Consider the following 53,928-nt stretch of genomic DNA (forward strand, 5'->3'; position numbering starts at 1 on the left):
CGCGTCCGTCCGGTTCCGGGCGTTGAGCTTGCCGACGACCGCGGTCAGCACATTGCGGACCGTCCCCGTCGACAGGTGCAGCCGCGCCGCGATCTCCGGGGGTTCGGCGCCTTCGGCCAGCTCCCGCAGCACGCCGTTCTCCCGCGGTGTCAGCGGGTTGTCCGCAAGGTCCCAGGCCGCCACGGCGAGCCCCCGGTCCAGCACCCGGCCGCCGCCCGCCACCTGCCGGATCGCCGCCACCAGCTCCTCCGGCGGGGCGGTCTTCAGCAGGAAGCCGTCGACCTTCGCGTCCAGGGCCCGACGGAGCAGCCCGGGGCGGCCGTTCGAAGTGAGCATCAGGGTCCGGCAGTTCGGCAGCTTCTCCTTCAGTGCGGCGGCTGCCTGGAGGCCGTCGGTGCGCCCCGGCATCTCGATGTCGAGCACCGCCACGTCGGGTGTGACGACCAAGGCGCGCGGCACCACGTCGTCGGCCGAGCCGGCCTGGGCCACGACCTCCAGGTCGGGCTCCAACTCCAGCAGCGCCACCAGGGCGCCGCGTACCACGTGTTGGTCCTCCGCCAGCAGGAGTCTGATCATGCGACGACCCTACCCGTGACGATGTCACGGGTCGCTCGTGATCCGTTCCCTGTCCCGGGAGTTCGCGGATCGGCAGGCTTGAGGACATGAGCGAAGCGATCACTTTGGAAGCCGTGAGCAAGGTCTACGGCAAGGGGCGGGGCGCGGTCGCCGCGCTGCGCGAGGTGACGGTGCGGCTGCCCAAGGGCGGCTTCACCGCCGTGATGGGGCCCTCGGGTTCGGGCAAGAGCACCTTCCTGCACTGCGCGGCCGGCCTGGACCGCCCGAGCTCCGGGACCGTCCGGCTCGGCGACACCGACCTGTCGCGGCTCAGCGAGACCAAGCTGACCGAACTGCGCCGGGAGCGCGCGGGGTTCGTGTTCCAGGCCTTCAACCTCATCCCGTCGCTGACCGTCGAGCAGAACATCACGCTTCCGCTGCGCCTGGCCGGCCGCCGGGCCGACGCCGGGCGGCTGGCCGAACTGGTCGGGCGGGTGGGGCTGCGGGAGCGGACCGGACACCGCCCGGGCCAGCTGTCCGGCGGCCAGCAGCAGCGCGTCGCCATCGCCCGGGCCCTGATCCCGGACCCCGAGGTGCTCTTCGCCGACGAGCCCACCGGCGCCCTGGACACCATGACCGCCCGCGAGGTGCTGACCCTGCTCCGGCAGACCGTCGACGAGTTCGGCCAGACCATCGTCATGGTCACCCACGACCCGGTCGCCGCCTCCTACGCCGACGAGGTGCTGTTCCTGGCCGACGGCCGGGTCGCCGACACGATGTCCGCGCCGACCGCCGCCAAGGTCGCCGACCGCATGATCCGCCTGGGAGCGTGGAACCGATGATGCTCAGCTTCGCCTTCGCCACCCTCCGGTACCGCAAGGCCGGGTTCGCCGGCGCCTTCGTCGCCCTGTTCTGCGCCGCGGCGCTGGTCTGCGGCTGCGGAACGCTGCTGGCCACCGGACTGCTCGGCGGCGTTCAGCCCGAGCGGTACGCGGGCGTGCCGATCGTGGTCGCCGGGGACCAGGACGTCCACCACGTCGAGAACAAGGGCAAGGGGAAGGTCAAGGAGAAGGCCAAGCCGATCGCCGACCACGCCTGGGTGTCCGCCGCCCTCGCCGAGCGCATCAAGGCCCTGCCCTCGGTCGAGGCCGTCACCACCGAGGTGACGTTCCCGGTGCTGCTCCCCGGCGGCCCCTCGCGCGACTCGTGGGGCCACGGCTGGGAGTCCGCGCCGCTGGCCGGTCTGACGCTGGCCTCGGGGAACGCGCCGTCGGCCGCCGACGAGATCGTGCTGGACGCGGCCACCGCCGCCCGGACGCACCTGTCCGCCGGCTCCACCGTGCGGGCCCGGACCGCCGCGGGGACGTCGACCGTCCGCGTGGTCGGCGTCACCGCCCAGGGCTTCGCGAGCCAGACCGCGGTGTTCTTCGCCCCCGAGCGGGCCCGGCAGCTCGCCGGCCACGACGGCCTGGTCAGCGCGATCGGCGTGTTCCCGGCCGCGCCCTCGGCCGGCGCCGATGTCGAGGCCCTGCTCCGGAGCGTCCCGGCTCCGGCCACCCCGACCGCCCCGGCCGCCGTCGTCCGCACCGGCGACGACCGCGGACCGGTGGAGTTCCCCGACGCCGCCAACGCCCGGGTGCGCCTGGTCAGCATGGGCGCCGTGCTGGCCGGTACCTCGCTGCTCGTCGCCCTGCTGGTCGTCGTCGGCACCTTCGGCCTGTCGATCCAGCAGCGTCAGCGCGAGATCGCCGTGCTGCGCGCCGTCGCCGCGACCGGACGACAGGTCCGGAAGATGATCGGCGGCGAGGCGCTCACCGTGGGCCTGGCCGCCGGAGTGCTCGGCGCCGCCGCCGGCCTGCCGCTGGGCGACTGGCTCCACGACCGGTTCGTCGCCCTGGACGTGATCCCCGCGAACATCCCGGTCGTCCTCTCCCCGTTCCCCGTGATCGCCGCCGCCGGCGCCACCCTGCTGGCCGGCTGGGGCGCCGCCCGGATCTCGGCCCGGCGGGCCACCGCCATCAAGCCGGTGGAGGCCCTCGGCGAGGCCGAGCTGAAGCCGCCGCGGCTGGGCTGGGCCCGGATCGTCCTCGGCGTCCTCGCCACCGTCGGCGCCGTCGTCCTCACCGCGCTGCTCACCGCGCTGCACTCGGACCAGGCGTCCACCCCGGTCTGCTTCATCGCCGTCCTGCTGTGGTGCACGGCGCTGTCGCTGCTCGGCCCGCTGGTCGCCCGGGTCGGTGTCGCGGTGCTGGGCCTGCCGCTGCGGGCGTCCCGGGTCGGCGGCTACCTCGCCGCCCACAACCTGCGGGCCGCCGCGCACCGGCTGGCCTCGGTGGTCACCCCGCTGACCCTGCTGGTCGCGATGGCCTGCACCATCCTGTTCACCCAGACCACCGTCGACGGCGCCGCGGGGGAGCAGCGCGACCGGGGGAGCGTCGCCGACTTCGTGGTCGGGCCGCGGGTGCCCGCCTCCGCCGCCGGGTCGGTCGCCGCCGTCCCCGGGGTGCGGACCGTGACCCGGGTGCTGCACACCCAGGTCCGTGACGGCCTGACCAGGCGCAGCGTGCAGGCGGTCTCGCCGGAGCGGCTGACCGACACCCTCGACCTCGCGGTGACCACCGGCGACCTCGGCGCGCTGGCGGACGGTACGGCGGCGGCCGCGGACGGGCTGGGCTACCGGCTCGGCCAGCGGATCCGGCTCACCCTCGCCGACGGCACCCCGGCGGAGCTCACCGTCGTCGCCCTGTACGCCCGGGGCCTGGGCTTCGGGGACCTGACCCTCGCGCACGGCCTGGTCGCCGCGCACGTCGACGTCCCCCTCGACGACAATCTGCTGGTCCGGGGCGAGGGCGTCACCCGGGAGGCGCTGGCCGCGGCGCTGCGGGCCGAGCCCGGCATCGGGGTCCTGGACCGCGCCGCCGCGCAGGCCGCGGGCAACCGGACGAGTGCCCAGATCGGCTACGTCACCCTGGGCCTGATCATCGCCTTCGTCGCCATCGCGGTGCTCAACACCCTCGCCATGAGCATCACCGACCGCCGCCAGGAGTTCACCGCGCTGCGGCTGATCGGCACCACCCGTCGTCAGGTCCGGCGGATGCTCGGCTGGGAGACCGCGGTCGCCGTCGCGATCGCCGTCGTGCTCGGCCTCGGGATCGCGTTCGCGGTGCTCACCACCTACGCCCAGGGCATCACCCGCGGCACCGCCGGGGTCGCCCTGCCGGTCGGGCAGCTCCTGCTCGTCCTCGCCGGTGGCACCGCACTCGCCGCCGTGGGCACCTGGTTGCCCGCCCGGCTCGCGCTGCGCACCCAGGAGCGGGCGGCCTGAGCGCCGGCCCGGTACGGCAAAGCCGCAGGTCTCGCGACCTGCGGCTTTGGTGTTTCCGGGACGGCCGGGGCACGGTTCGTCGCCCGGCCGCCCGGGCGGGGGCGGGTCAGCGCGGGGCGGTGGCGAGGGCCTCGATGGCGGGGACGAGTTCGGCCGGGGTGGGGAGGGCGTCGTTCTCGGCCCGGAGGCCGGCGGCGGCCTCGCGCAGCGCCGGGTCGGTGACGAGGCGGGTCAGCAGCGGGGTGTCGACGTCCTCGGAGGCCGAGCGCAGCGCGGCACCGGTGGCGGTGAGGATGTCGGCGACGGCGAAGTTGTCGGCGCCCTGGGGGAGGAGGAGCTGGGGCAGGCCGGCCTGCAGGGCGGTGAGCGTGCTGCCGGAGCCGCCGTGGTGGACCGCCGCGTCGCAGACGCGCAGCAGTTCCGCCAGCGGGACCCAGGGCAGTGGGCGGACGTTGGCCGGGAGGGTGCCGAGGTGGGTGAGGTCGGCGTCGCCGACGGCCAGCAGGAACTCGGCGTCGACCGAGGCGGCCGACTCGATCAGGCGGGTGATCGCGTGCAGGCCGTCCATGTCGGCGACCACGGTGCCCAGGGTGACGGCGACCCGCGGCCGGGTGCCGTGGCGCAGCAGGTCACCGGGGACGACGCCGCCGCCGTTGTAGGGGAGGTAACGCATCCGCAGGCCGCCCCGGTCGCCGCCGAGCGAGGCCGGGACGATGTCCAGCGGGGTGGACTCGGCCGGGCCGGCCACGCCGTGGGCCTCGTAGACGTCGGTGAAGTGGGTGGCCAGCCGCGCGGCCATGTCGAGGCCGGAGGTGAGGCCGAAGTTCTGGAGCGCGACCGGGATCTTGAGCTTGGCCCCGACCAACTGGGCGGAGGCCAGGCAGGAGTCGTGGACCAGCAGGTCGGGCTCCCACGCGCCGGCGACGGCCAGCAGGTCGTCCACGGTGGAGCGGGAGGCGTGGGCGAAGGCGGTGGCGGCCAGGTCGAGGATCTGGTCCTGGTCCAGCTCCGGTGTGGCGTACCGCGTCGTGCCGGTGGATTCCGCGAACGCCTCCCGGAGCGGCCGGCCGTCGCCGATCTCGACGATCGGGAAGCCGGCCGCCCGGAGCTGCTCCATGGGCTTCGGGCTGGCGAACAGGACCTCGTGCCCGGCCGCCCGCAGGGCCTGCGCGGTCGGCACCATCGGGAACAGGTGGCTGGGCGCGGCCGGACCGGTGAAGAGTATGCGCACGATCGTCTCCTGGTTGCACTTCGGCTGGTCGGGAGTGGCTGGTGCGGGTCGGACCCGCTCCTTCCGTGAACTGACGGACGATCAATTCCTGTTCCCGGCAGGATCGATAATCGGACGTTCTGGCGCGGGTCTTGCGTACGGCGGTGGAGCGTGCTCCGACCTCCGCGCCCGCCGACGGCTCCCGCCTCGGCGGCCCCGGACGTGCGGCGGGCCGCCGTCCCGTCAGGCGGCCGCGAGGAACGCGCGGACGGTGGCGGTGAAGGCCTCGGACTGCTCGAAGACCACGACGTGACCGGTGTCGAACTCGGCGTACTCGCTGCCGGGGAGGGCCGCGTGCAGCCGGCGGGCGTTCTCCACCGGGATGGTGGCGTCCTGGGCGCAGCCGATCACCAGGGTCGGGGCCTGGACGCGGGGGAGCGACGCGGTGATGTCGAGGCTCAGGTTGAGGTGGATGTGCCGCAGCGTGCCGGGGGTCGGCCGCATGAACGCGGCGTTGGCCTCGACGGCCTCGCGGCCGATCCCGTTGAGGAAGCCGCGGCTGAACGCGGTGAGGGTGGCGTAGCGGCCGAAGGCGGCGGTGTCGTCGGCGATGGCCAGCCACACGGTCATCATGTTGCGCAGGTACTCGTCGTCCGCGTTGATCCAGCCCGCGGCGGCGACCAGGCGGCGCACCTGCTCCGGGCGCCGGGCCGCGGCGGCGGTGGCGACGACCGCGCCGAGCGAGAAGCCGACGACATCGGCCGGGCCGCGGCCGGCGTCCTCGATCACGGCGTTGACCTGCGCGGCGAGGGTCTCGACGGTCAGCTCGCCGCCGTCGTCCTCGGCGGTCTCGCTGCCGGACAGCTCGGGGAGCAGCACGGTGTAGCGGTCGGTGAAGCCGTCCAGCAGGTGGTCCCACATGCCGGAGCCCGGGCCGGTGCCGTGGACGAGGACGAGGGTCCCGGGGCCCTCGCCGACGACGCGGTAGGGGACGCGGGCGGTGGCGACGGTGACGGTGGGCATGGCTGGGGTCCCTTCGAGGGATGGGGTGGGGTGGGTGCCGGGGTGGGCCGCGGCCTCGTCGACAGAAAGTAAACTACACGGTGTAGGGAATGTGAGCAACTACACCGTGTAGTGCACTTTTGAGGGCGCGAGGGGTGCGAGCGGCGGGTGCGGCGGCCGGACGGACGACGAGGGCCGGCCCCGGGGGTGGGGCCGGCCCTCGTGGACGGGCTCGGATCGGTGGACGGGCTCGGACAGCCGAGCGGGTGCGGATCGGCGCGGGCTCGGATCGCCGAGCGGGCGCGGCTCGGCGGACGGGCCCGGATCAGCTGCCGTAGAGGCGCAGGAAGGCGCGGACGCCGGCGGTGATACCGGGGATCAGCTCCGCCTCCGGGACGTGCACCGCGCCGAAGAAGGTGCGGTCGGCGGCGCCGCTGAAGGTGAGCTGGGTGTACTGGGTGGCGGCGAGTTCCGCGTCCTCGATCCGCAGCAGCCCCAGTTCGGCGAGGCGGCCGAAATGTGCGGTGAGGTCGCGCTGGGAGGCCAGCGGCCCGGCGTCCAGCCAGGCGTTGAGCACCTCGGGCGGGATGTTGCCGGCCTCGGCGCGGATCGTGCGGCCGAGCGCGTAGTGGTCGCCCGCCGCGAGGACGGCCCGGACGCGGTCGACCGCGAAGGCGGTGAGGTCGGCCTCCAGGTCGACGATCTTGTGCAGGTGCCGGTCGGCCAGCCGGGCGATGACCTCGGTCAGTTCGCCGGCGGTCTCCAGGGCGACGGAGAGGAAGAGCTTCTCCTTGTCGCCGAAGTGGTTGTAGATGGTGCGCTTGGACACCCCGGCCTCGGCGGCGATCGTGTCCACACTGGCCCGGGTGTAGCCCTCGCGCCCGAAGACCGTGCTCGCCGCGCGGGCGATGGCCCGGCGCTTCTCCGGCATGCGGCGCGAGCCCGCGGCGGCCTCGGCCCCTGGCGTTCCCGGCGTGGCTGGTGCGCCTGCGGTCATCGGGGCTCTCTCCCTCGTGAGATGGATTGCACTACTCGGTGCAGTTTACTCTTGGGTCCGGTGCGTTCCGCCCCGGGCGCGACACCCGGCGGGCGGGGCGGGGCCGTGGAACTGCGGCGGTTCGGCACGCCGTCCACGCAGTGACGGAATCCCTTCCCGGGTTGAACGCCGGGAGAAGCGCGGAGGGCCCGGTGCAGTCAGGTGGAGCCGAAGTGAACGTCGAGAACCCGGCCGGGGCCCGGTGGCCGGAGCCCGCCCGCTCCTTCGCGCCGCCCGCGCGGGCGGTGGTGGACCAGGCCGCCGCCGCCGAACACTGCGAACTCCTGCTGCGGGAGACGCTGGACGCCGTCCGTCCGGAGCTGTCCTGGCGGCACGCGGCGCCCTGCGCGGGCGCGCGCCTGCCGGCGCCCGGCTCCGGCCCGGCCGACGGGGGCGTCCAGTGGTACGTCGGTCGCGGCCGGGACATCGTCACGATCATCTCGGCCGCCCGCCGGGGGGAGTTGCCGGTCCTGCTGGAGGCGGGGTGGCGGCGGCGCGGCTGGATCATCACCTCGGTGAACGCCTGTCGCGAGCTGCCCGGAGTCGCCGCGGTCACGCCGGACGGCTACCGGCTCGCGCTGGAGTTCGGCGCGCTGGGGGAGGCCCGGCTGACGGCGACCTCGCCGGGAGTGGCCCGGTCGGAGTGGGTGGAGGGGGTGTGCGACGGCCCCGAACTCCCCCTCGCCGCACACGGGGTGGCGTCGCTGCCGGAGATCTGGTGTCCGTACTGGAGTGCGCTGGGGTGACCCGGGCGGCGGGTCCGCGGGGCCCGCGGGCGGTGGTGCCGCGTCGAGGAGGCGCGGAGCGAGTCCCCCCGGACTCGCTCCGCGCCTTCTCAGCACACGGCATCGGCACGCCGTACCCCCCGACTCCCCGGTCCCTCGCCGCACCCCCCTGGCAGTCACCCTCCGGCGAGGGTGGTTCGCACAGGCCTTTGGCGAGGCCCCACCACCGGAGGCGTCGTTGATCTCCACGCTAACAAACCGAGTGGTTGGTTTGTCAATAGTGAGGTCCACGAAACATCCACATTCCCGGACGGGGCTCCGGGCGGGGTCCGGCCGGGTGACGGGGCGTCACCGGGCGGGCGCGGTGCCGGCCTGTTCCCGCAAGGGTGATCCGTATACGTGCCGACCGGTCGCCGAAGGGGCTCCGGAGGAGGGTGGCCGAGGGGGTCGGGACCGGTCCGGCCTCACCCGTTCGGGTGAACGGCCGAAGCGGGTGCGTGCGGTCCACCGGCCCGGAATCCGACACTCCGGGGGTGCGTCCGGTACGGAGCGGCACCGGTCGGCTGCTCAGCGCAGCAGCCGGCGCTCCTTGGCCACGGCCACCGCGCCGGCCCGGGTGTCGACACCCAACTTGTCGTAGATCCGGCCCAGATGGGTCTTCACGGTGGCTTCGCTGATGAACAGCGCCCGGGCGATCTCCCGGTTGCCCAGTCCCTGGGCGAGCTGGGCGAGGATCTCCTGCTCACGCTCGGTCAACTGCGGTGCGGGCGCGCGCATCTGCGCCATCACCCGGGAGGCGACCGGCGGCGACAGCACCGTGCGGCCGCGCGCGGCCGCGTGCACCGCCGCGAACAGCTCCTCCGGGCGCTCGGCCTTCAGCAGGTAGCCGGTGGCACCGGCGCCGATCGCCCGGGTGATGTCGGCGTCGGTGTCGTAGGTGGTGAGCACCAGGACGTGCGGCGCGCCGGGCGCGGCGGTGATCCGCCGGGTGGCCTCGACGCCGTCGATGCCCTCGCCGAGCTGGAGGTCCATCAGCACGACCTGCGGCGCCAGCCGGCCGGCCAGGGCGACCGCCTCCTCGCCGGTACTGGCCTCGCCGACCACCTCGATGTCACCGGCACTGGCCAGCAGCGCCAGCAGGCCGGCCCGGACGACGGCGTGGTCGTCACAGACCAGCAGCCGGACCGGTGGCGTCGTGGGGGCCGTGCTCATGGGGACTCCAGGGGGGCTCGTCGGGGCTCCAGCGGGATCGCGGCGGAGACGACGGTGCCCTCGCCGGGGGCGCTCTCGACGGTCAGCGTGCCACCGAGCTGCCGCAGCCGGGCCCGCATCGCGGGCAGGCCGTGACCGCGTCCGCCGCCGTCCGACGGGCCCGTCCGCGCACCGCCGGCGGGCCCGGCCGGCTGGAACCCGCGGCCGTCGTCGGCGATGTCCAGCACGGCCTGGTCGCCGAGGAAGGAGAGGGTCAGCGCGGCGGCCGAGGCCCCGGCGTGCTCCCGGACGTTGGCCAGCGCGCCCTGGGCGATCCGCAGCAGCGCGGACTGCGCGGCGGCGGGCAGCGGCACCGGGGCGCCGTCCAGGTGGAAGCGGACCGGCAGCCCGCTCTCGGCGGACTCCCGCTCGGCGAGCGAGCGCAGCGCCTGGTCGAGGGTCCGGCCGTCGGCGAGCTCGGCGGGCGCGAGGTCGTGGACGAAGCGGCGGGCCTCCGCGAGGTTGCGGGCCGCCACCTCGGCGGCGGTGCGGACATGGGTCCGGGCCGTCGCCGGATCGGCCTCCCAGGTGCGGTCGGCGGCCTGCAGCAGCATCTGCTGGCTGGAGAGCCCCTGCGCCAGGGTGTCGTGGATCTCCATGGCCAGCCGCCCGCGCTCGGCCAGGGTGCCCTCCCGCCGCTCGGTGGCGGCGAGTTCGCGCCGGGTGCGGACGAGGTCCGCGATCAGCGCCCGCTGCCGCTCGGCCTGCCGCTCCATGTACAGGAAGACGGCGGTGGCCAGCGCCGCCACGGCGGGCGGCAGCAGGACGAGGTTGGCGTCCACCCCGCCCGGCAGCCGGATCTCCCCGATCACCACCAGCAGGGTGAGCGCGGCCACCAGCGGGATCGCCGCCCGGGCGGGCAGCGTGCGCAGGGCCGTGTAGACCAGCGGGACGGCACACCAGGCGAAGCTCGGCGCCACCAGCACCAGCACCACCCAGAGCGCGATCACCAGGGCCAGCGGCCAGGGCCCGCGCCGGTGCCCCGGTGCGGGCGGGCGCCGGTGGGCCAGCCAGGAACCGACCGGCTGGGCGACGGCCAGGGCGAGGCCGAGACCGATCACCCACGGGACGAGGGGGTTTCCGGCGTGGTGGCTGAGGTAGCGGCCGAGCGAGGTGGCGAGCAGCAGCAGGAAGGCGGAGTCGAGCAGGACGGCCAGCCGGCCGGCGTCCGGATCGGCGGCGGCGCCGGGGACGGTCCGGTCGGTGCCGGTGCCGACGGAACGACGGGGGGCGCCGGTGTCGTCCGGCTCGCCGCCGACGGGACGGGACCGCTCCATGAGGCGGCTCCTTCCACTCTGTCGTCGACACCCATGACCACCGCGCCGACCTGCGCCGATCCCTCGATGGTGACCCGTCCGGCCGGGGTGCGCATCAGCCGATCGGTTGACGGGGCCGTCCTCCATCATGCGCGCGGGCGGCCGCCGGACCGTCGATGTGGCCGGGGGGCCGGCGGCCGGAGGATCGGTACCGAAGCCGTCGAGCCGACCGGGCCCCCTGATCCCGGCCGTGGCCCCGACCGATCCGACGAGGAGCCTGACCATGAAGAAGACCTCCGTGCGTACCCGTGTGCTGACCGGTACCGTCGCCGCCGCCGCGCTGGCCGCCGCCACCGTCGGCGCCGTCTCGGCCAGCGCCGACACCACCGAGGCCCCGGCCGTCGCCGCCGCGGTGAAGGCCGACACCCAGAACAAGAACCTCACCCAGACCACCGGTCTGACCATCGAGGCCGCCACCAAGGCCGCCCAGGCCACCCTGGACGCGGCCACCAAGGCCGGCCAGCACGTCTCGGTCGCGGTGGTGGACCGCGACGGCATCACCCGGGTGCTGCTCAAGGGCGACGGCGCCGGCCCGCAGTCGCCGGAGTCCGCCGAGCGCAAGGCGTTCACGGCGGTCTCCTGGAACGCGCCGACCTCCGAGCTCGCCAAGCGCCTGGCGCAGGCGCCCAACCTCAAGGACATCCCGGGCACGCTGTTCCTGGCCGGCGGCGCCCCGGTGCAGGCCAAGGGCGCGCCGGTCGCGGCGATCGGCGTCGCGGGCGCGCCCAGCGGCGACCTGGACGAGCAGTTCGCCCAGGCGGGTGTCGCGGCGCTCGGCAAGTAGCGCTCGGCAAGTAGCGCTCGGCAAGTAGCGCCCGGCACGTAGCGCCCGGCACGTAGCGCCCGGCACGTGGCACCCCGCCGGGCCGCGCCCGGCGGGCGGCCGACGCCCGCGTCGGCGGCGCGGTGCACCGGAGCGGACCCCCGACCGTTCCGGTGCGCCGGCGCGTCCGCGCCCGGGAGCGCGCGCCGGGTCCCGCGTACCGGCTGCGCAAGGGCGCCGCGGCGGCCAGGATGGGCACATGCCCCACATGACCGAGGCCGAATGGCGCGCGTTCCTCGCCGCCGGCACCCGTACCGCCAAGATCGCCACCACCCGGGCCGACGGCCGGCCGCACGTCGCGCCGGTCTGGTTCCTGCTGGAGGGCGACGAGATCGTGTTCAACACCGGCGCCGGCACCGTCAAGGGCCGCACCCTGGCCCGGGACGGCCGGGTGATGCTGTGCGTGGACGACGACCGGCCGCCGTTCTCCTACGTCCTCGTCCAGGGCACCGCCCGGCTCGGCGACGACCTCGCCGAGGTGCGCGCCTGGGCCACCCGGATCGCCGCCCGGTACATGGGTGAGGAACTCGCCGAGCAGTACGGCGCCCGCAACGGCGTCCCCGGCGAGCTGCTCGTACGGGTGAAGATCGAGAAGGTCAGCGCAGAACACGGAGTGGCCCATTGAAAAGCCTGTGCCGCTGTCAGTGGCGCGTGGCAGGCTTCCCGCTATGACGGCGTGGACCCTCAACGACATCGAACGTGCGATCCGCTCCTCCTGGGGTGTCGACACCTGTGCGCCCGAGGACCTGGCCCACTGGCGTCCCGACAATCCCGCCCGCGGCCAGTGCGGCGTGACGGCGATGGTGCTGCACGACCTGCTCGGCGGCGAGCTCATGATGGGCGAGGTGCACGTCGGCGGGGTCCGGACGGACCTGCACTGGTGGAACCGGTTCGCGACCGGCTTCGAGATCGACCTCACCCGCGAGCAGTTCGGCCCGGACGAGCGGGTCGGCCCCGGGCGGCCGGTCGCCCGCCCGCAGCGCCCGGGGCGGTTGCAGGCCCAGTACGAGCTGCTGCGCCACCGGGTCGTCGCCGAGCTGGAGGCGGGCCCGGCCCGCCTCCCGGAGCGCGCGTGCGCCTGACGGCGGTGGGGCCGGCGGGCTGACGTACAGTCGGAGGCTCATGGATCGCGGCCGGACGGCCCGCCCGTTCCGGCCCGGCCTTCGCGGCCGGCCCGCTCCGGCCCGGGGTTTCGGCCGGGTGGACCGCCGGCCGGTCCGCCGGGCGAGGACGGGAGTGGGCGATGGACGCGATGACGGTCGGATTCGTGGGGCTCGGCGCGATGGGGCAGGGCATGGCCGCCAGCCTGCTGCGGGCCGGGCACTCCGTCCGGGTCTGGAACCGCTCGCCGGAGCCGGTGGCCGCGCTGGTCGCCCGGGGCGCCGAGGCGGCCGGCACACCGGCCGAGGCCTTCGCCGCCGAGGCGGTGGTCTCCATGCTCGCCAACGACGCCGCAGTCGAGCAGTTGCTCCTCGACCCCGCCCTGCTGGCCGGCGCCCGGGCCACCCTGCACGTCAACATGGCGACGGTCTCGGTGGCACTCGCGGAGCGCGCCGAGGCCCTGCACACCGAGCACGGCATCGGCTACGTCGCCGCGCCCGTCCTCGGCCGGCCCCCGGTGGCGGCGGCCGGCGAGCTGAACATCCTGGCCGCCGGAGCCCCGCGGGCGCTCGCCCGGGCCGAGCCGCTGCTCGCCGCGATGGGCCGCCGGACGTGGCACTTCGGTGACAGCCCGGGCCAGGCCAACACCGCGAAGATCAGCGCCAACTTCCTGCTGGCCTGCGCGATCGAGTCGATGGCCGAGGCGTGCAGCCTGGCCGAGGCCAACGGCGTCCGCCCGACCGACCTGGTCGAGATGCTCACCGCCACGCTCTTCCCCGGGCCGGTCTACTCCGGCTACGGGGCGATGGTCGCCGAGCGCCGGTACGAGCCGGCCGGCTTCAAGCTGCCGCTGGGGCTCAAGGACGTCGACCTCGCGCTGACCGCCGGTGCCGCGGCCCATGTGCCCCTGCCGTTCGGCAGCGTGCTGCGGGACGCCTTCCTCGACGCCCTCGCGCACGGGGACGGCGAGAAGGACTGGGCGGCCGTCGCGGCCGTCGCGCGCCGCCGGGCGGGCCTGCCGGCGTAGTGGCCGCCGGCGCCCGGCGGAGCCGGCGGAACGCTGTCGTAGGCTCGGGACTTCTGTCGTCATCCGCACGGGGGTCCTGATGTCCGAGAGCACCGCCGGCGCCGCGGCGCCGCGCTCCTTCCTCTTCCTGAACGCCAGTTCGCGCAGCGACGGCAACTCCGAGCAACTGGCCCGACTGGCCGCCGGGGCGAGCCTGCCGGCCGGTGCCGAGCAGCGGTGGCTGCGGCTGAGCGAGCACCCGCTGCCCCCGTTCGAGGACCGTCGGCACAGCGAGGACGGCGGCTTCCGCGAGCCGGTCGGCCACGAACGCACCCTGCTGGACGCCACCCTGGCCGCGACCGACCTGGTCTTCGTGGCGCCGGTGTACTGGTACTCGCTGCCGACCAGCGCCAAGCTCTACCTCGACCACTGGTCCGCCTGGCTGCGGGTGCCCGGGGCGGACTTCCGGGCCCGGCTGTCCGGCGGCACCGTCTGGGCCGTCACCGCCCTGGCCACCGAGCCCGACAAGGCGGACCCGCTGGTCGCCACCCTGCGGCTCTGCGCCGACTACATGGGCATGCGGTGGGGCGGCGCCCTGCTGGGCAACGGCACCCGCCCGGGCGACGTGCTGAACGACGAGCAGGCGGTGCTCGCCGCCAAGTCCTTCTTCGCGGGCTGAGCCGGGCCGGTCCCGGTCGGTCCGGGCCGACCAGGACCGACCAGGACCGACCGGCCGTTTCCCGGCGGGAGGCCGTCGCCCGGCCGCCCGACGGCGATTTCCGGCCACCGCGGAGCTGTCCGATGCCGTGTCCCGGACGTGTACCGGTCACACTGGTGTCACTTGGTGGTTGGTCGCAAAAGCCTTATGAAGTGACGGAGTTGGGCCAACCGGACAGGACCCGGACAGGATGGTGCACGAAGGGTGGTACCCGGCTTCCGGAGTGGCTGGATCCTTCGGTAGTCTCCGTCGGACTTTCAGCTTCGTGGGGGGACCACTGTTCGGACAGTCCTGTCCTTCCGCGCCCCCGGGCCGCGCCCGGACTCTCTCGTGAGGTCTTCCTTGCCCATGTCCATACGTCGCAGTTTCGCCCTCGCCGGCGCCGCCGCCCTCGCCTCCTCGATGGTGCTGGCCGGTGCCCAGGGCGCCGTCGCCGTCGGCACCACCGGCTCCACGTCCGCCCCCGCGGCGCCGCAGGCCGACAAGGCCTCGCGCCAGAGCCTGGACCTCTCCGTGCGCGGGGTGCCGGACACCTTCATCGCGGGCGGCGACGCCCGCGAGTTCACCTTCCGGATCGACAACTCGACCCGGCACGACTTCGTCTTCTACCCGCTGCTCAAGTTCAAGAACCGCGCGGGCAGCCTGGAGGCGGGCGACGTCAAGGTCGAGTACCAGCTGCCCGGCGGCGGCTGGCTGCCCGGTTCGGTCGCGCCCGGTGGCGGGGACTCCGACGACGACGCGGTGCTCGTCCTGCTCGGCGGCGTCGACTCCGACGACGCGCTGCTCGGGGTCAACCGGGGCAAGGACGTCTCCATCAAGGTCCGCGCCTCGTTCACCAAGGACGCCCCGCTCGGCAAGGCCGGCGTGGTGCCGGTGGTCTTCTCCGAGCAGCTCGACGACCAGACCCACGAGCCCGTCGGCAACGGCCACTTCAGCTGCGACGGCGTCACCGGTGCCGGCTTCACCATCAAGGCCGGGAGTAAGCCGAGCCCGACCGCCAGCCCGAGCACCGGCAAGCCGAGCCCCACGGTGAAGCCGACCGGGAGCCCGTCGGCCAGCCAGTCGCCCAGCGGCTCGCCGAGCCAGTCGCCGAGCCACTCGCCCTCGGCGACCGCCACGCCGACGCCCACCGCCAGCACCACGGCCACCACCACGCCGTCGGCGACGCCCACCGCCACCACCACGCCGTCGGCGACGCCCACCACGACGCCGTCCGCCACGGCCACCGCCTCGGCGTCGGCCAGCCCCTCGGCGTCCGCCACCGCGTCGTCCTCGGCGACCGCGCAGCCGCCCGCCCCGACCACCTCCGCCCCGGCCACCGGTGGTACCGGTGTCCAGGAGCCGATCGACTTCCCGGTGACGGTTCCGGCCGTGACGCCGCCGAAGCTCACCCCGACCGCCGTCGCCAAGGCCAAGGGCGCGGCCGACAACGCCGACAAGGCGCTGGCCCAGACCGGTGGCGGTGACGACACCACCGGCATCGCCATCGCCGGTGGCGCCGTCCTCGCGGCCGGTGCCGGCACCCTCGTGCTGCTCCGCCGCCGCAAGTCCGCCCAGCAGGGCTGACACCGGGCCGCCGGCCCCGTCGGGCCGGCGGCCGCGCTGAGCCGGCGGGCCGCCGGCCCCGTCCGGCGACCGTGCCCCTCGGGTGTCCCTCCACCGGACACCCGAGGGGCACGGTCGCTTCCGTCAGGTCACATAGGATGACCGGCCGAAGGGGGATCGGCGTCGGGAGAGGTACAGGGGTGCGGGGAGCACGGTCGGCACGGTTCAGCACCGACTACGAGGCCGCCACCGGGCGGATCGCCGGTCTGCCGGTCCGCAGACATCACGTCCTGCTGGTCGCCTGGACGGTTCTCTGGTTCCTGCTGGTCGAGCCCAGTGGCGGCTTCTCCTGGCACTACCTGCGCCAGGGCGAGCAACTGCTCTTCAGCGGCCAGTCCGACGGCGGGCTGTCGCTCTACGCCCACCACCCCGAGCTGCAGATCGGGCCGGTCAGCCTGGCCGTCGCCCGCCTCTTCAGCCCGTTCCCCGCGCACACCGGCCAGGTGCTGGCCGAGGCGGCGATGTCCGGGCTCGGCCTGGTGATGCTCGTCCTGGTCGGCCGCACCGCCGCCTGGCACTACCTGGGCACCGGCACCAACCACCGCCGGCTGCAGCAGCGGCTGCTGGTCGCCGGGCTGGCGTTCATCCCGATGTGGGTGGAGGTCTCGGTCCGCTTCGCGCACCTGGACGATGTGCTGGCGCTGTTCTTCACCACCCTCGCCGCGCACGCGCTCAGCCGGGGCCGGGCCGTCCAGGTCGGTGTCTACCTGGCGCTGGCGGTGGACTCCAAGCCCTGGGCGCTGGCCTTCGCCCCGCTGATCCTCGCGCTGCCCCGGCCCGCCTGGCTGCGCACCGCGCTGTGGTTCGCCGGGCTGGTGGCCGTCGCCTGGCTGCCGTTCTACCTGGGCAACCTGGACACGGTGGCGGCCGCCAAGTTCGCCATCCCCAACCAGCCGGCCTCCGCGCTGCGCTGGTTCGGGGTGACCGATCCGACCACCCCGTGGTGGGACCGGCCGCTGCAGTTCGGCCTGGGGCTGACGCTGGGCAGCATCGCGGTGTGGCGCGGCCGGTGGCCGGCGGTCGTGCTGCTGGGGGCGGACGCCCGGATCCTGTTCGACCCCAGCGTCTACACCTACTACACCGCCTCGATCATGCTCGGCACCCTGCTCTGGGACGCCGTCGGCCAGAAGCGGCTGGTGCCGTGGTGGAGCTGGATCGCCCTGGCCGCGCTGTACGGCGGCACGCTGCTGATCCCGTCCGACCCGGCGCGGGGCTTCGTCCGGCTGGCCTTCGTGGTGCTGTCGGCCGCGTACGTGCTGCTCTGGCCCACCCGGCAGGACCGCCGGCCGCGCTCCGGGGGAGACGCCGGAGGGCGGTCCGCCCGGCGCCGCGAGCGGGCGCTGGTGGGGGCCGCGGGCTGAGGGGGGCGGCCGGTTCAGCCGGCGGCGGTCGCCGGGCCCGCGACGAGCTCGCGCGCGTCGTCCGGCACGGGCGTGGGCCGGGCGGGTCCGGAGCGGCCGAAGAGCACCGCGGCCAGCGCCAGGGCGGCCACCGCCCCGGCCAGTTGGGCGAGGACGAAGCCGGGGACGGAGCCGGGCGCGATCCCCGTGTAGCTGTCGGTCAGCGCCCGGCCGAGGGTCACCGCCGGATTGGCGAACCCGCCGGAGGAGGTGGCCCAGCAGGCCGCGCCGACCCAGAGGCCGACCGCCGCCGGTACCAGCCGGCCGCGCCCGCTGCCGGTCAGCCCGGCGACCACCAGCAGCAGCGTCCCGGTGGCCACCGCCTCGCCGAGCCAGAGCGCGCCGCCGTCCCGGCCGTGTCCGGAGGGTTCGACGAACGGCCGTCCGAACATCGCGTTGGCCAGGCCCGTCCCGCTGACCGCGCCGACCACCTGCGCGGCGGCGTACCCGCCGAGGTCGGGCAGCGTCGGCCCGCTCCCGTCGCGCCGGCCGGCCCACCACGCGCCGACCGTCACCAGCGGGTTGAAGTGCCCGCCGGAGACCGGTCCGAACAGCTCGATGAGGACCACCAGGGCGAGCGCGGAGGCGCCGACGTTGGCGAGGAACCGGACCCCGCCGTCCGGGCTGAGCGCGGCGGCCTGGATGCCCGAGCCGACCACGACGGCGGCCAGCGCGGCCGTGCCGACCGCCTCCGCGGCCAGCCGTCGTACCAGGGGCGCAGAGGTGGTGGTCATGGCGTCATGGTCGCGGCTGCCCCCGCAGTCGGGCAATAGGCGGCTTCGTCCAAGCCGGGGCCCGTCCGGGGCCGCCCGCTCGGAGACTCGCACGGCGCCGGCGTCCCCCGGGGCGGCCGGGGCCGGCGGGGTCGGACGGAACCCGCGGGCCGGCCGGGGCCGGCGGCCCGCGGCACCCGGCCCGCGACACTGGGCTTGACCCTCACGCAACGGGAGGCAGGAGGGTCGTGGTCAGCGAGAAGGGAGCGACCCGGATGAGCGGCGGCTACTCGGTCGGGGCCGTGGCGAAGATCGCCAAGGTGACCGTCCGCGCCCTGCACCACTACGACGAGATCGGACTGCTCACCCCCCGAGGGCGCACCCCGGCCGGCTACCGCCGGTACCAGGACACCGACCTCGACCGGCTGCAGCGGATCCTGTTCTACCGCGAACTCGGGTTCCCCCTGGAAGAGATCGCGGCCATCCTGGACGACGACTCGGTCAGCCCGAGCGAGCACCTGCGGCGCCGGCACCGGCTGCTGACCGACCGCATCAGCCACCTCCAGGCCATGGCCGCGGCCGTCGAACACGCCATGGAGGCAGAGAAGATGGGCATTCAGCTGACCCCGGAGGAGAAGTTCGAGGTCTTCGGCGCGTCCTACCAGGAGAGCTGGGAGACCGAGGCCGAGCAGCGCTGGGGCGACACCGACGCCTGGGCGCAGTCGCAGCGTCGTACCGGCGGCTACGGCAAGGAGGACTGGCAGCGGATCAAGGCCGAGGCGGACGCGCTCAACGCCCGGCTGGTCGAGGCCTTCACCGCCGGCGAACCGGCCGACGGCGGCCCCGCCATGGACCTCGCCGAGGTCCACCGGCAGCACATCCGCGACCACTTCTACGACTGCACCTTCGCGATCCACCGCGGCATCGCCGGGATGTACGTGGCCGACCCGCGGTTCACCGCCACCTACGAGCGGCTCGCCCCCGGCCTCGCCCGGTGGCTGCACGACGCGATCCTGGCCAACGCGGCGTTCCGCACCGGCGAGCGGGCCTGAGGCCCGGCGCCCGGACCGTCCGCCGGTCCGGGCGTCCGGGGCTCAGGCCACCCCGTGCCCGAAGCCGCGCCGGTAGGCGGTCGGGGAGGTGCGCATCACCCGGCCGAAGTGATGGCGGAAGGTCGCGGCGCTCTCGAAGCCGACGGCGGTGGCGATCTCCTCCACCGAGCCGTCGGGGGATTCGAGCAGCGGCAGGCTGGCCGCGACGCGCTGGGTGATGACCCAGCGCATCGGGCTGGTGCCGTTGCGGGCGGTGAAGTGCCGCAGGTACGAGCGGTCGGACATCCGGGCGGCCCGGGCCAGCAGGGAGATCGTCAGGGGCCCGGACAGGTGGTCCATCGCCCACCGCATGGAGCGGGCGACGCCGTCGTCCTCCTCCTCGACCGGCCGCACCGCCGCCTCGATGAACTGGGCCTGCCCGCCGTCCCGGTGCGGCGGCACCACGAAGCGGCGGGCGACGCTGTTGGCCACCTTGGCGCCGTGGTCCCGGCGGACCAGGTGGAGGCAGAGGTCGATCCCGGCCGCGCTGCCCGCGCTGGTCAGGACGGAGCCGCTGTCCACGTACAGCACGTCCGGGTTGACCCGCACCGACGGGTGGCGCCGCTGGAGCAGCTCGGCGTACCGCCAGTGGGTGGTGGCCTCGCGGCCGTCCAGCAGACCGGCGGCGGCCAGGGCGAAGGCGCCGGAGCAGATCGAGACGATCCGGGCGCCGCGCTCGTGCGCCGTGCGCAGCGCGGCGACCAGCCCGGGGGAGACGCCCCCAGCCTCGCGGCCGGGAGGTGCCCCCACGCCGCTGAAGGGGTTCGGGACCCCGGGGATCACCACGGTGTCGGCGGCGGCGAGTTCGTCCAGGCCGTGATGGGCGGTCAGCGAGAAGCCGCCGACCGACCGCAGCGCGCTGTCCGGCCGGTCGGCGCAGACCTTGAGCCCGTACCAGGGGGCGGCCAGCAGCCCGCTCAGCTCGGGCCGGGCCAGCCCGAACACCTCCACCACCACGCCGAGTTCGAACGGCGTCATGCCGTCGAAGGCGTACACCGCGACATCGTGCACCGGCTCCGGCCGCCGCCCGATCGCGACGGCCACCGGGCCGGTGCTCTGCTGGTCGGCCATGAGGTCCCCTCGGGCTGGGCGGCGGGTGGCGGGATGTCGGTGAGTGTAGCCGTCCCGGCCAGGCCGGAATCTTTCCGGAAGTCGCCTGCAACCCCGGCCGCCGCCGCACGTCCATCAGTACGGGGGGCGGGCCGTGCCGGTGGTTGCGGCAGTGGCAGGATTCCCGCCGATCACGATCTTGATCATGTGCTGCGACGGTCCGGTGCACGCCGAGTGCCGTCCTGGGGGAAAGCAGAACGCGGATGTCCATGGCCATCGGGCCGATCGCGGAACGCGGGAGGAGCGGCGGCTTCTTCCGCCCCGGGCTGCTCGGCTCGCTCGGGCTGCTCTTCGGCGCGCAGGAGGCGGGCGGGACACCCGCCCCCCGGAGCGCGCCGTCGGGCTCCGAGCAGGAGTCGTCCGGCTCCGAGCGGGAGGCGGCGCAGCGCCGGTCGGGCTTCCGGCTGCTGCGCGGCGGGCGCCGCACCGAGCCGGAGGAACGGCCCACCCTGACCGACCTCTACCACGCGCACCGGCTGGGCCTGGTGCGGATGGCGGTCCTGCTGGTCGACCACCAGGACCTCGCCGAGGACGTCGTCCAGGAGGCCTTCACCCAGCTCTACCAGCGGCACGGCGAGCAGCTGGAGGACTTGGACAACGCCCTCGGCTACCTGCGCACCAGCGTGGTCAACGGGGCCCGGTCGATGCTGCGCCGCCGCAGGACGGCCCGCGAGTACGTCCCCCCGCACGAGGCCGACGCACCGTCGGCCGAGGACCACGCCGTGCTCAACGACGAGCACCGCCGTGTCCTGGTCGCCCTGCAGGAGCTGACCTCCCGACAGCGCGAGGTGCTGGTGCTGCGCTACTGGTCGGACATGTCCGAAGCGCAGATAGCCGAGACCCTGGGGCTCTCCCGGGGTGCTGTGAAGTCCACCGCCAGCCGGGCCTTGGACGCCTTGGAAAAGCATCTGGAGAAGGTTCGATGACCGACAAGCTTCCCCGCCGGTCCGGCGGTGACGGTGACGGGCCGGACGACACCCCGATGGAACGGCTGCTCCGTGAGGCGATGAACGCCCGCGCGACGCGGATCACCGCGCACGACCTGCGCCCGGCCGCACCGCCGAGCCGGCGGGTGCGCCGGCTGAGGCCGGTCCACCTCGCCGCCGTGCCGCTGTTCGGCCTGGCCGCCGCGCTGGCGTTCGGCGTGCTCGGCTTCCGCGGGGACACCGTGGCCGGCGACCGGGATCCGGGCCCGGCGGCCACCGTCACGGCCACCGTGAGCCCGAGCGCGAGCCCGACGGCGGAGCCGACCCCGTCCGGGAGCCCGACGGCCGCGGCCACGTCGCCGGCCGCCGACCCGACGGGGGGCAGCGTGACCGAGGCGCCGGTCGGTGCCCCGAGCACGACGGGCACCCCGGGCACCCCGGGTACCCCGACCACCACCACACCCCCGGCGGCGCCGTCGACGCCGTACACCTTCCGCGGCGTGAAGCTGAGGATCCCCGAGGGCTGGCGTCCCGTCGCGGAGGGCGCCCAGGGGGAGGGCATGCGGCTCTGCCTGCTGAGCCCGGGCGCTCCGGCCGGCGCGGCCTACAAGGACTGCGATCCGTACGGTGCGAAGCTCGCGGTGTACGACGCGGAGCCCGTCACCTGGCCGTCGATGGCCGACCTCGACGCCTCCGGTGGTTGGGGCCACCAGCCCTACTGCCCGGTGTGGGGCAATCCGCACCCCGCGGACGACCAGCTGAAGAGCTCCCCGCCGGTGAGGACCACGCCCACCGTGGCCGGCCGCCCCGCGCGCAAGTCGCAGTGGCAGGTCACCTGCAACGCGAAGGAGTCCTTCACGGCGCAGATGTGGGCCCTGCCCAAGGACCAGGTGTACGTGACGGCGATCGGGCTCAAGTCCGACTACCAGGCCGGACTGCAGGCGATCGTCAACAGCCTGGACGTCAGCGGCCACACCTCGCCCTACGCGAACGACGTGAGCGTCTCGGTCACCGGTCTCACCGCGGGGCAGAAGGTGCCGAACGACGGCACCCCGGTCGAGTTCGCGGTCACCTTCAAGAACACCGGCAAGACGAACTACACCACGACGAAGGCCGTGGTGTACGCGGACCCCTACCCGGGTGCGCCGCCCGGGACGAAGCGGACCGCCACCCTGGACCGCCGGCAGGACGGCGCCTGGTCCCCGATGGAACTCTGGGGGCTCAACAGCTTCTCCGGTCTGGAGAACGGCTATCCGGTCTCCGTCGCCCCGGGTCAGAGCGTGACGGTGAACTACCGGCTGACGCTGACCACCGACTACGGTCCGGGCACCCTCCCGCTGGTCATGAGGCTGGAGATGTCGGACGGCAGCGGCAGCTACCGGTTGGCCGGGGAGAGCACCGTCCAGCTCCAGGTGGTCGCCAAGTAGCGCACGCGCCACGGGCCCGGCCCCCCGCTCGGGGAGCCGGGCCCGTGGCGTCCGGTCAGGCCAGCGAGGCCATCCACGCCTCGACGTCCTCGGCGCGGCGGGGCAGGCCCGCCGAGAGGTTCTCGTTGCCGTCGGCGGTGACCAGGATGTCGTCCTCGATCCGGACGCCGATGCCGCGGTACTCCTCGGGCACGGTCAGGTCGTCCTGCTGGAAGTACAGGCCGGGCTCGACGGTGAGCACCATGCCGGGCACCAGCAGGGCGTCGACGTGCTCCTCGGTGCGGGAGTGAGCGCAGTCGTGGACGTCCAGGCCGAGCATGTGGCCGGTGCCGTGCAGGGTCCAGCGGCGCTGCAGGCCCAGCTCCAGCACCTTCTCCAGGTCGTACACCGAGGCGTCCAGCAGACCCCAGGCGAGCAGCCGCTCGGCCAGCACGCGCTGCGAGGCGTCGTGGAAGTCGCGGAACCGGGCGCCGGGCTTGACCGCGGCGATGCCGGCCTCCTGGGCGTCGTACACCGCCTGGTAGATCTTGCGCTGGAGCGCGTTGAACCGGCCGTCGATCGGCAGCGTGCGGGTGACGTCGGCGGTGTAGAGGGTGTGCGTCTCCACGCCGGCGTCCAGCAGCAGCAGCTCGCCCGGGCGGACCTCGCCGTCGTTGCGCACCCAGTGCAGGGTGGTGGCGTGCGGGCCGGCCGCGCAGATGGAGCCGTAGCCGACGTCGTTGCCCTCGACCCGGGCGCGGCGCCAGAAGGTGCCCTCGATCCAGCGCTCGGAGGTGGCGACGGCCTGGCCGAGCTCGCGGACCACGTCGGTGAAGCCGTTGACGGTGGCGGTGCAGGCGGCCCGCAGCTCGCCGATCTCCCACTCGTCCTTGACCAGCCGCAGGCCGCTCAGGAACTCCTTGAACCCGGCGTCCTTGTCGGCGTCCAGGACCTCGGCGAGCGCGGCCTCCAGACCGGCGTCGTAGCCGCGCACGATCCGGGTCGGGACGGCGTCGGACGCGGCGCGCGCGGCCAGCTCCTCGGCGGCCTTGCGGACGTCGCGCACCGGCAGGCCGAGCAGCTGCTCCTGCTCGGTGAGGCTGTGGCGGCGGCCCACCCACAGCTCGCCGTAGCCGTCCAGCCAGAACTCGCCGTTCTCGCGGTCGGAGCGCGGCAGCAGGTAGAGGTCGAAGGTGTGGCCGGTCCCGCCGGTGGGCTCGGCGACCAGCACCGCGTCCTCGGTCTGGTCGCCGGTGAGGTGCACGTACTCGCTGGCGGCGCGGAAGTCGTAGTCGGTGTCGTTGGCCCGGACCCGCAGGGTGCCGGCCGGCACGACCAGGCGCTCGCCGGGGAAGGCGGCGGAGAGCCGGGCGCGGCGCTCGGCGGCGTACGGGGCCTGGGCGACCGGGGTGAGGCCGTGCAGCTCGGTGTCGGCCCAGCCGGACTTCATGGAGGCGGCCAGTTCGTCGGAGACCTCCGAGTACAGGCCGTTCTTGCGGCCCTTGAACTCCTGGGGCTCCTCGCCGCCGATGGCCTCGGGGTTCTCGGCCACCGCGGGGGTGCGGTCCTCGGTCACGTACGTCGCCTCCTTGCGCGCGTGTGCCGCCCGTGGGGGTGCCCCGGGCGAGGCCGGGGGGCGTCGGATCGCGACGCACGTGGGCGGCCGTGCGTCCATGGTACGGACGCCCGGCCGCTCGGCCTCCGGCGGCCTCCGGCGGCCTTCGGCCGGGAGGCACCGCCGCGGGGCCGCGGCCGGCGGCCCCCGGGGCCTAGTCGAAGCGCGCGGCCAGCAGCATCAGGTCGTCGGTGGCGGGCCCGGTGTCCCGGCCCGCGCAGACGGCCAGCAGGTGGGCGCAGAGCCGGTCCGGGTCGATCCGCACGTCGCGCGGGGCGTCGGCGGCGGCCCGGCGCAGGTTGGCCTGCCCGGCGTGCAGGGTCGGGCCGCAGCGGCGGGCCAGGCCCTCGGTGTACAGCACCAGGGTGTCGCCGCGTTCGGCGGTCAGCTCGACGCCCGGCGCCTCCCAGCAGGAGAGCATGCCGAGCGGCGCGGAGAGCGAGGTCTCCACGAACTCGGCGCCCTGCCGGGTGACCAGCACCGGCGGGCAGTGCCCGGCTCCGGCGAGGGTGATCCGGCGCTCGTCCGGCTCGATCCAGGCGTAGAGGGCGGTGGCGCTGCGGGCCGGTTCGGTGGTCTTGAGCAGCAGCTCCAGATCCCCGAGGACGGAGACCGGGTCCTCGCCCTCCAGCACGGCGTACGCCCGCAGCGCGGCCCGGACCCGGCCCATCGCGGCCGCCGCGCCCGGGGCGGAGCCGGGGCCTGCGCCCGGGCCGTCGCCGGAGACGCTGCCGACGGTCAGGCCGACGGTGCCGTCCGGCAGCGGGATGGCGTCGTACCAGTCACTGCCGATCGAGCGGTCCAGCCCGGCCGCGACCAGCCGGGCGGCCAGTCGCAGGCCGGCGGGCTGCGGGAGGCGGTCCGGGAGCAGACCGCGGCGCAGCGCCTCGGTGGTCCGCCGGACCTGCTCCGCTTCCAGCTGCTTGGCCAGCAGCGGAGCGGCGACGTCGCAGTACCGGCGGACCAGCTCGCGCTGGCGCTCGGTGGGTTCGGCGGGCTCGTCGTAGAACCAGAGGACGGCGGCCAGCGGGCCGTCCTCCTCGGTGGCGAGCGGCAGCCCGTGACAGCCGCCGAGGCCGAGGTGGGCGGCGAGTTCGCGCAGCCGGGCGCCGATCGCGGGGTCGTCGGCGAGGTCGTGCGAGCGCAGCTCGGCGGGCCGGTCGTGCTCGCGCAGCAGCCGGGCGACCAGGCTCTGCTCGGTGGGCACCGTCTCCAGCGCGCCGAGGCTGGCCCGGTCGAGGCCGTACCCGACCGGCTGGCTGGGGCCGCCGCCGGGCAGCGTGGTGACCAGCAGCGCCCGGTGGGCGCCGAGCAGCGCGGTGCCGGAGGCCAGCACGGCCTCCAGGGTGGCCGTGAGGCCGCGGGCGCGGGCGAGCCGCTCGGTGTGCTCGTGGAGGCTGGTGAAATCGGACAGCCGTCCGGCCAAACGGTCCTGCAGGCCGCCCGGGGGTGCGGTGCGGGCCTCCGGGGCGCCGGCCGGCTCGGCGCGCACCCGGGCTTCGTCGCCGGGGCAGGCCTGCTGCCCGGCCGGTTCGGCGGGGGCCCCGGGGAAGCCCGGGTGGTCGAGCACCGAGAGCCCGCGGGGGCGACGGGGATCGCCCGGCTCGGAGGATGCCGACGGTGGGTGGGACTCGGTCATGCCGCCACTCCTGACGCGGTGGTACGTGCCATGCGGGACCCCCAGGTACGGCCGATTGGAGCGAGCACGGCCAAAGGGCGTGATTCGCCTCGATTCGCTACTACTCGTCATTGATCGACAGCAATGCCACCACTTCTACACAGGCCATTCGGGGCATGTCCAGATCCATGACGGCGCGGGTGGCCGGTTCCACATCCCGCGGGCCCCGGTCGGGGGCCCGCTCCGTTCGTGCGCGCCCCGGCCGGGCCCGCGGGCATGGAGCGGCCGGAGAACGGGCAGAACCGTCACGACGACCCCCACGGCCGTCCGGATCGTATGCTTTCGCCGCCCGTCGGCCGGGTCGGCCGGAAGTCACTCACTCGTACGGTGGAACCAATCGCGCCCGGGCGGCGTCCATCCGGTCGCATACGGGATTCTCGTTCCAAGGGCTGTTCTGATCCACGGCTCTTTCATGTCGTGCTCCACACCGTGCTCCACCCCCGCCACGCAGCTCGCCGAGCCCACCGGCCCGGTTCGGGCCGGTGCGGCGTTCCCCGGCCTGGGCAGGCGGGGCCGGAGCGACCCGAGCGGTCACGGAAAGGAACGAGCGTCATGCGCGAGAACTCGAGGAGCCGGTCGGCGGCCCGTTCCACCCGGTTGGCCGCCGCCCTGGCCGCGGCCGTCGACCACCGCTGGCCGGTGGTTCCCGGCACGCTGTCGTTCGACGGCCACTGTTCGTGCGGGGACGAGGAGTGCTCCGTGCCCGGCGCCCATCCGCACGACCCGCCGCTGCTGGCGGCCACCACCGATGCCCGGATGGTGCGCTGGTGGTGGGAGCGGCAGAGCCCGGACGCGCCGGTGCTCGCGGCGACCGGCCGGACGGTCTCGGCGGTCAGCCTGCCCGCGGCGGCCGGGGCCCGGGCACTGGCCTACCTCGCCGCGCTGCGGCTCCCGCTCGGCCCGGTCCTGTCGATGCCCGGCCGCTACGCGATGCTGGTGGCCCCCTACTCGCTGGACACGCTCGGCGAGATGCTCGCCCAACTGCCTTGGGTGCCGGGCTCGTTGCGGTACCACGGGTCGGGCGGCTTCCTGCCGCTGCCGCCCGGCGGCGGGGCGGGCGGCGGGGTGCGCTGGGTGCTGCCGCCGCGCCCGGCGGCCGACGGCGGCGTGTGGCTGCCCGAGGTCGGGCCGCTGCTGGGGGAGTTGGTCGAGGCGACGGTGCAACTGGACAGCGGGCGCTCGGCGTACTGACCGGGGCTTCCGCCGGCTTCCGTCGCGGCGCGGGCCGGGCTGCCGCCGGGCTTCCGTCACGGCTTTCGTCGGCGCCGGGCCGGTGCGCCGGCGGGGGCCCGGGCCGGAGGCGTTCACGGGCGGCGGCGGCGCGGGCCGGGGTGCCGGTCGGGCCGGTGTGCTGATCGAACCGGGCGCTGATCGGGCACGGTTCACCGGCCGGGCCCGGAAAACAAAAGATCCGGCCGCTGGCGACGGGGGATGCACCAGCGACCGGACTCTTTAGACAGTAACAAGGATCCGCGCCCGCGCCAATTTCCAAGAGCCCCTGCCCGCCCGGAAATTGCGGTACCAGCGGCCAATGTGACGCGTATCACCCGGATCCGAGTGACCTTTAGTTCAAAGTGACCTGACGGTTCACCAGGTTGGCGCGCGCCCGTCGCTCCTCACCGGTCAGCGGCGCGGGCTCGGCCAGCGTCGCGGCGAGCCGCTCGGCGAACTCGGCGGCCGGCTTCTCGCAGTCGGTGCCGGTCATGGCGAGCGGCAGGTCCCAGACCGGGACGGTCAGACCGTGCGCGCGGAAGGAGCCGACCAGGCGGGTGTCCGGGCCGAGCGAGGACTGGTCGGCGGCGGTGAGCCGGGCCAGCGCGTCCAGCAGCTGCTCCTCCGGCACGGTCATCACCCAGCGCAGGTGGTTCTTGTCCGGGGTGCCGCACCAGTACGCGGAGTCCACGCTGCTCAGCTTCTCGGTCGGGATCGCCGAGGCGTTGGCGCGCTCCAGCGAGGCGGCCACCTCGCCCGTCGCCGTCTCGGCGTCCTCCAGCCAGAACTCGAAGCCGGTGTGCACGGCGGGCGTGAAGTCGGCGGAGGTGTCCAGCAGGTCCTGCAGGCGGCGGCCGCCCGGGACGGTCCGGCGGGCGGGGACGGGCGAGCCCGGCTCGGCGGCCAGCGCCAGCTCCAGCGCGTCCGCCAGGTCGCGGCTCAGGTCGCCGGAGGCGGACTGGGTCTGCAGGCCGAGCAGGATCGAGCCGTCCTGGCGGCGCAGCGCCGGCCAGGCCAGCGGCAGCACGGTGGCCAGCGTCACCGACGGGACCTCGCCGTTGGCGGCCTCGGCCACCCCGGCGGCCAGCGTCAGCGGCACGGTCGCGGCCGGGACCAGCTCGCGCAGGGCGACCCAGTCGGCCTCGCCGGCCAGGCCCTCGAACGGGCGGTGCACCAGCTCCTGCACGGCGTGCGAGGCCTCCCGGCCGTGGCAGGCCTTGTACCGGCGGCCCGAACCGCACGGGCAGTCTTCGCGGGCTCCGACCACGGGGATCTCACCCGTGACGGCGGTGGTGGACTGGCTGCGCTGCGGCGCCTTCTTGGCGGCCTTCTTGCCCATGGTGCGGCTCTCCCGGGGACGGTTTCGGTGTGCTCCGGGCAGCCTACTGACGTTCCCCCGGCACGTGGGCACGCGCCGGGGCGGGGAGTGCCCCGCGACGGGGCGGCGGGGCGGCACCGGACCGGGGGCCGCCGGACCGCGCCGGCCGGGCGCGCGATGGGGCGCGGGGCCCGCCGCACGGGGGCGGGAGGGGGGCGGTCGCCGCCGTACCCGAGGGGCCCCGGGCGGGAGCGCTGTCCGCCGCGGTCAGGCGCTGCGGGCGTCACCGCCGGTCCGCCGGGCGTGGCGGGCCCGGGCGGGCAGGGCGGCCCAGACCGTGACCTCGCCGGGCGCGTCGCGCACGCCCCAGTCGCTGGCCAGCTGGTCGACGATGCTCAGCCCGCGGCCGCCGCGCGAGGTCAGCGACGGGCTGGCGGGGGACGGCCGGGTCTGCGCACCGCCGTCGGTCACCTCCAGGGTGAGGATCCCGTCCGCGTGCATCTGCCAGCGGACCAGGACGCCGCCGTCGCCCTCGCCGTCGTCGGGCCGGGCCGGGGACCCGTGCGACGGGCCCGGGGCACCTGATGTGGCTGAGGCACCTGATGTGCCCGACGTGCTCGACGAGGGGGCGCCGGGCGCCCTGAGCGGTTCGGCCGGGCCCGACGGGACGCCGACGAGTATCTGGTCGACGATCTCCGCCCGGGCGTTGCGTCCGAGTACGGGCAGCGGGCCGAGTGGCCGTGCGTAACGACATGCATTGCTCAGCAGCTCGGAAAGGATCAGAACAGCATCATCAATGACCGGTTCGGGTATCTCCCGGTCACCGAGATCTCGACGCAGTCGGCGCCGTGCGACCCCGACACTCGATGGGCCGTGCGGCACTGCCATGGTCGATGAAGTCGGCACTTCACGCGCCACCATCAACGCCACCCCCGGACCTCCTTCAGCGTATGCCGAGGGATGGATGCCCCTTGGTAATGCGTCGGAAACGACCGCGCGGCGATCCCGCGCGGACATTTCAAGCCGGGCGACGCACGGTGCGCGGCAGGTGATTCCGCGCTCACCCTCTGTCGCGGGAACGCATAATCTCCGCCAGAAAACGACAGGGAAAGGTTTGAGTCCCTACCAAAACGATCGCCGACCGGTGGGCCGACGTGTCGGACGAGGCCGGAGTGTGGCGGGTGGCCAACGGGCCCGGTGGGTTCTGGGGGACGGCCGAGGCCCGAGGGGCCGGCCCGGAGGTCCACGGGGCCCGCAGGCGGTGAACGGCTCACCGGCCGAGCTGGGCCAGCACCTCCGCCGGGCGGTTGGTGATGATCGCCGAGACCCCGAGCTCCAGGCAGAGCTGGACGTCGGCGGGCTCGTCCACGGTCCAGACGTGCACCTGGTGACCCAGCTCCCGCAGCCGCGTCACCAGCCGGGGCCTGGCCCGCACCAGGTCGATGCCCGGGCCGGCGATCCGGGCCCCGCCCGGCAGCGCGGCGCCGGGCCGCAGCCGGCCCTGCAGGGGCAGCGTCCGCTCGAACAGGAACACCCGCGGGTACTCCGGGGCGGCAGCGGCCACCCTGGCCAGGGCCAGCGAGGAGAAGCTCATGATCCGGGCCTGCGGGCGGTCGCCCTCCGGCGTCCCACCGATCTTGAACCGGTCGAGCATCCGCAGCAGCTCGGCCTCCACCCGGCCGCGGAAACGGACCGGGTGCTTGGTCTCGATCGCCAGGTCCACCGGGCGTCCGCAGTCGGTGACCAGCTCCAGCAGGCTCTCCAGCCGCAGGACGCCGCGCAGGGCCGGGTCCCGGCTCGGCTCGCCCGTCTTCCAGGCGCCGAAGTCGTGCGCCTCCAACTGGGCCAGCGTCATCGAGGAGACCGTGCCGCGGCCGTCCGAGACCCGGCCGATCCGGCGGTCGTGCACGCAGACCAGATGCCCGTCGGCCGTCACCCGGACGTCGCACTCGACCGCGTCCGCGCCCTCGTCGAGCGCCCGGCGATAGGCCGCCAGCGTGTGTTCGGGCAGGGCGTGCGAGGAACCGCGGTGGGCGATCACCTGGACGGACGGCGCGGTGCGCGCCGCCGCCGGGGAGAGGTCGGGGCTGGTCACGCCGTCCACGATAGGCGGCGGAAGTGACACCGAGGCGAAGACGACCCCAACCTGCGGGGCCGTCTTCGCCGCGGTGCGCAGTGCGCGGTGCGCGGTTGTTCGGCCCGGGGCCGGTCGGGCCGGTCGGGTCAGGCCGCGGTGGTGCGCCGGGTGAGCGGGGTGAGCGCCCAGGTGGCCAGGGCCGGCACCAGGAAGCCGAACAGCGAGGCCGAGGTCCACTCCTGGGGCGTGAAGTGCAGCGCCTCCTGGACGGACGTCCAGAAGTCCGTCCACCAGCCGGCGATCGCGGTCGGCGCGATCACCTGGTAGACGGCGAAGCCGAGCGCCCAGGGCAGCAGCATCAGCCAGCGGGACGGCGCGTCGGCGGCGAGGTTCCAGCCGCGCCGTCCGGCACCGAGGAAGTAGTCGACCGCCAGCACCGCGAACATCGGCACGAACACCGAGCCGATCAGGCCCAGGAAGGCGTAGTAGGAATCGGTGAACTCGGTGATCTGCAGCGCCAGCACGGTGATCAGCAGACCGGTGCCGCCGGTCAGCACCCGGCGGTCCACCTTCGGCAGCAGGTTGTGGACCGACATCGCGGTCGAGTAAACGTTGGCGAAGGACTGGTCGGTCTCGCGCAGCACCAGTACCAGCAGGAAGAGCCAGCCGGCCCAGACGCCCAGGAAGGAGTCGAAGATCCGGGTGGCGTCGCCGTCGGCCTGCAGCAGCGCGACCAGGCCGAGCACGTAGCACCAGACCTGGGCGACGGTGTAGCCGGAGAAGCTGCCCCAGAACGCGGAGCGGGCGGTGCGCGAGTGCCGGGTGTAGTCGGCGGCCAGCGGGACGAAGGAGATCGACACCGCGATCATCGCGTCGGTGGCCCGGAGGAAGCCGTGCCAGTTGCCCGCGCCCGGGTCGGACACGCCGCCCCGGCCCAGCTGGACGGTGAAGTACACCATCGCCACCGCGACGGCGGCGGCGACGAAGCGGCGCAGTACCGCGATGGCGCCGAGCGGCCAGATGGTCAGCGCGGTGGTCACCGCGCCCGCCAGCACGACGAAGACCCAGCGGTAGCCCTCGGTGTGCGCCACCGTCTGCGCGCCCATCGCGATGACCAGCAGCTCGTACACGCCCCAGCCGATGCACTGGACGATGTTCAGCACCGTCGGCACGTAGGAGAGCTTCGTCCCGAACAGCCCGCGCAGGTTGGCCATCGCCGGTGCGCCGGTCCGGGCCCCGATCAGCGCGGCCACGCCGAGCATCGCGGTGCCGACCACGGTGCCGACGGCGATCGCGGTCACGGCGGCGGCCAGCGACAGCTCGCTGCCCGGCGCGCCGAGCACGGTGGCGGCGGTGGTGAAGCCGATCAGGCTGACGCCGAGGTTCATCCAGAGCGCGAAGTGGTCCCGGAAGCGCAGCGTGCGCGGCGGCTCGGTGTCCAGGACGAACGGGGCCTCGACCCGGTCGGTCCGCTCCGGGTGGTCCAGCACGGCGGTGGCGGTGCCCGTGGAACCGGGTGCGCCGTCGGCGACGTCGGAAGGAGCGGTGGACGACTCGGGGAAATCCTTGGACGCGGGCGCGCCCGAAGAAGAGGATGGCGAAGCAGGCGGCATGGCCGATACTCCCTACGCCGGCATTACCCGGACAGGTTCCGGCGGTCTGCGCCCCCTCGACGGTCCGTCCACGGATGCCGTGGCGTACGGTCGACCGGCGCACTCTCAGCCTGGTGGGTCCAAGCTCCCGCGTGTCAGTTTTGAGCGACAGGCTAACCGGCGCGGGGGTGAACGCCAAGGCCAGGCGTCGGGCGGTCCGCATCGCGGGACGCGCGGGGCGTGCCCCGAGGGGTGTTCAGCGGGGCGTCCTGAGGGTCCTGCCCGGGGCCGGCCGGCGGCTGGTCGGGGGGCGCCGGAGGGGGCCGTTGTCGGGCCGGGCTAAGGATTCTTATGACTTCTTCAGAGGGGTCCTTACGGCAATCGAATCGAGTGTGCGAAAAACTATGGTCGTTGGTCCTGTCAGCTATGGAGGTCGTCCGTGAGCACCGAGCGCGAGGTTGGGCCCACCGGGCCACAGGGGGAGCAGCCCTCCGACGGCCAGGGGGTCGTGGGTCCCGCTCATGACGGTCCGGCGCCCGCCGCCCCGGCCACACCGGAGTCCGGCGGGTTCACGCCGACGCTGGCGTTCAGCAAGGTCGGCGCCCCGGAGCCGGCGCCCGCCGCTCCGGCCGAACCGGTCGCGGCTCCGGCTCCCGCGCCGGTCGCGGCCGAGGCCGGGTACATCGACGCACCTCCGCCGGTGCTGCCGCCCGTGCCGGCCGCGCCCGCGGCCCCGGTGGCGGCCCCCGCCGCCGCGCCGGTCGCCAACCCGTACGCCACCCCGGGCACCCCGGTCGCGGTGGCGGCCCACGACCCGTACGGCGCCCCGGCCGCGCACCCCGCGCCGGCCGCGCACCACCCGTTCGGCGCCGGCCAGCCGCTCGGCGGCTGGGGCGCCCACGACGCCCCGCCCGGCGGCCCGGGCGGCCCGGGCTACCCGGGCGGACCGCTCGGCTACCCGGCCGAGTACCCCGGCGCCCCCGAGCCCGGCGGCCCGCGCAAGAAGCGCGGCGGCCTGATCGCGCTGATCGCGGCCGTCGCCCTGGTCGCCGGTGTGGCCGGCGGCGCGCTCGGCGTCACCGTCGCGGACCGCGACGGTGGCCGCTTCTCCGCCTCGGACGACCACAGGAGCACCACCGTCCAGGCGAACAACACCCAGAAGAACGAGCCCGCCCCCGGCTCCGTCGCGGGCATCGCGCAGAAGGCGCTGCCCAGCGTCGTCACCATCAAGGCGCAGGGCAACGGCGAGTCCGGCACCGGCACCGGCTTCGTCTTCGACACCGAGGGCCACATCCTCACCAACAACCACGTCGTCGCGCCCGCCTCCAACGGCGGCAAACTGACCGTCAAGTTCGCCGACGGCAGCTCCTACAACGCCTCGGTGCTCGGCCGCGCCGAGGGCTACGACGTCGCCGTGGTGAAGCTCGACAGCCCGCCCAAGGACAAGCTGACGCCGCTTCCGCTGGCCGACTCCGACAAGGTCAACGTCGGCGACTCCACGATCGCCATCGGCGCGCCGTACGGCCTGGAGTCCACCGTCACCACCGGCATCATCAGCGCCAAGGACCGTCCGGTCGCCTCCGGCGACGAGACCGGCGCGCAGTCCTCCTACATGAACGCCCTGCAGACCGACGCCTCCATCAACCCCGGCAACTCCGGCGGCCCGCTGCTGGACGCCGGCGGCGCGGTGATGGGCATCAACTCGGCGATCCAGTCCAACACGTCCAGCACCGGCCGGGCCGGCAGCATCGGCCTGGGCTTCGCCATCCCGATCAACCAGGCCAAGTGGGTCGCCGAGACGCTGATCAAGACCGGCAAGCCGGTCTACGCCAAGCTGGACGTCCTGCGCAACGACGACTACAAGGGCGACGGCGCGCAGATCCAGACCCGCGACATCCAGGGCACCCCGGCCGTCACCCCCGGCGGCGCCGCCGACAAGGCCGGTCTCAAGCCCGGCGACGTCATCACCAAGCTCGGCGGCAGCCCGATCGAGAACGGCCCCGCCCTGGTCAGCAAGATCTGGACGCACAAGCCCGGCGAGACCGTCGACGTCGAGTACACCCGCAACGGCCAGACCCTCACCACCAAGGTCACCCTCGCGGAGCGCGTCGGCGACTGAGCCCGCCCGGAAACGGGTGCACCGAACCCCGTCGGACCCGTTAGGCTGACCTCCGCCTGGAGAGCTGCCCGAGCGGCCTAAGGGAACAGTCTTGAAAACTGTCGTGCGGTGACCCCGTACCGTGGGTTCGAATCCCACGCTCTCCGCTGGTTGGAGAACCATCTGCTCAAGGCGGGTGCCGGAAGCTTCCGGCACCCGCCTTCCGCGTTTCCGGGGCGAGTTCACCTGAACGGGGGGTTTGGGGCGGAGGCGTCCTCGTGGGGAGCTGAGGGTTCGTGTGCCGGGGGTAAGGGGCGGACTGCCCTGGGCCCGGCGAGGAGAGACGGATGGCCTGGTACCCCGGCGCTGAGAAGCTGGAGCTTCAGCCCGAGTCGGACGAGCAGCCGGCGATCGTGCCGACGCAGGTGATCTTCCACAGCATCGCGGCGCCGTGGGCGCCGCGCCGAATCTACGAGTACTGGCGGGACTCGACCAATCTGGAGTCGCACTTCGGGGTCGGCTACGACGGCAGTGTGGGCCAGTTCATCGGCACCGAGACCCGGGCGGACGCCAATATGGCGGCCAACCGCAGGGCCGACGGCACCGGAGCGGTGAGCATCGAGTCGGCCAGCGACGACCAGAGCACCGACCCGTGGACGGACGCGCAGGTCGCCGCGCTGATCGCGCTGGGGGTCTGGCTGCACCGGCAGCACGGCATCCCGGCGCGGGTCTGCCGCACGGCGGACGATCCGGGCTTCGGCTTCCACCGGCTGTTCCCGGAGTGGTCGGACGGCGGCACGGCCTGCCCCGGTGACGCCCGGGTGCGGCAGTTCCACACCGTCGTCCTGCCCGGCATCGTCGCCGGTGGGGGCGGTGCCCCGTTGCCGCCGCCGCGGTCGGACTCCGGGCCGGCCCGGAACCGGGTGACGATCAACGGGCTGGAGTACGGCTACGGCGCGCACGGGCCGCAGGTCCGCGAGGTGGGCGAGGCGCTGGTGGCGGCCGGGCACGGCTCGCACTACACGGCCGGTCCGGACGAGGACTGGCGTGACGCCGACACCCTCAACTACCAGGACTACCAACGTAGTCTGGGCTACTCGGGCAGTGACGCGGACGGTGTCCCGGGGGTGGACTCGCTGCGCCGGCTGCTCGGCCGGCTGCCCTCGCCGCGCCGCGTCTCGCTGGCCCACATCGTCACGGCGGCCCGGACGGACCCGGGTGCCGAGCAGGGCCACCAGACCTACGGAGGTGAGGTCCGGATCGTCGAACAGGCGCTGGCCGACGAGGGGTACCTGGAGCAGCGCTGGGTGGACGGCTCGCTCGGCAGCAGGTCCGTGCAGGCCTACGCGGACTTCCAGCGCAGCCTCGGCTACGCGGGGTCGGACGCCAACGGCATCCCCGGTCAACGCAGTCTGCGGGAGTTGGGGGCGCGGCGCGGGTTCGACGTCACGGACTGACGGGCGGCCGGACTGACGGGCGGCCGGACTGACGGGCGGCCGGGGCGGGCCGCGGGCCCGGCCGTGGGCGCCGGTGCTTGACCATGACACGGTGTGAGGGTCTGCACTGGAGGCATCATGTTCAACATCGGAGACTTCGCCAAGCACGGCCGGGTGTCGGTCCGGATGCTGCGTCACTACGACGCGATCGGGCTGTTGCGCCCGGCCCGTGTCGACCCGGTCAGCGGGTACCGCTGCTACGAGGCCGCCCAGCTCGCCCGACTCAACCGCGTCATCGCCCTCAAGGACCTCGGCTTCACCTTGCAGCAGGTGGGGGCTGTCCTGGACGAGCGGCTGGACGTGACCGAGCTGCGCGGGATGCTGCGGCTGCGGCAGGCCGAGCTGGCCGCCGCGATGGCGGCGGACGCCCAGCGGCTGACCCGGGTCGAGGCGAGGCTCCGGACGATCGAGAGTGAGGGAACCATGCCTGCACAGGACGTCGTGGTGAAGCGGGTGCCGTCGGTCCGGGCGGCGGAGCTGACCGCGGTCGCGCGCAGCTATGAGCCAGAGGACATCGGACCGGTGATCGGCCCGCTGTTCGGGGAGCTCTGCCGTCGGCTGGCGGAGGCCGGGGTGGCGGAGGCCGGGCCGTCGGTGGCCCGGTACGAGGACACGCCGGAGGGGGACGGCACGGTGCTGATCCGGGTGGCCGTCCCGGTCGGGGCGGCGGTGTCCGGGGGCCGCGGCTTCGACGTGGTCGACCTGCCGGAGATCGCGGAGGCGGCGACCATCGTGCACCGGGGGCCGATGGACGACGCACTGGGCGCGTTCCAGACGCTGGCCCGGTTCATCGACGAGAACGGCTACCGCTCCACGGGGTACGCGCGGGAGCTGTACCTGGAGTGCCCGGATTCGCCGGCGGACTGGGTGACGGAGTTCCAGGAGCCGGTGGTCCGTCCGTAGCCGGACGAGTGGCGGCAGGGCCCCGCGTCGGCGGGCGCGGCGATGAGCAGCGCAGTCATGCCCGCCGACGCTCCCGGGGCGGCGCCCGTTCCGGCCGGCCGCGCCCCCGGGGCCGGAGCGGCGTACTTGCCGGTCGTGCGACGGCGAGGCAGAGTGCGAACAGAGGTGACGGGCGGCGGACGGCTCGATCTCGTACGACTGGACGGCGTGCGGCGCGACGGCCGTACGACCGGCGGCGTGCGACCGGGGAGACGCGCGCCGGGCGGCGATCGGAGGCGGCGATGAGTGATCTGACGGACCGACTGGCACCGGGTCTCCCGCCCGGGGCCCTGGTGATGGACCCGGATGTGATGGCCGCCTACAGCCACGACATGGCGGGCTTCTGCGCGGCCGGCACCCCCGCCGTGGTGGTCTTCCCGGAGACGGTCGAACAGGTGCGGCACGTCCTGCGGACCGCCACCGAGCTGCGGGTGCCGGTGGTGCCGCAGGGCGCCCGGACCGGGCTCTCCGGTGCGGCCAACGCCGTCGACGGCTGCGTCGTGCTGTCGATGGTGAAGATGAACCGCATCCTGGAGATCGACCCGGTGAACCGGATCGCGGTGGTCGAGCCCGGTGTGGTGAACGCGGAACTGTCCAGGGCGGCCGCAGAGTTCGGCCTCTCCTACCCGCCGGACCCGTCCAGCTGGGAGTCCTGCACCATCGGCGGCAACATCGGCACCGGCGCGGGCGGGCTCTGCTGCGTCAAGTACGGCGTCACCAGCGAGTACGTACTCGGTCTCGACGTGGTGCTGGCGGACGGGCGGCTGCTGTCCACCGGTCGCCGGACGGCGAAGGGGGTCGCGGGTTACGACCTGACCCGGTTGCTGGTCGGCTCGGAGGGCACGCTGGGCGTGGTGGTCGGGGCCGTGGTGGCTCTGCGGCCCCTGCCGGCGGCGCAGTTGGCGCTGGCGGCGGAGTTCCCGAGCGCGGACGCGGCGGGTGCCGCGGTGTGCGAGGTGATGGCGCGCGGGCTCACGCCGTCGCTGATGGAGCTGATGGACGCGGTCAGCGTGCGGGCGGTGAACGAGCTGGGGCAGATGGGGTTGCCGGAGTCGACCCAGGCGCTGCTGCTGGTGGCCTTCGACGGGCCGGATCCGGCGGCCGAGCTGGCCCGGGTGGGGGAGATCTGCCGGGCGGCGGGTGCGACCGAGGTGGTGCCCGCCGATGACCAGGCGGAATCCGAACTGTTGCTGCAGGCCCGGCGGTTGGCCCTGCCCGCACTGGACCGGCTGGGGACCACGATGATCGACGACGTGGCGGTGCCCCGCTCGCGGCTGGCCGAGATGCTGAACGGCGTCGCCGCGATCGCCGAGCGGCACGAGCTGACCATCGGGGTGGTCAGCCATGCCGGCGACGGCAACACCCACCCGATCGTCATCTTCGACGCCGACGATCCCGCGGAGTCCGCCCGGGCGCAGCGCTCCTTCGACGAGATCATGGCGCTGGGGCTGGAGTTGGGCGGCACGATCACCGGGGAGCACGGGGTCGGGCTCCTGAAGCGGGAGTGGCTGGCGCGTGAGCTGGGCCCGGTGGCGCTGGAGCTGCAGCGGCAGCTGAAGGCGGTCTTCGACCCCCTGGGTATTCTCAACCCCGGCAAGGCGGTCTGATGTTCAGCTCTTCGCGTTCGATGTCCTTCTTCGGCCGCCCTCTTTCGGTGAGCTAAGTAGGATTGTGGAATAGTCGCAGGATCGCTGGATATATCGACAAGGGAGGATGACTCTCCCTTGTGGGGGCGCGTTCGCCGGTGCTGTGCGCCAGGGTGGTGCGCCCGGTTCTTCGTGTGCTCCCTGCACGCCTCCCAAGAACGTGCCGCCGACTGCCACAGTTCGGGCGAAATCGCAGGTCGGCGCCGGTGTGTCGGCGCACTATCCCTTGTGGCGCCCGTTATTCACCATCGCCCTGGATATCACGCTAACGGGCGAAAACTGAGCCGCAAGGTGGTGCTTTGTCGATTTGTTGCGGAAGTCTGTCTCTCGGCGTCGCAGCCCGCAGGTGTTCGTCTGGCCGACGAACTCCCGCACACAATGCACGATTTACAGCTTTCTTGGAGGCTCTCATGGCTCGCATCCGTAACCGCCGGCTGGCCGGTCTTCTGGTCGCGGCCCCGCTGGCGGCCGGTCTGCTGCTGGCGGGCGCCGGGTCCGCCGCCGCCGACAACGGCGCGCTGGCCAACGACGGTTCCAACAGCGGTGTGGTGTCGAACGTGGGGACGGGCAACGTCTTCGGCTCCGTGGACGGCAACTACGTCTCCACCCAGCAGACGGCCACCGGCTCCGGTGCCTCGAACCAGGCCAACACCCTGGCGGTGAAGGACAACTCGGGCGTCATCCTGGCCGGTCAGTCGAACAAGAACTTCAACATCGTCTTCGCCCCGGTCTTCCACTGACGGGAGCGGGTGCCACCGTCGGCGGGGGCGCCGGAGGTGGGTGGCCGCGAGCGGGTTGAGCGCTCGCGGCGGGGCTCGAAGCGAGACAACTCGACGCAGGGAACCGGGTAGCGGAAAGGGTCACCGCGAACCGGCCTCGTGGGCGGTGCCGTACCTCGGCGCCGCCCACGAGTGCGTCCGGGGCCCCGTGCCGAGGCCCGGCGCCGGGCCGTGGCGGCCGGCCCCGCAGCCGTCCCGAGCCCGCTCCGGGCCAGGGCGGGCGCGGAACGGTCATCCGTCGGCGGTACGGTTGCGCTCCGACAGCGCACCCCGCGCCCGGGCCCCGGCGGTCCGGCCGGCGAGGGGCTGCGACCGCGGCAACCGGAAGGAAGGGCGCGATGGCAGCGGAGGAGGAGGGCCTGATCGGCCCGGGCGAGGCCAGGCCTGCCCCGGGGTCGGAGTCGAGGCCCGAGGCGAGGCCCGAGCCCAGGTCCGTGCCCGAGCTGTTGCTCGGCCGCCCGCCGATGGCCCGCCCACTGCCGTCCTTCGACGCCGAGTCGGCCCCGGCCGAGCCCGGCCCGCTCTTCGTCGACTGGCTCGCGACCGCGCTCGCGGCCGGCGTGCTGGACCCGCAGGTGGCCACGCTCTCCACGGTCGACGCCGACGGTCTGCCGGACGCCCGGGTGCTGGTGCTGCGCGATGTCGACGCCTCCGGCACCGGCTGGGTCTTCTCGGCCGCCGCCGACAGCCCGAAGGGCCGCCAGCTCGCCGACCACCCGGCTGCCGCGCTCACCCTCTACTGGCCGCCGCTGGGCCGCCAGGTCCGGGTCCGGGGCACCGTCGAGCGGGCCGCCGACCAGGTCGCGGCAGCCGAGTTCGCCACCCGTTCCCCGGCGGCGCGGGTCGGTGCGCTGGTCGGCCGGCAGAGCGAGTCGCTGGGCTCCCGCGCCGAGTACGACGAGGCGGAGGCGGTCGCCCGCCGCCGGCTGGAGGCCACGCCGGACGCCGTCGCGGCCGGGCACGCGGTCTACACGCTCTGGGCGCACGAGGTGGAGTTCTGGCAGGGCGACGCGAACCGCCGCCACGTCCGGTTGCGCTACACCCGGACGGGCCCGGTCCGGACCCCGGAGTGGTCGCGGACCCTGCTCTGGCCGTAGCGGCCGACGGCCCCGGGCGGTCCGGGCCGGCGGATCGCCCGGGGCCACCCGGGGCCGCCCGGCCGCTACGGGGTCCGTTCACCCCGGCGCGGTCACCGTCGCCCGGTCAGGGTGGCCCCGACGCTGGCGGCCACCACGCAGCCGATGCCGGCCAGCTGCACCGCGCCGAGCAGCTGGCCCAGCACCACCAGACCGACCAGCGCGCTGACCGCCGGCTCCAGGCTCACCAGCACGCTGAACACCCGCTGCGGCATCCTGCGCAGCGCGGTCATCTCCAGCGCGTACGGGATCACCGGGAGCAGCAGTGACACCCCGGCCACCGCGAGCAGCAGCATCAGCGGCGAGGCGCCGGGCGCGGTCAGCCCGTCCCAGGCCTGGCCGAGACCGAACGGCGCCAGCGTCAGCGCGCCGACCGTCATCGACACCGCCAGCCCCTGGAACCCCTGGAACGCGGCGCCGACCTTGTCCGTGAACAGGATGTACGCGGCGTAGCAGCCGGCCGCGCCGAAGGCGTAGGCCAGGCCGACCGGGTCGAGCGACGATCCGCCGCCGCCCTCGCCGAGCAGCGTCAGCAGGGCCACCCCGCCGGCCGCCAGCAGGGCCCAGACCAGGTGACTGGCCCGGCGGGCGAAGACCAGCGCGACCGCGAGCGGGCCGAGGAACTCGATGGTCGCGGCGGTGCCCATCGGCAGCCGGTCGATCGCCCCGGCGAAGAGCAGCGTCATGCCGGCGGACGCCACCCCGAGCAGACCGGCGGCGGCGAGGTCGCGCGGCCGGCGGCCACGCAGGCGGGGCCGGGTGAGGGCGAGCAGGATCACCGCCGCGAACCCGAGCCGCAGGAAGGTCGTGCCACTCACCCCGAGCGGGTCGAACAGCGGCTTGGACAGCGCGATGCCGAGCTGCACCAGGAACATCGCGGCCAGACAGAAGAGCGGCGCCGGGATTCTCTCCGGGCGCCGCACGAGCTTCGAGTACCGCCGGGCAGATGGCCCGGCGGGCTGCGCGTCCGGTGGCAGCCCGGGGTCGGGGGCCCCGCCTCGTCGCCAGCCACCGCGCTCGCCGGCGGGCTCGCCCTTGGGGGCGGGCGGCATGGCAAGGGCCTCGGCGACGGCGGCGGCCGGCGGCGGGGAGGTGGTGTGGCCGGAATGGGACGTGGGCATGGTGGCGAGTTTGCCGTAAGGAGTGACTTAGGGGCAAGCTCGTTACCAAAATGCGGACGGATGCGGACGGGTACGCCTGAAAGGGTGAGCTTCTCCGGCGTGTGCGGCGCGGTTGCCGCAATCGTCCGATGGTCCGTCAGTATCAAGGCGGGGTGCGCTATCTCCGCCCGGCGGCCACGGCCGCCGCCTCCCTCGTGCTCCTGCTCGCGACCGACGGGGCAGGCGTGAGCGCCGAGGCGACCGCCCCGGTGGCCGCCGCCGTGCCCCGCATCCGGGCCACCGTCCTGACCGACCGGGCCGGTCCGCCCGCCCTGCGGACCCGCGACCTCTACACCGGTGCGGCCTTCGACGCCTGCACCGCGCCCCCGCTCGACACCCTCCGCCTCTGGCGCGACTCCTCCCCGTACGGCGCGGTCGGCATCTACACCAGCGGGTCCCAGCGCGGCTGCGCCCAGCCGAGGCTCACCGCCGACTGGGTCCGCCAGGCGCGGGGGATGGGCTGGCACTTCCTCCCGGTCCACGTCGGTCTGCAGGCCCCGTGCAGCGAGCTCCAGGGCAAGCCCCGGCGGATCGACCCGGCCCGCGCGGCCCAGCAGGGGCGGGACGAAGCGGCCGAGGCGGTCCGCGGCCTGATGGCCGTCGGTCTGGGCTCGGGCAGTCCGGTCTTCCTGGACATCGAGTCGTACCCGATGCGCGACCCCGCCTGCGGCCAGGCCGTCGTCGACTTCACGCTCGGCTGGACCCAGGGCCTGCACGCGGTCGGCTACCGGTCCGGGTTCTACTCCAGCCTCGACTCCGGCATCGCCGACCTGGCCGCGGCCGCCCGGGCGGGCAGCTCCCCGCTGCCCGACACGCTCTGGTACGCCCGCTGGGACGACCACGCCGACACCGTCGGCGGCGGCGCCCTGACCCCCGAGCTCTGGGCCGACCGCCAGCGCGTCCACCAGTACCGGGGCAACGTGGAGGAGACGTACGGGGGCGCCACGCTGACCGTCGACCGCAACCAGGTGGACGCCCCGCTGGCGAGCTGACGGGCCGGAACCCGTGGCCGGATAGGGTGTCCCGTCGATTGGTCACACGGAGGGGGACGGGCGTGTCGGACGGGCAGGGGCACTACGCCGGAGCGGGTGGGCAGGGCACCGGGCCACAGCCGGCGCCGTACCCGCAGGGCGGCCCGTACGCCGGGCCGAACCCGTACAGCCAGGCCGATCCGTACAGCCAGGCCAACCCGTACGCCCAGGGCACCCCGCAGCCGCAGGCCAATCCGTACGCCCAGGGCAACTCGTACGGACACCCCCGGCCGGCCGCCGCCCCGTCCGCCGCCCCGTCCTTCGACGGCCCCTTCCCCGGCCCGCGGCCGCGCCGCAACCGGGCCGCCGTGCTGCTGCAGTTCACCCTCCAGTGGATCTACGCGCCGCTCTGGATCGCCGCCCTGGTCGCCCTGTTCGCGATCCTGCTCTGGAGCGGCGCCAGCGGTCCGTCCGGCCCCGACTCCGACTCCTGGCTGAAGGTCAACCGCACCTTCCTCCCGCCGCGCCGCCTCAAGGCCGAGCTCACCGGCCGTCCGGAGGATTGGGAGCGGTACGTCGCCCCGATCCTGGAGCGCCGGATCCGCACGGCCGAGGCGGAGCACGCCGCGGGCGCCGGTGAGGTGGGTGCCGACCTCGGCCGCACGATGGGGGTCAAGCTCGCGGTGCGCCTCTACCGGGGCCTGGGCGCGGCCGGTGTGGTGCGGCTCGCGGAGCGGTACGGCTGGCAGGGCGTGCCCGCCGGTGGTGACCTGGGGCGGGTCCGGCTCAGCCGGCGGTTCCCCGCCCCGGCGCGGGTGTCCGCGCCCGGCCCGCAGGATCCGCCGGCCGCCCCGGGTACGCCGTGGGGGCCCCGCCCGGCCCGGTTCGCGCTCCTGCTGCCGTTCATGTTCGTGCTGCAGTTCGCCTACGTCCCCGTCTGCGGCGCGCTCAGCCTGCTGGCGTTCTGGGTGAAGCACCCCGAACCCGACTACTGGGACCGCTGGGGCGCGCGCTGGACGGTCGGACCGCGTGCCTTCTGGGCCGAGTTCTCCGGCAGCGCCGCAGCCTGGGACCGCCACGTCCGCCGCATCGTCGCCCGCGAGACCCGCCGGGGCAACGGCCAGGGGAGCGGCCGGGGCAACAGTCAGGGCGACGGCCGGAGCGCCGAAGCCCCCCGCCGGATCCGCGTCAACCTCGCGACCTACCGCGGTGCGGGTGCCCACCACGTCCTGCGGGTGGCCGCCGAGCAGGGGTTCCTCCTCGACCCGGCGTACCTGCCGGAGCCCGAGTTCTGCGTCCGGCTCCACCGGCCCGGCCCGGCCGCCTGACCGGCCCGCGCGGGCCCGCTCGAACCGGCCGCCCGCGCCGGGTCAGTCCCGGAGGCCGAGCGAGAGCCAGCCGTGCCCCTCGCAGGCCCGGCAGGTCTCCGGGATGTGGCCGGTGCCCGACCGGTCGGCGCGAACGCCCAGCCGTGCCCGTGTCCGCACCCCGTCGGAACAGCACGGGCACGGCAGCCGGAACCCGGCCGGCTCCGGCTGCACCCGGTGGTCGTCATGACTGTCGCTCATGCCCCTCAGTATCGCGTGCCGCTGTCAGTGCGGGCGGCTACAACGGTGCTGACCGAAAAGCCCGATCACGGAGGACTCATGGGCACCTGGGGCAGCGGTAACTTCGACAGCGACACGGCGGCCGACCACCTCGCCGAGCTCACCGGCCGGCTGATCGACGAGGTCGAGCGGGCGATGTCCGGCGACCGGACCGAACTGGAGCCGGACGAGTACTGGGGCGTGGCCGTCCCCTGCAACCTCGAACTGCTCCACCTGATCGCCTCCCGGGGCCTCGTCGGGGCCGGCCTTCCCGCCACGGCGACGATCGAGGGCTGGAAGACGGACTTCATGGCCGTCTGGGAGCGGTCCATCGACGACCTGGAGCCCGCCCCGGGCCACAAGGAGGAGCGGAGGGCCGTCCTGCTCCGGACCTTCGACGGCCTGGCCGCCCTGGCCCGGGAGCGCGACCGGGACGAGCGGCCCGGGCAGTGAGCGCACCGCCGGGCGCCGCGAATCCGTGATCCGTGCAACGGGGCAAGGATGCTGACAGCGGGCGGACGGAGAGGCACAATCGGGCTCAGGTGCCTGTATTACCGCCCAGTAGCAGCCCAGTAGCCGCGCAGTGGCCGCCCGCCGGCGGCGCAGTCGCAGCCGCAGTCGCAGTGCCGCCCGGTCAAGGAGGACCCGTGTTCAGCACGATGCAGGACGTCCCGCTCACCGTCGCCAGGATCCTGGAGCACGGGTCGACGATCCACGCGAGGTCGACCGTCACCACCTGGGACGGCACCGGGCCGGTGGTCCGGACGTATGCCGAGGTCGGGGCACGCGCCGCGCAGCTCGCCCATGCCCTGCGGGACGAACTCGGGGTGACCGGGGACGACCGGGTGGCCACGCTGATGTGGAACAACGCCGAGCACCTGGAGGCGTACCTCGCGGCGCCGTCGATGGGGGCGGTGCTGCACACGCTCAACCTGCGGCTCCCGGCGGGCCAGCTGTCGTTCATCATCAACCACGCCGCCGACCGCGTGATCATCGTCAACGGCACCGTGCTCCCGCTGCTGGCCGCCGTCCTCCCGGAGCTCGCCCCCACGCTCAAGCACATCGTGGTCAGCGGCCCCGGCGACCGGTCGTTGCTGGTCGGCTTCGCCGGTGCCGTGCACGACTACGAGGACCTGATCGCCGGCCGGCCCACCACGTACCCGTGGCGGACCGACATCGACGAGCGCGAGGCGGCCGTGCTCTGCTACACCTCCGGCACCACCGGCGACCCGAAGGGCGTGCTCTACAGCCACCGCTCGATCTATCTGCACGGCCTCCAGGTCAACACCGGTGACAACTTCGCCTTCACCCCGCGCGACATCGCGCTGCCGGTCGTGCCGATGTTCCACGTCAACGCCTGGGGCATCCCGCACGGCGCCTTCATGTCCGGCGCCGGGCTGCTGATGCCGGACCGCTTCCTCCAGCCGAAGCCGCTGGCCGAGATGATCGCCCGGGTGCGGCCCACCGTCAGCGCCGCGGTGCCGACCATCTGGAGCGGCCTGCTGGACGAGCTGGACGCGGGCGACCACGACACCTCCAGCCTGCGCATGGTGGTCATCGGCGGGTCCGCCTGCCCGCCCTCGCTGATGAGGGCCTTCGACGAGCGGCACGGCATCCGGGTCGTGCACGCCTGGGGCATGACCGAGACCTCGCCGCTCGGCGCCTTCGCCCAGGCTCCCGGTGGCCTCACCCCGGAGGAGGAGTGGCCCTACCGGGTCACCCAGGGCATCTTCCCGGCCTCGGTCGAGGCCCGGCTGACCGGCCCCGGCGGCGAGCGGATGCCGCACGACGGCGTCTCGGCGGGCGAGTTGGAGGTGCGCGGGCCGTGGATCGCCGGCGCTTACTACGGCGGCGCCGGGCACGACCCGGAGCGCCCGGACGACAAGTTCTCCGAGGACGGCTGGCTGCGCACCGGTGACGTCGGCACCATCACCCCGGACGGCTACCTGACCCTGACCGACCGGGCCAAGGACGTCATCAAGTCCGGTGGCGAGTGGATCTCCTCGGTGGATCTGGAGAACCACCTGATGGCCCACCCGGAGGTGGCCGAGGCCGCCGTGGTGGCCGTTCCGGACGAGAAGTGGGGCGAGCGTCCGCTGGCCACCGTGGTGCTGCGACCGGGTGCCACCGCCGGGCTGAAGGAGCTGCGCGCGTTCCTGGCCGAGCGGGTCGCCTCCTGGCAGCTGCCGGAGCGCTGGGCGGTCGTCGAGTCGGTGCCGAAGACCTCCGTCGGCAAGTTCGACAAGAAGGTCATCCGGGCCGGCTACGCGGCCGACGAGCTGGACGTCACGGTGCTCGGCAAGGAGTAGCCGAGGAGCAGCGGGAACGCGCGGACGCGCCGGGGGCCGGCCACCAACGGGTGGCCGGCCCCCGGCCGTGTCAGCCGGCGGCCGCGACGCCCGCCTCGCCCATCGCGCCGATCCGCCCGAGCAGGTCGACGATCCGGGACTGGACGTCCGCGGTGGTGGAGCGTTCGGCGAGGAACAGCACCGTCTCGCCGGTGCGCAGCCGGGGCAGTTCGCGCGGGTCGAGGTCGACCGAGGTGTAGACGACCAGCGGGGTGCGGTGCAGCCGGTCGTTGGTGCGCAGCCAGTCCAGCAGGCCGACCCGCCGGCGGCGGATCTGGAAGAGGTCCATCACCACCAGGTTCGGCTGCACGCTGCTGGCACGGGCGACGGCGTCGTTCTCGTCCGCCGCGTGCTCGACGTGCATGCCGCGCCGTTCCAGGCTGCTGATCATGGCGGCGGCGATGTCCGGGTCGCCCTCGACCAGCAGGACCCGGGGGGCGTGGTTCTCACCGTCGCGCGGGGCGAGGGCGCGCAGCAGCACGGCCGGGTCGGCGCCGTACGCGGCGTCCCGGGTGGCCTGGCCGAGGCCGGCCGTGACCAGCACCGGGACCCGGCTGTTGAGGGCCGCCGTGCGCAGCGACTGCAGTGCGGTGCGGGTGATCGGGCCGGTCAGCGGATCGACGAACAGCGCGGCGGGGAAGCCGGCGATCTGGGCGTCCACCTCCTCGCGGGAGCGGACGATCACCGGGCGGTAGCCGCGGTCCTGAAGGGCCTGCCGGGTGGCCGGGTCGGGCTCGGGCCAGACCAGCAGCCGGCGCGGGCTGCCGTCCCCGGCGGGGACGGCCTGCACGGGGTGCTCGGCGGGGTCGTCGTGACCGGCGGCGGGCAGCTCGGCCATCGGGCGCGGCGCCGTCCGGGCCTCGGGGGCGGCGGGCAGCTGCGGCGGGCCGGCCGGCGGGGCGGGCACGTGGGCCGGAGCGGCCGGGAAAGCCTCGACCTGACCGACCTGACCCGCCGGAAAGCCCTGGCCGTTCGGACCGGAGCCGTTCGGAGCACCGGAGGCACCGAGGGGTCGCGGCGGAGCCAGCTCGGCCAGCCCGGTGCCGACCGGCTGCGGACCGTCCGGGCCGGTGGGGGCCGGTCCGTCCGCCCCCGCGGCCGGCAGCGCGGGCCGGGCGAGCTCCAGCGCGCCGGGGGTGCCCTCGGTGGCCGTTCCGGGCGTCGGGCCGTCGGTGTCGGGACCGGGCGGTACGGCCAGCCGGCGGCGGCGGCCGGTGGGCGCGGCGGCGGGCGGCTCGGGCAGCGCGGGCGCGGGGCCGGCCGGCAGCGCGTGCTCCAGCCCGGGGTAGAGCGGGGCGGGGTCGGGCATGCCGGGGAGTGCGAATCCGCCGGACGAGTCCTCGGCGGCCGGCAGCGCTCGGCGCCGCCGGGACGGCTTCGGCTCGCCCCCGCCGTCGGCGTCCCGGCCGAAGGCCTCGGCGCCGGTCGGAGCGGTCTCGGCCACGGGCCCGCCGTCGGGCACCCGGGCCACCGGAGTGCCGCCGGCGGGAGTGCCGTCGCTCGGAGTGCCGTCGCTCGGAGTGCCGCCGGCCGGGGCGCCGGCCGGAGCCGGCGCAGCGGAGTCGGCGGGCGCCGTGGCGGGCCCCAGGGCGAGCGGGCCGCGCGGTGCCGCCGGAGCGGCCGCGGCGGCGGGCTCGTCCGGGCGGCCGTCGACCGGCACCGCGTACGCGGTGCCGGAGCGGCCGTCGTCCTTGCCCCACGGGTCGCTCGCCTGGGCGGTCGGGCCGCCCACGCCCTGGCGTCCGTAGGCGGGATCGTTGCCGGTGCCGTTCCACTGCTCGGGGACGGCCCGCTCGACCCGTGCCGGGGCGTTCGGCCACCGGTCGGCAGCGGCTGCTGCGGCTGCTGCGGCCGCGTCGGCCTCGGGGACGGCGGGTTCGGGCGCCGGCCGGCCCCGGCGCCCGCGCCGCTCGGCCACCGGCGGCTGCGCCGGCTCCTCGTTCGCCTGCTCCGGGCCGGCTGCCCGGTCGGCCGCCTCACCGGCGGTCGGGGCCTCGGCGGGTGCCGGCTCGGCGTCGTCCTCGGCGCGTCGGGCCGCGGGCAGCTGCGGGATGCCCGGCAGGTCGGGCAGCACGGCGCTGTCGGTCTCCTTGGGCCGGTCCGACCGGCCCTCGGCGGAGGCGCGTTCGGCGGCGGCCTTCGCCGCGACCGGGTCCAGCGGCAGCTCGACCACGTACGTGGTGCCGGCCTTGCCGGGCAGTTCGTGCGGCTGGAGCACGCCGCCGTGGCGCTCCACCACGGTGCGGGCTATCGGCAGGTGGACGGGGCTGCCGCCGCGCCCGGGGCCGCGGATCTCCACCCGGGCGACGTCGCCGCGCTGGGCGGCCGCGAGGACCACCATCGGCGCACCGCCGTCGGCCGGGGGCAGCTCGGGCGTCCCGGGGGCGGCCGGGGCGGGGGAGGCGACGGCGGGCGGGGCGTCCAGCGAGAGCGCGACCCCGCTGACGTCGGCGACCAGGTGGGCCAGCGCCTGGGCGAGCCGCTTCTCGTCGGCGATCACCTCGACGGCGGCGGCGTGCACGGAGAACCGCACCCGCCCGGCGCCGACCAGCTCGCCCGCGTGTTCGACCGCCTGCCGGATCACCTTGTCCAGGCTGACCGGCACCCGGTCGACGGGCTTCGTCCCGTCCTTGTCGTCCCCGGTGGAGCCGCCGGACGCGCCGTCACCACCGGCCTCGGAGCGCTGGTGCGCGAGCACGCCGTCGATCAGCTTGCCGAACCGCCGGCACTCGTCGGCCAGGCGCCGCAGGGTCCAGTTGGCCTCCGGCCAGAGCTGGCCGGCGGGGTCGGCGGCGAGCGCGTCGATCCGCCGGTGGAGCGCGGTCAGGGCGCCGCCCAGCTCGCTCTCCAGGACGGCGGTGAGGTGTTCGTTGCGGGCGACCAGGGCCAGCTCGCGGCTGCGGTCGGTGAAGGTCATCACCGCGCCGACCAGCTGGTCGCCGTCGCGGACGGGGGCGGTGGTGAGGTCGACGGTGACCGGCCGGCCGTCCTTGCGCCAGAGCACGGTGCCGCGCACCCGGTGCTTGCGTCCGGAGGTCAGGGTGTCCAGCAGCGCGGACTCCTCCAGCGCCAGCGGGGTGCCGTCGGCCCGGGAGTGCTGGATCAGCGGGTGCAGCTCGCGCCCGCCCAGCTCGCTCGCCCGGTACTCCAGGATGTGCGCGGCGGCCGGGTTGACCAGCACGCAGCGGCCTTCGAGGTCCACGCCCAGGACGCCCTCGGCGGCGGCCCGCAGGATCATCTCGGTCTGCTTGTGCTGACGGCGCAGTTCCGCCTCGACGCCGAGCCGGCTGGAGAGGTCGCGGACCAGCAGCAGGAGCAGGTCGCTGCCGGAGGGCCGCGAACCGTCGCGGTACGGGTCGTAGGGGACGAGCGGGGAGAGCGCGTAACCGCGCCCCTCGCCGGAGCCGGTGCCGTCGTCGGCGAAGTCGTTGCCGGAGACCTCGACCGGGAAGGCGGTGCCGTCGGTACGGCGGGCGGTCATCCGCACCGGGCGGTCGAGCGCGTCGTCCTCGCGCGGCTTCGGCCGCATCGAGCCGGGGATCCGGCTCGGATCGAACTCCGGCAGCAGGTCCAGGACGCCCATGCCGACCAGCGAGGTGCCGGGCGTCTGGAGCGCCTGGACGGCTGCGCTGTTGGCATCGACGACGGTGCCGTTGCTGTTCACCAGCAACAACGCGTCGGGCAGGGCGTCGAGTATGGCGGCGAGGCGAGCAGCGCCTCGGATCGGCCTGCTGCTCACGTCGACAGGTCTCCTCGGCTCAGGGCAGCTCCTCCGGAGAAGGCAGTATCTCATTCTTCTTTGCGGCGGGGACGACCCGCCTAGTAACGTTGGCGGTGGTTGGTGCCGGGCCCTCGGGTTGTGGCATCATCACTGGCACACGGAGCGAGTCCGCCACGCGGGCGCGGTCCAGGTGTGGGGAGGCTTCGCCTAGTCCGGTCTATGGCGCCGCACTGCTAATGCGGTTTGGGTCTTAAAGCCCATCGAGGGTTCAAATCCCTCAGCCTCCGCCAGTCGGGAGCCCCGTCGACGATCACGTCGGCGGGGCTTCTCGCATGTCCGGGGCCGGGTCGGGGCCGGTCGGGAACCGGTGGTCCCGGGGGGCCGGATCAATCGATTTCGCCCCGCGTCGCAGGTCATGTAATGTTGTCCCCGCAACGCCCCGCCGACACGCTCAGCAGGGCGAGCGCTCATAGCTCAACGGATAGAGCACTTGACTACGGATCAAGAGGTTGCAGGTTCGAATCCTGCTGAGCGCACCAAACCTTCGCAAGACCGGGTTCGCCCGGCACTTGCGCTCATAGCTCAACGGATAGAGCACTTGACTACGGATCAAGAGGTTGCAGGTTCGAATCCTGCTGAGCGCACCAACGAGAAGCCCCCGGCCACCGGCCGGGGGCTTCTCCGTTGTCCGGGTGCGTGCCATCCGCCGGTGCTCCGGGAGCCGGCCGACGGCCGAGGTCCGGCGGCCCGCTGAGGCCCGCGGAAGGCCGGCCGGGGGGCCGGGCGTACCCCCGGGGCGGCCGGGCCGCCGGTCCGGCCGCTCGCCGGGTGCCTGTCCGGCGAGCGGCGAACACCGCGCGGATGCCGGGACCGCGCCCGGACAGCCGACGAGCCGGAGCGCACGACATCGGTGGGGGTCGCGGGGCCCGACGGTCGCGGAACCCCTTCCGGCGGGACCCGGGCGCACGGTCGCCGCCCCGACTCCACCCGGGCGCCGCAGGCATGGGAACGGGGTTGCCCGACGAACGGTCAGGTGCCGAACGGCGGGGCCCGGTTGAAGGCCGCCGGGATTTCGCTCGATACGTCGCCTAATGGATGAAATACATCCCATTCGGGTACATCCTGTCCTGCCGGTCGGATGACCGCCGAACGGGTGGCACGCGGCCAAGAGTGCAGGTGTCGCGGTATTACCGGCCCAGGATCGTGATTCCGTTTTGTCAGATCTTGTGCCCAGACTGCCCGGCCACCCCGGCAGCCGATACCGAAGGAGAGCCGGATGAGCCGACAGTTTCCCCGCGACGCCGCTCTGTCCGCCCCGGCCCCGGACCGGCCCGCGCCCCGGACGGGAGGGGCACGCCGGCCTCGACTGGCGGCGGCCGGCGCCTCCGCCGCCCTGGCGGCCGCGGTGCTGATCGGCTGGAACCCGCCCTCCTCCGTCGCGCAGCAGTCCCCCGACACCTGGTCGGGAGAGCAGCGGGCCGTCCTTCCCTCCGGTCTCACCGTCCACCTCGATTTCTCCGCCGCTCCCGGTTTCGACGTCACGGCCGAACCGGGTGAATTGGCCGAGCGGTCCGGCGGTGGGCGGGCGGCCGCCCTCTACACGGACGGACTGCGGCCCGGAGATCCCGCACAAGGCTTTCGGATCACGGAGGGCCGTCCGCAGACGGACGGTTCCTGGCGGACCGTCGGAACGCTTCGGCTCGCCTTTTCCCGACTGGTCCGCAATCCCCGGCTGCACGTCAGCGGGCTCGCCGGAATCGCCACCGGGAAGGGCGGGATCACCAGCACCACCACCCGCCTGAGCCTCACCGGAGGCTCACCGAGCGCGCCCACCCTGGTCAACCGCACCGACTGGCCGGGCTGGGCGGTGGACGGAAACAGCCTCGCCCCCGCCGGGGCGGCCGACGGCAGCGACGCCGGATCGGCCGCCGAGGGCAGCCTGGAGCTGGCCGGCACCTTCCGCACCGCCGTCTTCCGGGTCGAGCAGCGCTCCACCGCCCGGGCCGGCTCCACCACCGCCCCGGCACCGCTCGTCCAGGCGTACACCGTCACCCTGGACGAGGGGGTCAGCACCGCCCCGCAGGGCTACGGCAACGCCTCCCACCTGCTCTCCGACCTGTTCCTCGGCGCGGACGCCGGCAGTACGGCCCGGCTCGACCGCCGGGCCCCGACCACCGGCACGACGCCCCTGGTGCCGCCCGTCACTCCCGCCGGGGACACGGACGCGGCCGGCGGACCGCTCGTCCAGCTCGACCACGGCGCCGCGAGGCGCAGCGTCTGGTCCAGCCCGGCGCCGCCCCAGCTCCAGCCAGGACGCGGCGAGTACCAGGGCGGTGACCCGGCCGTCAGCTTCCCGGCCGAGGCCGCGATCGGCCGGTACTACCGGGTCACCGTCCCGGTCGCGGTGGACGGTGCTCCCGCGACCCTGGCCGGGTGGATCGATTTCGACCGCAACGGCCGGTTCGACCCCACCGAGCGGGTGCAGAGCGAGATCCCGGCCACGGCCGGCAGCGCCACCCTGGAGTGGACCGTCCCCGCCAACGCCGCGTCGGGTGAGACCTGGGCCCGGCTGCGGATCGGCCGGGACGCGGCCCAGCTCGTGCCGGCCGGCGGGTTCGCCGACTCCGGCCAGGTCTCGGACCAGCGGATCCGGCTGACGGTCGGCGCCGCCCGGCCGGAGATCGCCACCCCGGCCGACGGCACCGTCGTCGCCGACGGCCGCCCGCAGGTGCGCGGTGAGGGCGCGGTGGCCGGTGCGACGGTCGAGGTGCGCGACGGGGACGCGGTGCTCTGCAAGGCCCGGGTCGAGCAGGGCGGTGACTGGTCCTGCCGGCCGGGCGGCCCGCTCGCCGCCGGTGCGCACACCTTCACTCCGGTCGAGACCACCAGTGGCGGCCTGGTGCTGCGGGGTGATCCGGTCCGGTTCACCGTGAAGACCGCGCCGCCCGCCGCGCCGGTGCTCACCCTCCCCGAGTACACCAACGACCCGGGCCTCCAGCTGACCGGCACCGGCGAGCCGGGCAGCACCGTCTCGGTCGCCGACCGGCCCGCCGGGATCCGCGGCGGGCCGGCCGGCGAGCTGTGCAGCACGGCGGTGCGGTCCGACGGCGGCTGGTCCTGCCTGCCGGTGGAGAACCTGCCGGACGGGCGCCACCAGCTCACCCCGACCGCGGTCGACGCGGCCGGCAACCGGTCGGCGGGGCTGCCCGTCGCACTCGTCGTCGACACCGTGGCGCCGGACCGGCCGGTGCTGCTCACACCGGCGGCGGGCGAGACGGTCCGGGTGGCCCGCCCGAAGCTGGGCGGACGGGCGGAGCCCGGGGCCCGGGTGATCGTCACCGCCCGGGCCGGCAGTTCGGCCTCGGCGGAGCGGATCGTGGCCTGCGGGGCGACGGCTGCCGTCGACGGCAGCTGGACCTGTACGGCCAACCGTGACCTGACGGACGGCGATCAGTGGTTGGTCGTCACGGCGACGGACCTGGCGGGCAACGGAACGGCGGCGGACGCGGTCACCGTCCGGGTCGCGGCGGCTGCCGCGCCCTCGCCCGGGGTCCCGTCCACGCCGGCCGTGCCGGTGGTGCCGTCCGTCCCGGTGGTGCCGGTGGTGCCGACCGCCCCGGTGTCCTCGCCCGTGCCGACGGTCGTGCCGTCGCCGTCGGCCTCGGTGTCGCCGCCCGGGGTGCCGTCCCCGACGGTGTCGTCACCTGTGGTGCCGACCGCCCCGGTGTCCTCGCCGGTGGTGCCGTCGTCCGGCGTACCGTCGCCCCCGTCCGGGGCGGTGTCGCCGCCCGGTGCGCCGGCCACCCCGGCCGCGATTCCCGCGCCGTCCGTACCCGCCACCAGTGCGTCGGCCGGTCAGCCGACGGTGCCCGCCCCTTCCGTGCCCGGGCCGACGGTCTCGCCCTCGGTGCCGGTCCCGCCGACCCCGTCCGTTCCGGCTGTCCCCGCTGTCGAGCCCGTCCTGGAGCCCGTCCTGCCGGGGCTGCTGCCGATCGTCGTCCCGCCGGCCGCCGGGGCGCTCACGGCGGCGACGCCCTCGGCGAGTCCGAGTACGAGTCTGACTCCGGGCGTCGGTCCAAGCCAGAGCGTCAGTCCGAGCCTGAGCGCCGCCACCCCGTCCGTTCCGTCCGTTCCGGTCACCCCGTCCGTTCCGGCTGTCCCCGCTGTCGAGCCCGTCCTGGAGCCCGTCCTGCCGGGGCTGCTGCCGATCGTCGTCCCGCCGGCCGCCGGGGCG

Annotated in this window: 42 protein-coding genes, 4 tRNA genes and 1 riboswitch (1 of these 47 cut by a window edge); of the genes, 29 read left to right on the forward strand and 17 right to left on the reverse strand. The window is 74.8% G+C overall.

The window, feature by feature from the left end; translation table 11 throughout:
• Positions 1–576, reverse strand: the 5' portion of a protein-coding gene (locus tag ACIQTO_RS01120; protein ID WP_402381183.1) for a DNA-binding response regulator. It extends 33 nt beyond the left edge of the window; 576 of the gene's 609 nt are visible here — the first part of the coding sequence; the start codon lies at positions 574–576; its stop codon lies off the left edge, out of view.
• 86 nt (positions 577–662) lie between these two features.
• On the opposite strand from ACIQTO_RS01120, the gene ACIQTO_RS01125 reads away from it, so the two are divergent.
• A complete protein-coding gene (locus tag ACIQTO_RS01125) occupies positions 663–1,397 on the forward strand; it encodes an ABC transporter ATP-binding protein (protein ID WP_402381186.1) in 735 nt (244 codons plus the stop codon).
• Positions 1,394–3,880, forward strand: a complete 2,487-nt coding sequence (locus ACIQTO_RS01130) for an ABC transporter permease (protein ID WP_402381189.1) — start codon at positions 1,394–1,396, stop codon at positions 3,878–3,880. Before ACIQTO_RS01125 ends, ACIQTO_RS01130 begins: the two co-directional genes overlap by 4 nt.
• A 106-nt stretch (positions 3,881–3,986) precedes the next feature.
• Here the strand turns inward: ACIQTO_RS01130 and ACIQTO_RS01135 are convergent, their stop codons facing one another.
• The 3 genes from ACIQTO_RS01135 to ACIQTO_RS01145 all read right to left on the reverse strand — a co-directional run bounded on the left by ACIQTO_RS01135 (position 3,987) and on the right by ACIQTO_RS01145 (position 7,023).
• Positions 3,987–5,111 (reverse strand): nucleotide disphospho-sugar-binding domain-containing protein, encoded by a 1,125-nt coding sequence (locus ACIQTO_RS01135; RefSeq protein ID WP_402381191.1) that lies wholly within the window; start codon positions 5,109–5,111, stop codon positions 3,987–3,989.
• A 222-nt stretch (positions 5,112–5,333) separates the two neighbouring features.
• A complete protein-coding gene (locus ACIQTO_RS01140) occupies positions 5,334–6,113 on the reverse strand; it encodes an alpha/beta fold hydrolase (RefSeq protein ID WP_402381194.1) in 780 nt (259 codons plus the stop codon).
• 304 nt (positions 6,114–6,417) lie between these two features.
• Positions 6,418–7,023 (reverse strand): TetR/AcrR family transcriptional regulator, encoded by a 606-nt coding sequence (locus ACIQTO_RS01145; RefSeq protein WP_402381197.1) that lies wholly within the window; start codon positions 7,021–7,023, stop codon positions 6,418–6,420.
• Between the two features lie 278 nt (positions 7,024–7,301).
• Here ACIQTO_RS01145 and ACIQTO_RS01150 point away from each other — a divergent pair, with 278 nt between their 5' ends.
• A complete protein-coding gene (locus tag ACIQTO_RS01150; RefSeq protein ID WP_402381199.1) occupies positions 7,302–7,874 on the forward strand; it encodes a hypothetical protein in 573 nt (190 codons plus the stop codon).
• A gap of 546 nt (positions 7,875–8,420) precedes the next feature.
• On the opposite strand, the gene ACIQTO_RS01155 is transcribed toward ACIQTO_RS01150, so the two are convergent.
• Positions 8,421–9,065: a response regulator gene (locus ACIQTO_RS01155; protein WP_402381202.1), complete on the reverse strand. Its 645-nt coding sequence runs from the start codon at positions 9,063–9,065 to the stop codon at positions 8,421–8,423.
• Positions 9,062–10,381, reverse strand: a complete 1,320-nt coding sequence (locus ACIQTO_RS01160; RefSeq protein WP_402381205.1) for a sensor histidine kinase — start codon at positions 10,379–10,381, stop codon at positions 9,062–9,064. Before ACIQTO_RS01160 ends, ACIQTO_RS01155 begins: the two co-directional genes overlap by 4 nt.
• Before the next feature lie 262 nt (positions 10,382–10,643).
• Between ACIQTO_RS01160 and ACIQTO_RS01165 the strand changes: the two genes are divergently transcribed.
• The 7 genes from ACIQTO_RS01165 (at position 10,644) to ACIQTO_RS01195 (ending at position 17,034) form a co-directional block, all read left to right on the forward strand.
• Positions 10,644–11,204 carry a heme-binding protein gene (locus ACIQTO_RS01165; protein WP_402381208.1) on the forward strand — a complete coding sequence of 187 codons (561 nt, stop codon included), beginning with the start codon at positions 10,644–10,646 and terminating at the stop codon, positions 11,202–11,204.
• Positions 11,205–11,451: 247 nt separating this feature from the next.
• Entirely contained in the window at positions 11,452–11,868 is a 417-nt protein-coding gene (locus ACIQTO_RS01170; RefSeq protein ID WP_402382689.1) for a PPOX class F420-dependent oxidoreductase, read from the forward strand.
• A gap of 43 nt (positions 11,869–11,911) precedes the next feature.
• Positions 11,912–12,325 carry a hypothetical protein gene (locus ACIQTO_RS01175; protein ID WP_402381211.1) on the forward strand — a complete coding sequence of 138 codons (414 nt, stop codon included), beginning with the start codon at positions 11,912–11,914 and terminating at the stop codon, positions 12,323–12,325.
• 161 nt (positions 12,326–12,486) lie between these two features.
• On the forward strand, positions 12,487–13,371 hold the full coding sequence (locus ACIQTO_RS01180) for an NAD(P)-dependent oxidoreductase (protein ID WP_402381214.1): 885 nt from the start codon (positions 12,487–12,489) through the stop codon (positions 13,369–13,371).
• A 79-nt stretch (positions 13,372–13,450) separates the two neighbouring features.
• Positions 13,451–14,029, forward strand: a complete 579-nt coding sequence (locus tag ACIQTO_RS01185) for a flavodoxin family protein (protein WP_402381217.1) — start codon at positions 13,451–13,453, stop codon at positions 14,027–14,029.
• Between the two features lie 387 nt (positions 14,030–14,416).
• The gene (locus ACIQTO_RS01190) at positions 14,417–15,634 is read left to right on the forward strand and encodes an LPXTG cell wall anchor domain-containing protein (RefSeq protein WP_402381220.1); all 1,218 of its coding nucleotides are present in this window, start codon (positions 14,417–14,419) and stop codon (positions 15,632–15,634) included.
• A 179-nt stretch (positions 15,635–15,813) separates the two neighbouring features.
• Positions 15,814–17,034, forward strand: coding sequence for a hypothetical protein (locus ACIQTO_RS01195; RefSeq protein ID WP_402381222.1), 1,221 nt, complete (start codon positions 15,814–15,816; stop codon positions 17,032–17,034).
• A 14-nt stretch (positions 17,035–17,048) separates the two neighbouring features.
• Here the strand turns inward: ACIQTO_RS01195 and ACIQTO_RS01200 are convergent, their stop codons facing one another.
• Complete coding sequence (locus ACIQTO_RS01200; RefSeq protein WP_402381225.1) at positions 17,049–17,807, reverse strand: aquaporin; 759 nt, start codon at positions 17,805–17,807, stop codon at positions 17,049–17,051.
• A 254-nt stretch (positions 17,808–18,061) separates the two neighbouring features.
• Between ACIQTO_RS01200 and ACIQTO_RS01205 the strand changes: the two genes are divergently transcribed.
• Positions 18,062–18,838 (forward strand): MerR family transcriptional regulator, encoded by a 777-nt coding sequence (locus ACIQTO_RS01205; RefSeq protein ID WP_402382692.1) that lies wholly within the window; start codon positions 18,062–18,064, stop codon positions 18,836–18,838.
• A gap of 42 nt (positions 18,839–18,880) precedes the next feature.
• On the opposite strand, the gene ACIQTO_RS01210 is transcribed toward ACIQTO_RS01205, so the two are convergent.
• On the reverse strand, positions 18,881–19,948 hold the full coding sequence (locus ACIQTO_RS01210; RefSeq protein ID WP_402381228.1) for a helix-turn-helix domain-containing protein: 1,068 nt from the start codon (positions 19,946–19,948) through the stop codon (positions 18,881–18,883).
• A gap of 242 nt (positions 19,949–20,190) precedes the next feature.
• On the opposite strand from ACIQTO_RS01210, the gene ACIQTO_RS01215 reads away from it, so the two are divergent.
• Both ACIQTO_RS01215 and ACIQTO_RS01220 read left to right on the forward strand, forming a co-directional pair.
• Positions 20,191–20,913, forward strand: coding sequence for an RNA polymerase sigma factor (locus ACIQTO_RS01215; RefSeq protein WP_402381231.1), 723 nt, complete (start codon positions 20,191–20,193; stop codon positions 20,911–20,913).
• A complete protein-coding gene (locus tag ACIQTO_RS01220; protein ID WP_402381234.1) occupies positions 20,910–22,340 on the forward strand; it encodes a hypothetical protein in 1,431 nt (476 codons plus the stop codon). The genes ACIQTO_RS01215 and ACIQTO_RS01220 overlap by 4 nt, the downstream gene beginning before the upstream one ends.
• Positions 22,341–22,395: 55 nt before the next feature.
• Here the strand turns inward: ACIQTO_RS01220 and ACIQTO_RS01225 are convergent, their stop codons facing one another.
• Positions 22,396–23,895: an aminopeptidase P family protein gene (locus ACIQTO_RS01225; protein WP_402381237.1), complete on the reverse strand. Its 1,500-nt coding sequence runs from the start codon at positions 23,893–23,895 to the stop codon at positions 22,396–22,398.
• Between the two features lie 193 nt (positions 23,896–24,088).
• Positions 24,089–25,573 (reverse strand): PP2C family protein-serine/threonine phosphatase, encoded by a 1,485-nt coding sequence (locus ACIQTO_RS01230; RefSeq protein WP_402381240.1) that lies wholly within the window; start codon positions 25,571–25,573, stop codon positions 24,089–24,091.
• A gap of 591 nt (positions 25,574–26,164) precedes the next feature.
• On the opposite strand from ACIQTO_RS01230, the gene ACIQTO_RS01235 reads away from it, so the two are divergent.
• Entirely contained in the window at positions 26,165–26,803 is a 639-nt protein-coding gene (locus tag ACIQTO_RS01235; RefSeq protein ID WP_402381243.1) for a bifunctional DNA primase/polymerase, read from the forward strand.
• Positions 26,804–27,176: 373 nt separating this feature from the next.
• Here the strand turns inward: ACIQTO_RS01235 and ACIQTO_RS01240 are convergent, their stop codons facing one another.
• The 4 genes from ACIQTO_RS01240 to ACIQTO_RS01255 all read right to left on the reverse strand — a co-directional run bounded on the left by ACIQTO_RS01240 (position 27,177) and on the right by ACIQTO_RS01255 (position 31,832).
• Positions 27,177–28,163: a DUF5926 family protein gene (locus ACIQTO_RS01240; RefSeq protein WP_402381245.1), complete on the reverse strand. Its 987-nt coding sequence runs from the start codon at positions 28,161–28,163 to the stop codon at positions 27,177–27,179.
• Between the two features lie 246 nt (positions 28,164–28,409).
• A complete protein-coding gene (locus ACIQTO_RS01245; RefSeq protein WP_402382695.1) occupies positions 28,410–29,063 on the reverse strand; it encodes an ATP-binding protein in 654 nt (217 codons plus the stop codon).
• A 349-nt stretch (positions 29,064–29,412) separates the two neighbouring features.
• Positions 29,413–30,237 carry a glycerophosphodiester phosphodiesterase family protein gene (locus ACIQTO_RS01250; protein WP_402381248.1) on the reverse strand — a complete coding sequence of 275 codons (825 nt, stop codon included), beginning with the start codon at positions 30,235–30,237 and terminating at the stop codon, positions 29,413–29,415.
• 128 nt (positions 30,238–30,365) lie between these two features.
• Positions 30,366–31,832 (reverse strand): purine-cytosine permease family protein, encoded by a 1,467-nt coding sequence (locus tag ACIQTO_RS01255; protein ID WP_402381250.1) that lies wholly within the window; start codon positions 31,830–31,832, stop codon positions 30,366–30,368.
• A riboswitch (TPP riboswitch) is annotated at positions 31,825–31,973 on the reverse strand. Its footprint overlaps the gene before it by 8 nt.
• A gap of 277 nt (positions 31,974–32,250) precedes the next feature.
• Here ACIQTO_RS01255 and ACIQTO_RS01260 point away from each other — a divergent pair.
• The 7 genes from ACIQTO_RS01260 (at position 32,251) to ACIQTO_RS01290 (ending at position 39,869) form a co-directional block, all read left to right on the forward strand.
• Complete coding sequence (locus ACIQTO_RS01260; RefSeq protein WP_402381252.1) at positions 32,251–33,930, forward strand: S1C family serine protease; 1,680 nt, start codon at positions 32,251–32,253, stop codon at positions 33,928–33,930.
• 58 nt (positions 33,931–33,988) lie between these two features.
• Positions 33,989–34,076: transfer RNA gene (locus tag ACIQTO_RS01265), tRNA-Ser, on the forward strand.
• A gap of 180 nt (positions 34,077–34,256) precedes the next feature.
• Positions 34,257–35,366 carry a peptidoglycan-binding protein gene (locus ACIQTO_RS01270; RefSeq protein WP_402381254.1) on the forward strand — a complete coding sequence of 370 codons (1,110 nt, stop codon included), beginning with the start codon at positions 34,257–34,259 and terminating at the stop codon, positions 35,364–35,366.
• A gap of 117 nt (positions 35,367–35,483) precedes the next feature.
• A complete protein-coding gene (locus tag ACIQTO_RS01275; RefSeq protein WP_402381257.1) occupies positions 35,484–36,308 on the forward strand; it encodes a MerR family transcriptional regulator in 825 nt (274 codons plus the stop codon).
• 281 nt (positions 36,309–36,589) lie between these two features.
• The gene (locus tag ACIQTO_RS01280; RefSeq protein WP_402381260.1) at positions 36,590–37,954 is read left to right on the forward strand and encodes an FAD-binding oxidoreductase; all 1,365 of its coding nucleotides are present in this window, start codon (positions 36,590–36,592) and stop codon (positions 37,952–37,954) included.
• A gap of 449 nt (positions 37,955–38,403) precedes the next feature.
• The gene (locus ACIQTO_RS01285) at positions 38,404–38,733 is read left to right on the forward strand and encodes a hypothetical protein (protein ID WP_380572499.1); all 330 of its coding nucleotides are present in this window, start codon (positions 38,404–38,406) and stop codon (positions 38,731–38,733) included.
• A 377-nt stretch (positions 38,734–39,110) separates the two neighbouring features.
• On the forward strand, positions 39,111–39,869 hold the full coding sequence (locus ACIQTO_RS01290; protein ID WP_402381263.1) for a pyridoxal 5'-phosphate synthase: 759 nt from the start codon (positions 39,111–39,113) through the stop codon (positions 39,867–39,869).
• A 92-nt stretch (positions 39,870–39,961) separates the two neighbouring features.
• Here the strand turns inward: ACIQTO_RS01290 and ACIQTO_RS01295 are convergent, their stop codons facing one another.
• Positions 39,962–41,029: an EamA family transporter gene (locus tag ACIQTO_RS01295; protein ID WP_402381266.1), complete on the reverse strand. Its 1,068-nt coding sequence runs from the start codon at positions 41,027–41,029 to the stop codon at positions 39,962–39,964.
• Positions 41,030–41,181: 152 nt separating this feature from the next.
• On the opposite strand from ACIQTO_RS01295, the gene ACIQTO_RS01300 reads away from it, so the two are divergent.
• The gene (locus ACIQTO_RS01300) at positions 41,182–42,060 is read left to right on the forward strand and encodes a DUF1906 domain-containing protein (RefSeq protein ID WP_402381268.1); all 879 of its coding nucleotides are present in this window, start codon (positions 41,182–41,184) and stop codon (positions 42,058–42,060) included.
• Between the two features lie 62 nt (positions 42,061–42,122).
• Positions 42,123–43,367: a hypothetical protein gene (locus tag ACIQTO_RS01305; RefSeq protein WP_402381271.1), complete on the forward strand. Its 1,245-nt coding sequence runs from the start codon at positions 42,123–42,125 to the stop codon at positions 43,365–43,367.
• A gap of 42 nt (positions 43,368–43,409) precedes the next feature.
• On the opposite strand, the gene ACIQTO_RS01310 is transcribed toward ACIQTO_RS01305, so the two are convergent.
• Positions 43,410–43,607, reverse strand: a complete 198-nt coding sequence (locus ACIQTO_RS01310; protein ID WP_402381273.1) for a hypothetical protein — start codon at positions 43,605–43,607, stop codon at positions 43,410–43,412.
• A gap of 78 nt (positions 43,608–43,685) precedes the next feature.
• Here ACIQTO_RS01310 and ACIQTO_RS01315 point away from each other — a divergent pair, with 78 nt between their 5' ends.
• Together ACIQTO_RS01315 and ACIQTO_RS01320 are read left to right on the forward strand one after the other, a co-directional pair.
• Entirely contained in the window at positions 43,686–44,078 is a 393-nt protein-coding gene (locus tag ACIQTO_RS01315) for a DUF4259 domain-containing protein (protein WP_402381276.1), read from the forward strand.
• A gap of 194 nt (positions 44,079–44,272) precedes the next feature.
• Positions 44,273–45,934, forward strand: a complete 1,662-nt coding sequence (locus ACIQTO_RS01320; RefSeq protein WP_402381279.1) for a long-chain fatty acid--CoA ligase — start codon at positions 44,273–44,275, stop codon at positions 45,932–45,934.
• A 70-nt stretch (positions 45,935–46,004) separates the two neighbouring features.
• Here the strand turns inward: ACIQTO_RS01320 and ACIQTO_RS01325 are convergent, their stop codons facing one another.
• A complete protein-coding gene (locus tag ACIQTO_RS01325; protein WP_402381281.1) occupies positions 46,005–49,712 on the reverse strand; it encodes a PAS domain-containing protein in 3,708 nt (1,235 codons plus the stop codon).
• Positions 49,713–49,890: 178 nt separating this feature from the next.
• Between ACIQTO_RS01325 and ACIQTO_RS01330 the strand changes: the two genes are divergently transcribed.
• The 4 genes from ACIQTO_RS01330 to ACIQTO_RS01345 form a co-directional block, all read left to right on the forward strand.
• A tRNA-Ser gene (locus tag ACIQTO_RS01330) sits at positions 49,891–49,984 on the forward strand.
• 173 nt (positions 49,985–50,157) lie between these two features.
• Positions 50,158–50,233, forward strand: a tRNA-Arg gene (locus ACIQTO_RS01335).
• Between the two features lie 32 nt (positions 50,234–50,265).
• Positions 50,266–50,341: transfer RNA gene (locus ACIQTO_RS01340), tRNA-Arg, on the forward strand.
• 629 nt (positions 50,342–50,970) lie between these two features.
• A partial coding sequence (locus ACIQTO_RS01345; protein WP_402381284.1) for an Ig-like domain-containing protein occupies positions 50,971–53,928 on the forward strand: 2,958 nt, incomplete at its 3' end.

Origin of the sequence: Kitasatospora sp. NPDC091207 (genome assembly GCF_044768625.1) — a bacterium.
Classification (GTDB): Bacteria; Actinomycetota; Actinomycetes; order Streptomycetales; family Streptomycetaceae; genus Kitasatospora.

Excerpts from the sequence above, each read along its gene's own strand:
- ACIQTO_RS01125 (WP_402381186.1), top strand. The coding sequence starts at position 663 with ATGAGCGAAGCGATCACTTTGGAAGCCGTGAGCAAGGTCTACGGCAAG.
- ACIQTO_RS01130 (WP_402381189.1), top strand. The coding sequence starts at position 1,394 with ATGATGCTCAGCTTCGCCTTCGCCACCCTCCGGTACCGCAAGGCCGGG.
- ACIQTO_RS01140 (WP_402381194.1), bottom strand. The coding sequence starts at position 6,113 with ATGCCCACCGTCACCGTCGCCACCGCCCGCGTCCCCTACCGCGTCGTC.
- ACIQTO_RS01145 (WP_402381197.1), bottom strand. The coding sequence starts at position 7,023 with ATGCCGGAGAAGCGCCGGGCCATCGCCCGCGCGGCGAGCACGGTCTTC.
- ACIQTO_RS01155 (WP_402381202.1), bottom strand. The coding sequence starts at position 9,065 with ATGAGCACGGCCCCCACGACGCCACCGGTCCGGCTGCTGGTCTGTGAC.
- ACIQTO_RS01160 (WP_402381205.1), bottom strand. The coding sequence starts at position 10,381 with ATGGAGCGGTCCCGTCCCGTCGGCGGCGAGCCGGACGACACCGGCGCC.
- ACIQTO_RS01165 (WP_402381208.1), top strand. The coding sequence starts at position 10,644 with ATGAAGAAGACCTCCGTGCGTACCCGTGTGCTGACCGGTACCGTCGCC.
- ACIQTO_RS01170 (WP_402382689.1), top strand. The coding sequence starts at position 11,452 with ATGACCGAGGCCGAATGGCGCGCGTTCCTCGCCGCCGGCACCCGTACC.
- ACIQTO_RS01175 (WP_402381211.1), top strand. The coding sequence starts at position 11,912 with ATGACGGCGTGGACCCTCAACGACATCGAACGTGCGATCCGCTCCTCC.
- ACIQTO_RS01180 (WP_402381214.1), top strand. The coding sequence starts at position 12,487 with ATGGACGCGATGACGGTCGGATTCGTGGGGCTCGGCGCGATGGGGCAG.
- ACIQTO_RS01185 (WP_402381217.1), top strand. The coding sequence starts at position 13,451 with ATGTCCGAGAGCACCGCCGGCGCCGCGGCGCCGCGCTCCTTCCTCTTC.
- ACIQTO_RS01190 (WP_402381220.1), top strand. The coding sequence starts at position 14,417 with ATGTCCATACGTCGCAGTTTCGCCCTCGCCGGCGCCGCCGCCCTCGCC.
- ACIQTO_RS01200 (WP_402381225.1), bottom strand. The coding sequence starts at position 17,807 with ATGACCACCACCTCTGCGCCCCTGGTACGACGGCTGGCCGCGGAGGCG.
- ACIQTO_RS01205 (WP_402382692.1), top strand. The coding sequence starts at position 18,062 with ATGAGCGGCGGCTACTCGGTCGGGGCCGTGGCGAAGATCGCCAAGGTG.
- ACIQTO_RS01210 (WP_402381228.1), bottom strand. The coding sequence starts at position 19,948 with ATGGCCGACCAGCAGAGCACCGGCCCGGTGGCCGTCGCGATCGGGCGG.
- ACIQTO_RS01215 (WP_402381231.1), top strand. The coding sequence starts at position 20,191 with ATGTCCATGGCCATCGGGCCGATCGCGGAACGCGGGAGGAGCGGCGGC.
- ACIQTO_RS01220 (WP_402381234.1), top strand. The coding sequence starts at position 20,910 with ATGACCGACAAGCTTCCCCGCCGGTCCGGCGGTGACGGTGACGGGCCG.
- ACIQTO_RS01230 (WP_402381240.1), bottom strand. The coding sequence starts at position 25,573 with ATGACCGAGTCCCACCCACCGTCGGCATCCTCCGAGCCGGGCGATCCC.
- ACIQTO_RS01235 (WP_402381243.1), top strand. The coding sequence starts at position 26,165 with ATGCGCGAGAACTCGAGGAGCCGGTCGGCGGCCCGTTCCACCCGGTTG.
- ACIQTO_RS01240 (WP_402381245.1), bottom strand. The coding sequence starts at position 28,163 with ATGGGCAAGAAGGCCGCCAAGAAGGCGCCGCAGCGCAGCCAGTCCACC.
- ACIQTO_RS01245 (WP_402382695.1), bottom strand. The coding sequence starts at position 29,063 with ATGGTGGCGCGTGAAGTGCCGACTTCATCGACCATGGCAGTGCCGCAC.
- ACIQTO_RS01255 (WP_402381250.1), bottom strand. The coding sequence starts at position 31,832 with ATGCCGCCTGCTTCGCCATCCTCTTCTTCGGGCGCGCCCGCGTCCAAG.
- ACIQTO_RS01270 (WP_402381254.1), top strand. The coding sequence starts at position 34,257 with ATGGCCTGGTACCCCGGCGCTGAGAAGCTGGAGCTTCAGCCCGAGTCG.
- ACIQTO_RS01275 (WP_402381257.1), top strand. The coding sequence starts at position 35,484 with ATGTTCAACATCGGAGACTTCGCCAAGCACGGCCGGGTGTCGGTCCGG.
- ACIQTO_RS01280 (WP_402381260.1), top strand. The coding sequence starts at position 36,590 with ATGAGTGATCTGACGGACCGACTGGCACCGGGTCTCCCGCCCGGGGCC.
- ACIQTO_RS01285 (WP_380572499.1), top strand. The coding sequence starts at position 38,404 with ATGGCTCGCATCCGTAACCGCCGGCTGGCCGGTCTTCTGGTCGCGGCC.
- ACIQTO_RS01290 (WP_402381263.1), top strand. The coding sequence starts at position 39,111 with ATGGCAGCGGAGGAGGAGGGCCTGATCGGCCCGGGCGAGGCCAGGCCT.
- ACIQTO_RS01295 (WP_402381266.1), bottom strand. The coding sequence starts at position 41,029 with ATGCCCACGTCCCATTCCGGCCACACCACCTCCCCGCCGCCGGCCGCC.
- ACIQTO_RS01310 (WP_402381273.1), bottom strand. The coding sequence starts at position 43,607 with ATGAGCGACAGTCATGACGACCACCGGGTGCAGCCGGAGCCGGCCGGG.
- ACIQTO_RS01315 (WP_402381276.1), top strand. The coding sequence starts at position 43,686 with ATGGGCACCTGGGGCAGCGGTAACTTCGACAGCGACACGGCGGCCGAC.